This window comes from Ensifer sp. (genome assembly GCF_035999185.1).
Classification (GTDB): domain Bacteria; phylum Pseudomonadota; class Alphaproteobacteria; order Rhizobiales; family Rhizobiaceae; genus Ensifer.
The window spans coordinates 1-56,279 of sequence record NZ_DASYHB010000193.1 but is presented as its reverse complement, the minus strand read 5'-3'; the positions used below and the strand labels follow the sequence as shown (position 1 = coordinate 56,279).

Sequence of the window (56,279 nt, the reverse complement as noted above, 5' to 3'; positions counted from 1 at the left end):
GAAGTACAGGCTGCCGCGAGCGACCTTGCCGAACGCCGCGGCCTTCTGACGGGCCCGCTCAGGATCTCCGCGCCCGTGAGCTTCGGCCGAAGACATCTCGGTCCTGCGCTTTACCCCTTTCTGGCGCGCCACCCGGACATCGAGCTGACGCTCGACCTCGACGACCGCCGGGTGGATGCCGCCTCCGAAGGTTACGACGCCATCGTGCGCCACGGCGCGATTGCCGATTCCCGGCTTGTCGTGTGGAAGCTCGCCAGCAGTCATCGGCTGCTCGTCGCTTCGCCTGACTATCTCGAGCGCAACGGCACGCCCGCTTCGCTTGGCGAACTCGAAGGCCATCGTGGCATCTTCTACACCAACCGGGGTGCGGCCGACTGGCGCTTCGAGGGACCGGCGGGTGCGAGCGTCGTGCGGGCACACCTCGCGCTCGGCATGAACAATGGCGACATGATACTCGACGCGGCCGTTGCCGGGCTCGGCATCGCTCTCCTGCCAGCCTTCATCGCCGGTCCTGCCGTACGGAACGGTCAGCTTCGTGCAATCGATGTCGGGCTGAGGCCGGAGCCGGAATTCATCTACATGGCCCATGCCGAAGGCCGGCGCGCCTCGGCCAAGCTCCGAGCGATCGCCCAGCACCTCAAGGAAACCTTTGGCGATCCGCCCTATTGGGATCCGTGAGCGGTTCCGTGCAATCTCGGTGCAATCGTCGTCGCAGATCTTGCCACACCCACTGTCGTTCGGATCTCGAACAGATCTTGTTCGAATTCGTCTGACATTGTCATCGCCTCCCATTACAACCCCAAATTGGTTTCCTATATTTTGATCATGCGGCACGTTTTTCTCAATTGGATCGTCCTTATGACGCTTGGCACCACCGCTCACGCGAGCCCTCCTTCCACAACGCCAACCAACCCTGAAATCCTGGAAATCCTCACCGATCGGATCGACAAGCAGCAGCAGTCGGTCGGCATCGTGGTCGGCATCGTCGATGCCAACGGACGGCGCATCGTCGCGCACGGCCATCCGGCCAAGGGCGATGCGCGCCCGGTCGATGGCCAGACCGTCTTCGAGATCGGTTCGGTCACAAAAGTCTTCACGGCGCTGCTGCTCGCCGACGCGATCGAAAAGGGGGAACTGCGCCTCGACACGCCTGTTTCCTCGCTGCTCCCACCTGATGTGACGATGCGCGACCAGCAGGCGCCGATCACGCTTCAGCACCTGGCGACGCACATGTCCGGTCTGCCACGGCTACCGGACAATCTGGCGCCGGCCGACGACAGCGACCCCTACGCCGACTATGACGTCGCCAAGCTCTATGCTTTCCTGTCCGCTCATCAGCCGACCCGGCGACCAGGCGTCGAAAATGAATACTCCAATCTCGGCGCCGGCCTTCTCGGCCACGCGCTCGGACTGAAGGCCGGTCTTTCCTACGAAGATCTCGTCGCAAGCCGGATCTCAGGGCCGCTTGGCCTGAAGGACACGGCAATCACGCAGCAGCCTGATTGGGCCGGGCGGCAGGCAAAGGGCCATGACGCGGCGCTGGAGCCTGCCAGCGACTGGCAGCTGGCCAGCCTGCAGGGTGCGGGCGCACTGCGCTCGACCGCCGACGACATGCTGGTTTTTCTCGAAGCGGCCATGGGAAAGAGGCCGTCGCCACTGACGCCTGCCTTTGCGTCCCTTTTGGCGACCCGAGCGCCGATTGGCAACGGCGATAACGATCAGCAAGCGCTCGGTTGGGTGGTCTCGGGCAAGGGCGGCGATCAGATCGTCTGGCACAATGGCGGGACCGGTGGCTATCGATCCTTCGTCGGCTACCGTCCGTCGACCGGCGTCGGCGTCGTGGCCCTGTCCAATGCGTCAACCGAAGTCGGCGTCGACGACATCGGCCGCCATCTGCTCGATCGCAACGCTCCATTGGCCGCCAGACGTGCAGCCATTGCAATCGACCCGGCCACCTACGACGCCTATCTCGGCACATACCGGCTGGGGCCCGGGTTCGAGCTGACGATCTTTCGCGAAGGAGACCGGCTGTTTGCCCAGGCAACCGGCCAGGATCGGTTGGAAATCGTGCCTGAGGCCGAACATCGCTTCTTCACGAAGCTCATCGATGCGCAGATCAGCTTCACGCTCAATGGCAAGCGGGCCGAAAGCCTGACCTTGCATCAGGGCGGCCGCGACATGCCTGCCCCGCGGGTCGAGAAATGATGCGATCTCCCGCCTGCCAGGCAGGCGGGAGACGTGCTTCAATCAGAAGATCAGATCGATCGCAAAATAGCTCAGCGCCGAGATCGCCGCTGCCGCCGGCATGGTGATGAACCAGGCAATGACGATGTTGCCGGCAAGGCCCCAGCGCACCGCCGAGACACGACGGGCAGCACCGACACCGATGATCGCGCCGGTGATGGTGTGCGTGGTCGAGACCGGGATGCCGAGCCAGGTGGCGGCAAAGAGCGTGATCGCCCCGCCGGTTTCGGCGCAGAAGCCCTGCATCGGGTTGAGCCTGGTGATCTTCGAGCCCATCGTGTGCACGATGCGCCAGCCGCCGAACAGCGTGCCGAGCGCAATCGCCGCCTGGCAGGTGATCACCACCCAGAACGGTACGTAGAACTCCGAGCCGAGATAGCCCTGCGAGTAGAGCAGCACCGCGATGATGCCCATGGTCTTCTGCGCGTCGTTGCCGCCATGGCCGAGCGAATAGAGCGAGGCCGAGATGAACTGCATCACGCGGAAGGTGCGGTCGACGGCAAACGGCGTCTGACGCACGAAAATCCACGAGACGATCAACACCAGGAGCAGCGCCAGGAAGAAGCCGATCGCCGGTGACATGAAGATGGCGCCGACGGTTTTCAGAAGCCCGGTCCAAACGATGGAACTGAAACCGGTGCTGGCAAGGCCGGCGCCGACGAGGCCGCCGATGAGCGCATGCGACGAACTCGACGGGATGCCGAAGAGCCAGGTGACGATGTTCCAGACGATCGCCCCGATCAGCGCCGAGAAGATCACCAGCGGCGTGACGATGCCGGGATCGATGATGCCCTTGCCGAGCGTCTCGGCCACGTGCAGGCCAAAGAACAGGAAGGCGATGAAGTTGAAGAAGGCCGCCCACATGACCGCATATTGCGGCCTCAGCACCCGCGTCGAGACGATCGTCGCGATGGAGTTGGCAGCATCGTGCAGACCGTTCAGGAAGTCGAAGAACAGCGCGATGCCGATCAGCCCGACGAGCAACGGAAAGGCGAGCGTCGCATCCATCAGACGTTCTCGATCACGATGCCGCTGATTTCATTCGCGACGTCCTCGAAGCGATCGACCACCTTTTCGAGCTCGCCGTAGATCTCGCTGCCGATGATGTAGGCCATCGGGTTGCTGGCGCCGTGGCGACGGAACAGGTCCTTGAGGCCCTGGTCGTGCAGCTCGTCGGAGCGGCCCTCGATGCGGGTGATCTCTTCGGCAATGGCAATGAGGCGCGCGTGGTTGACGCCGATGCGGTCGAGCAGCGGAATGGCCTCGGCGATCAGATGGGCGGCCTTGACGACCGTGGTCCCCATTTCGCGCATGCCGGGATCGAAGCTCTTCTGCTCGTAGAGCCGGATCGTCTTGACCGTCTTGTGCATCATGTCGATGGCGTCGTCCATCGACTGGATCAGGTCCTTGATGTCGCCACGGTCAAACGGCGTGATGAACGAGCGACGGACCGCCAGCAGCACTTCCGCGGTGATGTGATCCGCTTCGTCCTCGAGCGCGACGATCCTGTCGCAGTGTTTTTCCATGTCGTCGCCACCGGCGAGCAGCTTGTCGAGCGCATCGGCGGCACCGACGACGGTGCGCGAATGATTGGCGAAGAGATCGAAGAAGCGATCTTCGCGGGGAAGAAGTTTGCGGAACCAGGCCAGCATCACACGTGTATCCATCTGTGGATTGTCATGTGGCTGTCATATTTCACCGTGTGCTTTATGAAAAGCACCGAATCAAAGGGGTTTCGCGCCTTTCCCCTGCCGATATCGACCGATCTCAGGCGATCGAGGCACCTTGGCCATTTCGTCTTGCCTTGATACGCGCTTTCGTCCTAGCTGGCGCCCACTGTCGAATCCGGACTGCCGATGCCACACAAGGTCTACCTCAATCGCCTGAAGCTCACGGAGTTCCGCAACTATGCGGCCCTCTCGCTGGAGCTCGACCAGCGCCATGTGGTGCTGACGGGGGAGAACGGCGCCGGCAAGACCAACCTGATGGAGGCGGTCTCGCTCCTGTCGCCCGGGCGCGGCTTGAGACGCGCCGCCTATGCCGACGTAAGCCGTGTCGGCGCGAGCGACGGGTTCTCGGTCTTTGCCGAAGTCGAGGGCATGGAGGGAACGGTCGAGATCGGCACCGGCACCGCCGGCGTGACGGAAGGGCAATCCCGGCGGCTGCGGCTGAACGGCACACCGGCTGCGACCGTCGACGAACTGACCGACCACCTGCGCGTGCTCTGGCTGACGCCGTCGATGGACGGGCTCTTTACCGGCTCCTCCTCCGATCGCCGCCGCTTCCTCGATCGTCTCGTGCTCTCGCTCGATCCGGAACATGGCCGGCGCGCCAGCGAATTCGACCGGGCCATGCGCAGCCGCAACCGGCTGCTCAGCGAGTTTCGCCCGGATCCGGCCTGGTTGACGGCGATCGAGCGCGAGATGGCCGGGCTTGGCGTTTCCATGGCGCTGGCGCGGCAGGAGATGCTGGGCCTCTTGACCGCGCTCGTCGAACGGAATGTCGACGAAAGCGTCTTCCCTTCGGCCCACCTGACGCTCTCGGGTTTTCTCGACGACGAAGCCCATCGCCCCGCCTACGACCTGGAAGAGCAATATCTGACGATGCTGCGCGACGGGCGGCCACGCGACGCGGCGGCCGGCCGAACGCTCGACGGACCGCATCGCAGCGACCTGCTTGTCCGTCACCGCAAGAAGGACATGGAGGCCGCGCGCTGTTCGACTGGCGAGCAGAAGGCCCTGCTCGTCGGCCTGGTGCTGGCGCATGCGCGCCTGGTCGGCGACATGACCGGTCACGCGCCGGTGCTGCTGCTCGACGAGATCGCCGCGCATCTCGACGTCAACCGGCGCGCCGCTCTGTTCGATCTCGTCGACGACCTGGGCGGCCAGGCCTTCATGACCGGAACCGACCAGGCGATGTTCGAGGCGCTCGGGGAACGCGGCCGGTTTCTGACCGTTTCTCATGGCAGCGTTACGGGATAAGCAAGAGCGGGATGAGGAGGATGTGGCCATGACCGGTGAGAACAAGCTCGACCAATCGGAGATCGCCCGCTACGCCCGCCATATCATACTGCCGGAGATCGGCGGCGCGGGGCAGCAGAAGCTCAAGGCGGCACGCGTTCTGGTGATTGGCGCCGGCGGGCTCGGCGCCCCGGTTCTCGTCTATCTTGCCGCGGCAGGCGTCGGCCGGATCGGCATCGTCGACGACGACACGGTCGCGCTCTCCAACCTGCAGCGGCAGATCATTCATCGCACCGAGGACATCGATCGCGCCAAGGTCGAAAGGGCAGCCGAAGCCATCGGGTCACTCAACCCGCATGTCGGCGTCGACGAACACCGGCTGCGGCTCGAGCCTGACAATGCCGAGGCGCTGTTCCGGCAGTACGATCTTGTGATCGACGGATCGGACAATTTCGACACGCGTTATCTCGCCGCCGATACGGCAGCTTCTGTCGGCATCCCGCTGGTGACCGGCGCCGTCGGCCGCTTCGACGGTTCGCTGACGGTGCTGATGCCCTATCGCGCCGGTCCTGACGGACGGCCGAACCCGTCCTATCGCGATCTCTTTCCCGAACCGCCGCCAGCCGGCGTCGTGCCCTCCTGCGCCGAGGCCGGTATCGTCGGCGCGCTCACCGGCGTCATCGGCACGCTGCAGGCGATGGAAGCGATCAAGGTGATCGCCGGCTTCGGCGAGCCTCTGGTCGGACGACTCTTGATGTATGACGCGCTGACGGCTCAGTTCAACACGATCCGGTATCGCCGCCGGGCATAGCGCAACCCGAACGCCCGCGCGCCTTCCAACTCTTGAGAGCCGCCATGCAGATCTTTCGCATCGACCAACGTTTCGACCGGCATGACGCACTGCTGGCGTTGATCCGTGACGCCTTCGCCTCCATGGACGGACGCATCGACCCACCGTCGTCGGCGCATGCACTTGATATCGAAACGCTGCGACAGAAGGTTGCTGAAGAGATCGCCTTCGGCGCCAGCGACGGCGACCGCCTTGTCGGCTGCGTGTTCCTGAAGCCGGAAAGCGATTGTCTTTACGTCGGTAAGCTCGCAGTGGCGCCGGACGCCCAGGGCAAAGGCATCGGACGCATGCTCCTGGCAGAGGCGGAAGCGACGGCAAGAGCGCTTGAGCTTCCCGCCCTGAGGTTGCTGACCCGTGTCGAACTGGTCGAGAACCACCGCGCGTTCGGCGCCTGCGGTTTCGTTCAGACCGGAACGATGTGCCATCCCGGCTTCATCCGGCCGACAGCGATCGAGATGCGCAAATTGCTTTAGGCCGTCAGCGCTAGAAGTGCTGCCTCTGCGGCAGCGCCGTGTAGCGACACTCGGATCAGTCGCGGCCGGGCAGCACGCGGTCCGGTGGCCGGTGGCCGTCAAAGAAGGTGCGGATGTTGATCACCACCTTCTCGCCCATGTCGACGCGGCCTTCGAGCGTCGCCGAGCTCATATGCGGCAGGAGTACGACCTTGCCCTCACCGGCAAGCTTGATCAGCTTCGGATTGACGGCCGGTTCGTTCTCGAAGACGTCGAGGCCGGCACCGGCGATCTTGCCTTCGCGCAGGCTCTTGATCAGCGCCGTCTCGTCGATGATGCCGCCGCGGGCGGTGTTGACGATGTAGCTGTCCGGCCGCATCAGCGCGAGCCGCCGGGCAGACAGCAGGTGATAGGTTGCCGGTGTCGAGGGGCAGTTGACCGAGACGATGTCGACCCGGGCGAGCATCTGGTCGAGGCTGTCCCAATAGGTCGCCTCCAGCATCTCTTCGGTTTCGGCCTTCACCCGATGGCGGTTATGGTAATGGATCGAAAGGCCGAAAGCCTTGGCGCGGCGGGCGACCGCCGTGCCGATGCGGCCCATGCCGACGATGCCGATGCGTTTTCCGGCAATGCGGCGGCCAAGCATCCAGGTCGGCGACCAGCCCGCCCATTCGCCCTTGCGGTCGGTCAGGATCTGCGCACCTTCGGCGAGCCTTCTCGGTACCGCGAGGATCAGTGCCATCGCCATGTCGGCGGTGTCTTCCGTCAGCACGTTCGGCGTGTTGGTGACGGTGATGCCCTTGCGGGCAGCGGCATCGACATCGATATTGTCGACGCCGTTCGAAAAGCTGGCGATCAGCTTCAGCTGCGGGCCGGCCTGCTCGATCAACGCCGCGTCGATGCGGTCGGTCACCGTCGGCACCAGCACGTCGGCGCGCTTGACCGCTGCGACGAGCTCCGGCTGGCTGCGTGGCGTATCGTCAATGTTGAGCTCCGCATCGAAGAGTTCGCGCATGCGCGTCTCGACGATATCGGGCAGTTTACGGGTGATGTAGACCGTGGGCTTCTTCTTGCTTGTCATTGCTGCGACGGGCCTTGTTGACGGGTCCTTAACCAAGTTGGGCGATACTGTCTCCCTGTAGTCGCAATTTCTACCAGACCCCACCGGGAAGACAAACAAAACTCGCGTCGTCGTCCCCGCGATTTCAGCCGGCACTCTGGACCTCCAGTGAACTGCGCCTGCAAAAAGCTGTTGCCACGGAAGATGAGCTTCGTCATGCGTCACGTCATTTCCAGATTCTCGCTCTCGTTGATCGCCGCCTGCCTGGGCGCCGGGATCATGGCATCGGCGGCTTACGCTCAAGCCGCCAAGGGCGCCAGCGGACTGCCGCTACCGCGTTTCGTCAGCCTCAAGTCCAAGAGCGTCAATCTCAGGATCGGCCCGAGCGTCGATTACGCCGTCGCCTTCCGCTACATGAAGCCGGGCGTGCCGGTCGAGATCATCCAGGAATACGACAACTGGCGCCGAATCCGTGACGCCGACGGCACCGAAGGCTGGGTCAACCAGGCGCTGCTGTCCGGTGACCGCACCGCCGTCGCCGCCCCATGGATGCGCGGCAAGGGCGAAGGCGTTTTCGTCAACATGCGCCGCGACCCGCAGGGCACGTCCCCGATCGTGGCCCGCATGGAGCCGGGGGTCATCGTCCATGTCGGCGAGTGCAACGGCGACTGGTGCCATGCGGAGACGCAAGGTGTCGAAGGCTGGATCGCCCAGAGCGAAATCTGGGGCGCCTATCCGGGCGAGGCCTTCAAGTAAGGCCACGCCGCTTTTCGCAAGTTTTCCCGAACGGGATGATCAGGCGAGGTCGGCCTGCTTGGCGGCCGTTGCCAGCGACACCATTGGCCGCGGACCAATCTGGCCGATGACGATGCCGGCCGCAAGGTTTCCGAGCTTGCTGCAGTCTTCGAGCGAACGCCCGGTCGTGTAACCATGCAGGAAGCCTGCGGCATAGAGGTCGCCGGCGCCGGTCGTATCGACCACCTGTGCGATCGGCGTCGCGCCGACGCGGACCCGCTCTTTACCGCGCACGACGACTGAGCCTTCTTCGCTGAGCGTCACGGCTGCAAGCTTGCAGTCCTTCGACAGCTTTTCCAGCGCCAGCTCGAAATCCTCGGTCTCATAGAGCGCCAGGGCTTCCTGCTTGTTGGCAAAAACGATGTCGACCGTGCCGGAGCGCATGAGTTCGAGGAACTCGTCGCGATAACGGTGAACGCAGAAGCTGTCGGAAAGGGTGATCGCGGTTTCGCGGCCGTTTTCGTGGGCAATGCGGGCGGTTTCGCGGATCGCATCCTTGGCGCGCGGCGGATCCCAGAGATAACCTTCGAAATAGGTCACCTTCGACTGGGCAACGACGTCGGCTTCGACGTCTTCCGGGCCGAGTTCGACGCAGGCGCCGAGATAGGTGTTCATCGAACGCTCGCCGTCCTCGGTGACGAAAATCATCGAGCGGGCGGTCGGCGGCACGCTTTCGAGCGGTTTCGTCTCGAAGTAGACGCCCTGGGCGCGAATGTCGTGAGCGAAGATCTCGCCGAGCTGGTCGCTGGCGATCTTGCCGAAATAGGCGGCGCGGCCGCCGAGGCTCGCAACGCCGGCCGCCGTGTTTCCGGCGCTGCCGCCGGATGCTTCCACGGCCGGGCCCATGCGCGAGTACAACAACTCGGCTCGCTCGGCATCGATGAGGTTCATGGCGCCTTTGATGATGCCGTTTTCTGTCAGGAAGGCATCGTCGCAGCGCGCGATGATATCAACGATGGCGTTGCCGATCGTCAGCACGTCGTATTTTGTCATGAACCTCGTCCGGTCTCCGTGATGGCCGGTGTTCGTTAATACCGGTTTTCCGGCCATTTGGAAGACAAAAGACGCGTGCTGGCCGCATCACGCAGTGGGAAGTGCGCTTTCTTCATAGGCGGCGGCGAATTCTGCGCTCGGCGGTATGGGCTTGATGACGTCGATCAGCACGCCGTTCGGGTCTGCGGTGATGAAATGGCGTTGCCCGAAGTCCTCGTCGCGCAATGTTTTCAGAATAGGCAGGCCGGCAGCAAGCGCCTGCTGGTAGATGCGATCGGGATCCTCGACCTCGAAATTCAGCAGAAGGCCGCGCGCCGGCGTGCGGGCTTCCTCCGGTATCGTCTCGTGGCGATAATCAAGGATGGCAAGCGTCACATGCTCATCCTCGATCGATTGCAGGTGTATGTACCAGTCGCTGGTGAAGAGTGCCTGGAACCGAAAATGCTCTACATAGAATGCGGCCGTTGTCGCGACGTCAGATGTCATGATCACTGGATAGTAGCTCGTCGATTTCATGGCTTTTCCTCGCTTTGGCAATATCATACAATCTGTATGTATCTTTAATTAACATACAGGCTGCATGTATGCAACAAGAGAGTCCCCGCCGCTCCAATCGCGAGCGATCCGATACGACACGCGCCGCGATCCTCGACGCCGCTCGCGGTCTCTTCGTCGCAAAGGGATATGCCGAAACGTCCACGCCGGATATCGTTTCGGCGGCCGGTCTCACGCGCGGCGCGCTCTATCACCACTTCGAAGACAAGAAGGCGTTGTTTCACGCCGTGGCGGAACGAGAGTCACGCGATGTGGCGGCATCGATCGAGCAGGCGACGGCCGATGGTCTCACCGCGCGCGATGCGCTGAAGGTCGGCGGCCGAGCCTATTTCGAGGCCATGCGGGAGCCGGGGCGCATCCGGCTGCTTCTGCTCGATGGACCGGCCGTGCTCGGCAAGCACGCGATGATGGCGATCGATGCGGCCAATGCGCAGAGAACCCTCGAGGAAGGTATCGCCGAAGCGATGGCGCCGACTGTCGTTCCGGCTGACAAGCTCTCGGCCATGGCGTCGTTGCTGTCGGCCGCTTTCGATCGCGCTGCGCTCGACATTGCCGACGGCGCGTCGACAGACCTTTATGCGGAAACGATCGGCACGCTGATCGATCGCATGGTATCGACGTAGGAGCCGGCCGCCGCAATGCCGGCAGGCGTCAGCTCGCCGCCGAAATGATCTGCGGCGGCAGCTCGACAAGCGCGGCTGGGACGTCGCAGGTCTTTTCCGGCGACTTGCAGATGTCGGCGATGACGCAGCGCTCGCATTCGGGCTTGCGCGCCTTGCAGCAATAGCGCCCGTGCAGGATCAGCCAGTGATGCGCGTGGTAGAGATACTCGTCCGGAATGATCCTGATGAGCTTGTCTTCCACCTCGTCCGGGGTCTTGCCCGGTGCCAGACAGAGGCGGTTGGCAATGCGCAGGATGTGGGTATCGACGGCGATCGTCGATTGGCCGAAGGCCATGGAGAGCACGACGTTCGCGGTCTTGCGCCCAACCCCGGGCAAGGTCACCAGTTCTTCGCGCGTGCGCGGCACTTCGCCGCCAAAATCCCGGATCAGCTTCTCGCTGAGCGCGATGACGTTCTTGGCCTTGTTGCGAAAAAGCCCGATGGTCTTGATGTAGACCCGCACCTTCTCCTCGCCGAGAGCCAGCATCTTTTCGGGCGTGTCGGCGATGGCAAAGAGCGCGCGCGTTGCCTTGTTGACGCCGGCATCCGTCGCCTGCGCCGAGAGCGCGACCGCAACCACGAGCGTGAACGGATTGACGTGCTCCAGCTCGCCCTTCGGCTCGGGGCGCTGGATCGAGAAGCGGCGGAAGATCTCCTTGAGTTCGTCCTGGCTGTACAGGCTCTTTACCCGTGGTGTTGCGCGGCGGTTCGCCTTCGGTTTTGCAGCGCGCAGTTTCGCAGCACCTGGGGGCAATTTCGGCTTCACGTTTTTCATGATGCATCTATAGTCAAAGGTGATGATCAATGGCAACGCCACCACCCCGCCTGAGGAGACGCCGGTCTTTACCGCCGAGCTCATGCCATATCGCTCGCTCGGGCGCCGAGGCTTCAAGATCTTTTTCCTGATCGCCGGGCTCTTGAGCGTTGTGCACGCCGTCGTCTTTCTCATCATTGGCGCCTGGCCGATCGTGTTCTTTTTCGGTCTCGACTACCTGCTTCTGTTTGGCGCTTTCTGGTTGAACTACCGCTCGGCGCTCAGCCGCGAAGAAGTCAGCGTCTCGAGAACCGGCGTATCCGTGCGCAAGTTCGCACCCTCAGGACAGATCACCGAGCACCGTTTCAATCCCTTCTGGGCGCGCTTCAACGTCGCGCGACACCAGGAGATAGGTATCGTGTCGATGACGATCAGCGGCGGCGGCCGTCGCACCGACATCGGCTCGTTTCTCAATCGCGACGATCGCGAGACATTTGCGCTGGCGCTGTCGGGCGCGCTTGCGACCGTTCGCCGCCGCTAACGCCTGAAGATCGACCAATACGCTGCAAATGCTCGCATGCGCTCAAGAATCGGGTGGCTGCGAAGACCAACAGATGGTTACCTGTGGCATGACAGGAGAAGAGCCATGAACATTGCGACATCCGTACCCACCGACATCACGCCGAAGGGCACCGACTACGATACGGTCAGCCGCGTGATCGAGATGCTGACCGAGGATTATCGCGACCAGCCGTCGCTCGAATCGGTCGCACAACGCCTGAAGCAGTCGCCAACGCAGCTTCAGAAGGTCTTCACCCGCTGGGCCGGACTTTCACCGAAAGCTTTCCTTCAGGCCGTGACGCTCGACCATGCCAAGCGCCTGCTGCGCCAGGAGGACCTGCCGCTGCTCGAAACCAGCATCGAGGTGGGGCTATCGGGACCTAGCCGCCTGCATGACCTGTTCGTGACCCACGAGGCGATGTCACCGGGCGAATGGAAGGCGCGTGGCGAGGGTTTGACGATCCGCTACGGCTATCACCCCTCCCCCTTTGGCACGGCGCTCGTCATGATCACCGATCGCGGACTGGCGGGCCTTGCCTTCAACGATGCCGGTGGCGAGCAGGCGAGTTTCGAGGATATGGCGCAGCGCTGGCCAAACGCTGCGTTTGTCGAAGACAGTGCGGCCACGGCCTCCTACGCCGCACGCATTTTCGAATCCTCGCGCTGGCGCCAGGACGAGCCGTTGCGCATCTTCCTGATCGGTTCCGACTTCCAGATCCGGGTCTGGCAGGCGCTGTTGAAGATCCCCCTCGGCTGCGCCACCACCTATTCGAACATCGCCGGAAATATCGGCCAGCCGACGGCGTCACGTGCCGTGGGCGCCGCCGTCGGCCGCAACCCGATCTCCTTCGTCGTCCCGTGCCACCGCGCGCTCGGCAAGAGCGGCGACCTGACCGGCTATCACTGGGGCCTGACGCGCAAGCGCGCCATCCTTGGCTGGGAAGCCGGCATGGCGGCCGACGGTACGATCTGAAGCCAGTCTAGGCACCGACGGAAACAAAAAGGGGCGCCATGCGCCCCTTTTCATTCAGCCATTGCCACCACCGCTCAGTGAGCGGCAGACATGTCGCCCAGAACTTCCTTGGAAGCGACGGTCGAATTGGCGTTGAGCTTGTAGACCATCGGCACGCCGGTCGCGAGATTGAGCTTCAGGATCTCTTCCTTGGTGAGGCGATCGAGCACCATGACCAGTGAGCGCAACGAGTTGCCGTGGGCGGCAACCAGCACCTTCTGGCCGGACAGCACACGCGGCAGGATTTCGGTCAGGTAATAGGGCCAGACGCGCGCGCCGGTGTCGCGCAGGCTTTCGCCGCCCGGAGGTGGGATGTCATAGGAGCGGCGCCAGATATGCACCTGCTCTTCGCCCCACTTCTCGCGGGCGTCGTCCTTGTTGAGGCCCGAGAGATCGCCGTAGTCGCGCTCGTTGAGCGCCTGGTCGCGGATCGTTTCGAGCTGGGACTGGCCGACTGCGTCGAGCACGAACTGGCAGGTGCGCTGTGCGCGGATGAGCGACGAGGTAAAGGCGACATCAAACTTGATGCCGTAATCGGCAAGCGCCTTGCCGCCGGCCTTGGCTTCCTCGACGCCGAGTTCCGTCAGGTCCGGATCGCGCCAGCCCGTGAACAGGTTCTTCAGGTTCCAGTCGCTCTGGCCGTGCCGGACGAGGACGAGAGTACCGCTCATGTCGAATTCCCCTTGAGACTTGAGAGTGAGAAAGTCAGTTGAGCCCGAGAACATCGAGCATCGAATAGAAGCCGGGCTTCTGGCTGCGCGCCCAAAGCGCGGCCGTGACGGCACCGCGCGCGAAGATCGACCGATCCGTGGCGCTGTGCGACAGGGTCACCTGCTCGCCCTGGCCGGCAAGAATAACCGAATGCTCGCCGATGACCGAGCCGCCGCGCAGGGTCGCAAAGCCGATCGTGCCCACCGGACGCGGACCCGTGTGGCCGTCGCGCACGCGCACAGAGTGTTCGGCAAGGCCGATATCGCGCCCCTTTGCCGCGGCTTCGCCAAGAAGCAGCGCCGTGCCCGAAGGCGCATCGACCTTGTGCTTGTGGTGCATTTCGAGAATTTCGATATCCCAGTCGGCCGGACCGAGCGCGCGCGCCGCCTTTTCCGTGAGAACGCCGAGCAGGTTGACGCCGAGGCTCATATTGCCCGACTTGACGATGCGCGCGTGGCGCGCGGCAGCGCGGATCTTCGCGTCATCGTCGGGCGAGCAGCCGGTGGTGCCGATCACATGAACGATGCGGGCCTGGGCGGCGAGCCCGGCAAACTCGACCGTACCGGCAGGCGCGGTGAAATCGAGCACGCCCTCGGCTTCGACGAAGGCCTCAAGCGGCTGGTCCGTGACCGGCACGCCGATCGGGCCAAGGCCGGCCAGTTCGCCGGCATCCCTGCCGATGAAGGGGGAACCCGGCCGCTCGACGGCTGCATGCAGACGGACGCCGTCCATGGCATGCACGGTGCGAATGAGCGTCTGACCCATGCGGCCTGCGGCACCCACCACCACGAGCTTCATATCGCCTGCGCCCATCGGTGACTTCCTTCTGTCCGCTACTGGATTTCGACGCCGACCGGCGCTTCGGGAGACTGGTCTTCCAGGGACTGGCCTTCAGGCGACTGGCCCTGGAGATTGTGGAGCCGAGCGTAGAGACCGTCCGGTCGCCGTGCAAGCTCGGCATGGGTGCCCTCTTCCACGACCGACCCATCCTTCATGACGATGATCTTGTCGGCGTTGACGACGGTCGAAAGGCGGTGGGCGATGACGATGACGGTACGGCCGTCCATGGCGTGGTCGAGCGCCTTCTGCACCGCCGCTTCCGATTCCGTGTCGAGCGCCGAGGTGGCCTCGTCGAGCAACAGGATCGGCGCATTGCGCACGAGCGCCCGCGCAATCGACAGGCGTTGGCGCTGGCCGCCAGACAGCGTCATGCCGTTCTCGCCGACCGGCGTGTCGTACCCCTGCGGCTGCGCCAGAATGAAATCATGGGCGTAAGCGAGGCGGGCCGCTTCCTCGATCTCGGCATCGGTCGCATCGATCCGGCCGTAGCGGATGTTGTCGCGGATAGAGCCTTCGAAGAGGTAGGGCTGCTGCGAAACATAGGCGAGGCCCTTGCGCAGCGACTGCTTGGTGACGTCGGCAATGTCCTGTCCGTCGATCAGGATCTGACCGAAGGAGGGATCGTAGAACCGCGGGATGAGACTGATCACCGTCGATTTCCCTGCACCGGACGGACCGACGAGCGCGGTCGTCTTGCCGCCTTCGGCAAAGAAGCTGACGCCTTTCAGAACCTCGTCGCCATTGGCGTACTGGAAGCGGACGTCGCGCAGTTCGACCGCAGCGTTCGTGAATGCCAGTTCCTTGGCGTCAGGCTTGTCGCGCTGGTGCGGAACGGTATCGAGGATCTCGTAGACCATGCGGGCGTTGACGGCGGCGCGTTCGAGCGACACCTGAAGGCGCGCCAGACGTCGGGCCGGATCATAGGCCATCAGCAGCGCCACGACGAAAGCGAAGAAGGCGCCCGGCGGCACGTCGGCGTAGATCGCGCGGAAGGCCGAATAGGCAAGCACGGCGGAAATCGCCAGACCCGCGAAGGTTTCCGTCATCGGCGCCGTGCGCTCGCTCAGCCGGGCGATGCGGTTTGCCCGGTTTTCGGCACGGTCGATGATCGTCTCGACCTTGCCGCGAAGCTCGCTCTCCATCGTAAAGGCCTTGACGATGGTGATGCCCTGGATCGTCTCCTGCATCGCGCCGAGCACGCGGCTGTTGACCTCGATCGATTCGCGGGTTGCCGAACGCAGGCGCTTGGAAACATAGCGCAGGCCCAGCAGCAGCGGCGGCGCCGCAACGAAGACGATGATCGACAGCAGCCAGTCCTTGGCGAACATAACGCCAACCAGGCCGACCAGGGTCAGGAGATCGCGGGCGATCGAGGTGACGGTCAGGTTGAGCACATCGCGAATGCCGCTGACATTCTGGCTGATCTGGGCCGCAAGCTGGGCCGATCGCGTCTCGTTGAAATACCCGACGCTGAGCGCCATCAGATGGGCGTAAAGCCGGCGCTGGTAGCGCGCGACGATGTTGTTGCCGATTTTCGAAAGCGCAACCGCCTGGCCGTAGGTGGCAAAGCCGCGCAGCACGAAGGCAGCGAGGATTGCGCCGCAGACGAGCAGAACGATGTCCGCCCGTTTGTTGGCGAAGGCCTCGTTGATCACGGTTTCCATGATCGAGGCGGTAAAGCCCGTCGTCGCAGCGACGACGGCGAGGCAAGCGATGGCAAAGGCATAGCCGCGAATATGGTCGCGACCGTTTTCCGCGATGACCCGCTTGAGGATACCGCTGATCGTATCGGAGTCGACCGCGTGCTGTTTTTTATTGCTGGCGCTCAAAAAGCCCGTCTTCCCTGGAACCACTCTTTCGAGCCGGCATTCGGCCCGATCTTTCCCGGGCTCTATAGTGGTTTGATGTCGCTTTGGCGAGTCTTTGCGCAAGCCTTGGGCTCAGCTTCTCCAGCGGCGTCCCTCGGTTGCAACACCGAAATCCCGTGGCGTGCGCGCAAAGGCGGCCAAGCCCGAGAGCGCCGCCATCGGATGAATGACGGCGAAGGTCGGAATAGCCTTCATCAGCGCCGTGTGCGGCGCCTTGTCTTCGAAGGCAGCCCGGAAAGGCGACTTCAACAAAGCCGGCAGGATCTTTTGCGAGATGCCGCCGGCCAGGAAAACACCACCGCGTGCCATGAAGATCAGCGCCATGTCGCCGGCGACCCGCCCGAGATAGGTCGAGAACAGCGAGATCGTCTCAACCGCCACCCGGTCATTCTCGGCAAGGGCGTTTGTGGTGACCTGCGCCGGGTCTGTCAGCACCGGGTCGACGCCATCGGCCGCGCAGACGGCGCGATAGAGGTTCATGATGCCGCGACCGCAGAGGATCTGCTCGCCGGCCATACGGCCCTCGATCGGCTCGAGAAAGGGCCAGATCTGGAAATCACGCTCCGTGCGCGGGCCAATGTCGACATGGCCGCCCTCGCCCGGCACCGGAAACCAGGTGTGCTGCGCAAAGACCAGGCCGCCGACCCCAAGGCCCGTACCCGGACCGAGCACGACGCGCGATGTAAGCGGGCGAACGCTGCCGCCGCCGATCTGCACCAGATCCTCGTCGGCGGGCGCGGCAACCGCGAGCGCCTGCGCCTCGAAATCGTTGATGATCAGCACGTCCTCCAAGCCAAGCTTCGAGAGCATGTCCTTGGGTTTGATCACCCAGCCGGCATTGGTAAGCGGAATCTCGTCGCCACGAATCGGCCCGGCCACGGCCAGGATGGCGGAGCGCGGTTGGACCGAGGTCTTGTCGAGGATGCTCTTTTGCAGCGCCTCCTCGATCGTCTCGAAATCGCCGGTCTTGATCGGCGGCAACTGCTTCGGCTCGGCAAACGCGTCGAGCAGCAGGGCGAAACGTGCGTTGGTGCCGCCGATATCGCCGATCAGGATCGGAAATGGGAAGGCGTTTTCAACGGTGCCGGGCATCACAAGCTCCATCCTGATCGTCATGGCAGGTCAATTGTTGTCTAGCAGCTAGAGAGGGATGAGGAAAAGTGCTCACGATTGGCACCCGCACCCCGTTCTAGCCTGTGAGAAGCGTTCACGCTCATGATTTTGGGTTGAAGTCGATCAGCTGCTCGGCGGTCGCGCGATTGAGCGCCATCGGGATGTCATAGACAATCGCCAGCCGCATCAGCGCCTTGACGTCGACGTCGTGCGGCATCGCCGTCAGCGGATCGACGAAGAAGATCAGCAGCTGCACTTCGCCGGTGGCGATCATCGCGCCGATCTGCTGGTCGCCACCGAGCGGCCCGCTTTTCAGCCGGGTGATATCGAGCCTGGGACAAACATCAAGCACCCGGCCGCCGGTCGTTCCGGTCGCAACGATGCGCCAGCCGGACAGAACCGCCTCGTGCGTCTTGGCAAAGGCCGCGAGGTCGTCCTTCTTCTGATCGTGAGCAATCAGGGCAATGCATTTCCGATCCGCCATACCGGGGGCCTCGCATCAACATTTAAATCGATTTGATTGGGCTATACAGGAGCGCCGCGGCAATGGGAAGACGCAAGCCCTCCCGTGCCGCGAACGCAGCTCTGCCCTGCAGCCGTGTCGGGCGCTACTGCAGTGTGGGGCGGGCGGCCGGCACCGGAATATCCGCCGGCGGCACGTCGCCGGCGGCAGCGCCGATCACCTGTTCGATGCCCTGAGCCGGCGCCGGGGCGGCGGCCTTGTAAGCGGTTCCGAACGTGACGGCCTCTTCCGATGCAGGCGCCGGGCCGTTCAAGACCACCGCGCAGGCTTTCGGCAGATCGGAAAGCGTGGTGACCCTCGGCTTGACCGGCTTTTCATTCGGCTTCTTCTTCGGCTTCGCCCAGGGTTCATCGGTGAACCACCAGGCAAGCGACTTGTCGCAACCATCGCCCTCCGGCACCGATGCCTGGTCCTTGCAGGACGTCGAGCCTTGAGGGCATTTGATGCGGATATGGAAGTGATAGTCGTGGCCGTAGATCGGCCGGACCTTGCCGAGGTTGGAGCGGTCGCCCGTCCAGGTGTCGCACAGCTTCTTCTTGATCGCCGGATTGACGAAGACGCGCTCCACCTGCGGGTAGCTGGCGGCCAGCATGATCAATTGCGCATGTTTTGGCGTCCAGATCGAACGGTCGACCGTCAGGAACTTGTTCTTCTGCAGCATCGAGGTGGCGGAAATATCCTCGCGCTCGCGGTAGCTGAGCGTGCGCTGAGGCATCGGCGTCAGCCAGATATCGGCATCGAGGCCGATCTGGTGGGACGCGTGCCCCGACAGCATCGGGCCGCCGCGCGGCTGCGAAATGTCACCGAGCAGAAGGCCCGGCCAACCGACCTTCTGGGCGGCGTCGTGGGAAAACTGCTCGATGAGGCCAATCATCTGCGGGTGCCCCCAGCGGCGGTTGCGCGACAGCCGCATCGCCTGCCAGGTCGGTCCGTCTGTCGGGATGGCGACGCCGCCAGCCAGGCAACCCTTTGCGTAGAACCCATAGGCGTTTGCCGCCATCTCGGCCGGCAACGCCTTGGCGCCGAAAAGCGTCTTGGCGGCCGTTTCGTCCGCCTGGGCGTTGTCGGCGATGAGAAGACTCGTTCCAAGCAGAAGCGCCAGAAGCGCCGAGCCGCAACGTCGAAGTGGAGCAATCATTGAATTCGTCCCGTCCATGTCTCGCGGACCGGCGCCGGCATACGGCATTCCTTGGTCCAACGAGCCCCGATCCTAAAGGCCCGTGTTTGCCTCAGCCTTGTGAATCACACGCCTCACCGGGATGTGACTCAAAAAATTTGCCTGATTTGCGGCAGTGCCTGTCAATTGCCCCGTTTTCGCCTATGCTCTCACAAAAGAAGATTGAAATATAAAGGGGTACGGGCTGAATGCCACATGTCTGCAGGACCATGAAACCAGGTTTCGCCGCCGCGCTTCTCACAGCGATCCTCCTCCTTCCTGCTGCAGCCAATGCCCAAGAACAACCGGTCTGGCGCTACGGCACGTCATCGATCGGTGAACTGAAATACAAGCAAGGCTTCGCCCGCTTCGACTACGTCAATCCCGACGCCCCCAAGGGCGGCGAACTGCGCCTGTCGGAGAGCGGCACCTTCGATACGTTCAATCCTGTTCTGTCCAAGGGCGAGGCAGCAAGCGGCGTGACCTCGCTCGTCTTCGATACGCTGATGAAATCGGCGGAAGACGAGATTACCACCGCCTACGGCCTGCTCGCCGAAGGCGTTTCCTATCCCGACGACATTTCTTCGGCGACATTCCGCCTGCGTGCCGAGGCCAAATGGGCCGACAGCAAGCCGGTGACACCCGAGGACGTGGTGTTCTCCTTTGAAAAGGTGAAGGAGCACAATCCGCTCCTGTCCAACTACTACCGTCACGTGACTTCCGCCGAAAAGACAGGCGAGCGTGACGTTACCTTCCGCTTCGATGAGAAGAACAACCACGAACTGCCCAACATTCTCGGTCAGCTCCCGATCGTGCCGAAACACTGGTGGGAAGGTGAAGACGACAAGGGCAAGAAGCGCGACATCAGCCGTACGACGCTGGAGCCGGTGATGGGCTCCGGCCCTTACAAAATAGCCTCGTTCCAGGCCGGCGGTTCGATCCGCTTTGAACTGAGGGACGACTACTGGGGCAAGAACCTCAATGTGAATGTCGGCCAGTACAATTTCGGCGTGATCAGCTACGCCTTCTTCAGCGACAGAAACGTGGAATTCGAAGCCTTCCGCTCCGGCAACGTCGATTTCTACCGGGATCCCAGCGCCAGCCATTGGGCGACCGCCTATGATTTCCCGGCCATGAAGGACGGCCGCGTGATCCGCGAGGAGATCGAGAATCCCTTGCGTGCAACCGGCGTCATGCAGGCCTTCGTGCCGAACATGCGCCGCGAAAAATTCAAGGATCAGCGGGTGCGCCAGGCGCTGAACTACGCCTTCGACTTCGAGGATCTGAACCGCAACCTCGCCTACAACACCTTCCAGCGCGTCGACAGCTATTTCTGGGGTACCGAGCTTGCCTCCAAGGCGCTGCCGGAAGGACGCGAAAAGGCCATTCTCGAGGAATTGAAGGACAAGGTTCCCGCCGACGTCTTCACCACGCCCTATACGAACCCGGTCAACGGCGAACCACAGAAGGTGCGCGACAATCTGCGCAAGGCGCTCGACCTGTTCAAACAGGCTGGCTACGAGCTCAAGGGCAACCGACTGCTGAACGTCGCGACCGGCGAGCCCTTCGGCTTCGAGATCCTTCTGTCCAATCCGTCCTTCGAGCGCACCGTCACGCCCTTCGTCAACAGCGTCAAGAAGATCGGCATCGACGCGCGCATCCGCACGGTCGACGATTCGCAATACACCAACCGCGTCAGAAGCTTCGACTACGACATGATCTACGGCATCTGGGCGCAGACACTGGTGCCCGGCAACGAGCAGATCGACTACTGGGGTTCGGGATCGGTCAATCAGACCGGATCGAGAAACTATGCAGGCATTTCCGACCCGGCCATCGACGAGCTCATCCGCAGGATCATTTTCGCGCCGAACCGCGAGGAACTGGTGGCAACGACCCGAGCGCTCGACCGCGTTCTGCTCGCGCATCACTTCGTCGTGCCCCTGTTCTACTCAAAGTCGGTACGCGTCGCATACTGGAAGCAGCTCGCCCGCCCGCAGGAACTTCCCTATTACGGAATGGGGTTCCCGGATGTCTGGTGGTCGAAAAACGCTCCCCCCAAATGAAGTCCTTGCGCTCGGGTGGCGTCTCGATTCCAAATGCAAAAAAACGAATCACTGAAACAAGCCCCTACCCGGGCCTCGCAAGGAGACACAGGGATTGAGACACCATAGACGGCATGCCGACGCTTCGCGGTTAAGGGCCATTGCCCTCACGTCGATCGAAAGGCCCGCCTGATGGGTGCCTATATCCTGCGCCGCCTGCTTCTGATGATCCCGACGATCTTCGGGATCATGGCGATCTCGTTCGCCATCGTGCAGTTTGCACCGGGCGGCCCGGTCGAGCAGGTGATCTCGGATCTCACCAATGCTGGCGGCTCGGATCGTCTGTCGGGCAATAGCGGCGACCTGATGCAGGCTGGCGGCGACGAAGGCGGACGCTATCGCGGCGCGCAAGGCCTCGACCCGGAGTTCATCGCCAAGCTCGAAAAGCAGTTCGGCTTCGACAAGCCGCCGCTCGAGCGCTTCGCCTCGATGATGTGGAACTACATCCGCTTCGATTTTGGCGAGAGCTTCTTCCGAAACACCTCGGTCATCGATCTCATCAAGGAGAAGATGCCGGTTTCGATCTCGCTCGGTCTCTGGATTCTGCTGTTTTCCTACGCGATCTCGATCCCGCTCGGCATAAAGAAGGCCGTGTCGGACGGCTCCACATTCGACGTCTGGACCTCCGGCGTCATCATCGTCGGCTACGCAGTGCCGAGCTTCCTGTTCGGCATTCTCTTGATCGTCGTCTTTGCCGGCGGATCGTTCTTCGACTGGTTCCCGCTGCGCGGCATCGTCTCGGACAATTTCTGGCAGCTGCCCTGGTGGCAGAAGCCGCTCGACTACATCTGGCACATGACGCTGCCCCTGGTGACGCTTTTGCTTTCGGCCTTTGCCACGACGACGTTGCTCACCAAGAACTCCTTCATCGACGAGATCAAGAAGCAGTATGTGACGACGGCGCGGGCCAAGGGCCTCAACGACCGCCAAGTGCTCTATGGCCACGTCTTCCGCAATGCCATGCTGATCATCATTGCCGGCTTCCCCGGTGCGTTCATCTCGGCCTTTTTCACCGGCTCTCTTCTGATCGAATACATCTTCTCGCTCGATGGCCTCGGCCGTCTCGGCTATGATTCGGTCGTCAAGCGCGACTATCCGATCGTCTTTGCGACCCTCTTCATCTTCTCGCTGATGGGCTTGCTCGTCAGCCTGCTTTCAGACCTCATCTACACCTGGGTCGATCCGCGCATCGACTTCGAGCGGAGGGATGTCTGATGGCGAGCGTGACAACCTCTCCGGCAAACGCGGGGGCAGCGCCACGCGGCTGGCTCTCGCCAGTCAACCAGCGGCGCTGGCAGAATTTCAAGGCCAACCGGCGCGGCTACTGGTCGCTCTGGATCTTCCTGGCGCTCTTCGGCTTAAGCCTCGTCGGCGAATTCATCGCCAATGACAGGCCGATTGTCGCCTCCTACAAGGGCGAGCTTCTCTTCCCGGTCGTCATCGACTACCCGGAGGAAAAGTTCGGCGGTTTCCTCGCCGAAACCGACTACCGCTCCGACTTCATCCGTGACGAGATCGAAGGCAATGGCTGGATGATCTGGCCTCCGGTCCGCTATTCCTACCAGACGGTCAATTCCAACATCCCGCACTCGGCGCCCACCAAGCCGTTCTGGCTGATGGACAAGGCGGAGCGCTGCTCCGCCTATCCGGAGGGCGACAACGACCGGAACTGCACGCTTGGCAATCTCAACTGGCTCGGCACCGACGACCAGGCCCGCGACGTCTTTGCGCGGATGATCTACGGCTTTCGTCTCTCGGTGCTCTTCGGCCTGACGCTGACCATCGCCTCGGCGGTGATCGGCGTGACGGCGGGCGCCGTGCAGGGCTATTTCGGCGGCTGGACCGATCTCCTGATGCAGCGCTTCATCGAGATCTGGTCGTCGATGCCGGTGCTCTACATCCTGCTGATCATCGCGGCGATCCTGCCGCCAGGGTTCTTCATCCTGCTCGGGATCATGCTCTTGTTTTCCTGGGTCGGCTTCGTCGGCGTCGTGCGCGCCGAGTTCCTGCGGGCCCGCAACTTCGAATATGTGAACGCGGCGCGCGCGCTTGGCGTCGGCAACGGCACGATCATGTACCGGCACCTTCTGCCCAACGCGATGGTCGCGACGCTGACCTTCCTGCCCTTCATCCTCTCCGGCTCGATCACGACGCTGACCTCGCTCGACTTCCTTGGCTTCGGCATGCCGCCGGGTTCACCTTCGCTCGGCGAGATGATCGCCCAGGGCAAGTCCAACCTGCAGGCGCCCTGGCTCGGTCTGACGGCCTTCTGCGTCATGTCGGTGATGCTGTCGCTGCTGATCTTCGTCGGCGAAGCGACGCGTGACGCCTTCGACCCGAGAAAGACGTTCCGGTGAGCGCGACGATGACAGAACCCCTCCTCTCCGTCCGCGATCTCTCGGTTGCCTTCCATCAGGGCGGCAACACGTCTGTTGCCGTCGATCACATCTCCTTCGAGATCAAGCGCGGGGAGACCGTGGCGCTCGTCGGCGAATCCGGCTCCGGCAAATCGGTCTCGGCCAATTCGATTCTGAAGCTGCTGCCGTATCCTTCGGCGAGCCATCCAAGCGGCGAGATCCTGTTCAACGGCAAGGATCTTCTGACGGCCAGTGATGCGGAACTGCGCAACGCCCGCGGCAACGACATCACCATGATCTTCCAGGAGCCGATGACCTCGCTCAATCCGCTCCACTCGATCGAGCGGCAGATCGGCGAGATCCTCGAACTGCACCAGGGTCTGCAGGGTCCGGCGCGGCGCACGCGCATCCTCGAGCTACTCAACCAGGTCGGTATCCGCGAGCCGGAAAAGCGCCTCAGCGCCTATCCGCACGAGCTTTCCGGCGGCCAGCGCCAGCGTGTCATGATCGCCATGGCGCTCGCCAACCGCCCGGAATTGCTGATCGCCGACGAGCCGACGACAGCGCTCGACGTTACGGTGCAGGCGCAGATCCTCGAGCTCCTGAAAAAGCTCAAGGACGAGCACGGCATGTCGATGCTGTTCATCACCCACGACCTCGGCATCGTGCGCAAGATCGCCGACCGGGTCTGCGTCATGACCAAGGGCAAGATCGTCGAGACCGGGCCGACCGCCGAGATCTTCGCCAATCCGCAGCACGCCTACACCCGCCACCTGCTCGCCTCTGAGCCCAAGGGCAATCCGCCGCCGTCGGACACCACGAAGCCGATCGTGATGGAAGCCTCCGAGATGAAGGTCTGGTTTCCGATCAAGGCCGGTTTCATGCGCAAGGTGGTCGACCATGTGAAGGCGGTCGACGGCATCGACTTGAAGCTGCGCGCTGGCCAGACGCTCGGCGTCGTCGGCGAATCCGGTTCGGGCAAGACGACGCTCGGGCTGGCGCTGACGCGGCTGATCTCCTCGAAAGGCCGCATCGCCTTCGTCGGCAAGGATATCGACCGCTACAGCTTCAACGAGATGCGGCCGCTGCGAAACCGGATGCAGATCGTCTTCCAGGACCCCTACGGCTCGCTCAGCCCCCGCATGTCTGTCGCCGACATCATCGCAGAGGGCCTGAAGATCCACGAGCGCTCGCTGTCGGACAACGAGCGCGACGCCCGGGTCGCCGCAGCGCTGGAAGAAGTCGGTCTCGACCCCTCGACCCGCTGGCGCTACCCGCACGAGTTCTCCGGCGGCCAGCGCCAGCGCATCGCCATTGCCCGCGCCATGGTGCTGAAGCCGCAATTCGTCATGCTCGACGAACCGACCTCGGCGCTCGACATGAGCGTGCAGGCGCAGGTCGTCGACCTGTTGCGCGACCTGCAGAGCAAGCATGACCTCGCCTATCTGTTCATCAGCCATGACCTGAAAGTCGTGCGGGCGCTGGCCAACGAGATGATCGTCATGCGCATGGGCAAGGTGGTGGAACAGGGACCGGCCGAACGCATCTTCAATGCGCCGAGCCAGGATTACACCAAGGCGCTGATGGCCGCTGCCTTCAACCTCGAAGCCGTCAATCTCACCGCGATCCGCCAGTAGAGACCCGTCATGTCCGCCAAGAGCCCCGTCATCGTCGACCTGAAATTCATTCCGGAAGAAGTGGAGGCCGCACTTCGCGGGGCCTTCCCCGACCGCGAGGTGATCAACCGCGCCGATGCGGTGCACCATGATCGCGACCTTTCGGGCATCGACTATGCCGTCGTGTGGAAATCGGCACCGGACCTGTTCGACCGGGCACCGGACCTCAAGGTGGTCTTTTCCGGCGGCGCCGGTGTCGACCACGTGCTGACGCTTCCCGGCCTTCCCGAGGTGCCGCTGGTGCGCTTCGTCGACCAGACGCTGACGACGCGCATGAGCGAGTGGGTGGTGATGCAGTGCCTCATGCACCTGCGCCAGCACCGGGCCTATGAGGCTCTGGCGGCAAAACGCGAATGGCGCGACCTGACCCAGCCGGAGGCGGCCGACATCACGGTCGGAATCATGGGCATGGGCGTGCTCGGCCAGGATGCCGCCCGCAAGCTTTCGGCGATGGGCTTCAAGGTGGTCGGGTGGTCGCGCAGCAAGCGCGATGTCGCCGGTATCGAGACCTTCGGCGGCGATGAGCTCGACGCTTTCCTGGCGCGCACGGACTTCCTCGTCGGCCTGCTGCCGCTGACGCCGGATACCCGCGGTTTCTACAATATGCGCCTGTTTGCAAAACTCAGCCACAACGGCCCGTTCGGGGCGCCGGTGTTCATCAACGCCGGCCGCGGCGGTAGCCAGGTCGAAGCCGATATCCTGAGTGCCCTCGACAAAGGCGTGCTCGGCGGCGCATCGCTCGACGTCTTCGAAACCGAGCCACTGAGCCCCGACAGCCGCTTCTGGGAGATGCCGAACGTCTATGTGACGCCGCACGTGGCGGCGTCGTCCGACGTCAAGGCGCTGTTCCGTCATGTCGAGCAACAGATTGCCCGCTTCGAAAGCGGGCAATCGCTGGAACACGTGGTCGATAAAGTAGCCGGCTATTGATCTGACGCGCACCACGCGCTTACGGCCGTTGCCACAAGCCTCGTTGGTTCGCCCCGATCAGGGACGGTGATAGCCCGTCGGCTGGTCATAGAGCCAGCCGATGCGCTCGATCGAGGCCTCCAGCCCCTCGCGGGCAACGGTCATCGTGTGGCCGTTGGCGTGGATCAGGGTTTCCTCGTCTTCCATCAGCGCCACGTGCCCCTTCCAGAAGACGAGGTCGCCGCGCTTGAGCTCTTCGCGCGCAATCGGGGTTCCCAGACCCGTCGCCTGCATGTCGGAATCGCGTGGCGCTTGCCTGCCGACCATCATCATCGACAGTTGCACAAGACCAGAACAATCGATGCCGAAGCCGGAACGCCCGCCCCATAGGTAGGGCGTTTCGACGAAGCGGGCAGCGACCGAGACGTAATCTTCCGGTACCACACTGCCGACCTCGATGCAGTGATTGGCGATGACGGCCTGGCCGCCGTCGAGCAGGAAATAGCGCGTGCCGCGGGTCACGCGTTCATCGACCACGGTCAGCCGGCTGCCCATCGACAAGGGATAGACCGTCGGGAAGCGCAAATCGTGGCCGGTATAGACGAAGGTGCGCGGCGCCGTGACGATATGGGTCGGGCTCTTGACCACCGGCGCGAGGCAATACTCCGGGAGATAACCGACATAGCCGTCGAGATCGGCCTTCACCCAGCACCAACTCTCGTTGGTGTCGAGCACCCGTACCGATTCGCCGAGCAAGAGTTCGGTGTCGGTGCCGCAAGCCAGATCGGGCTTGGCACGCAGCGGCGTCACCGGCACCGAGACGCGGGCAACGCTTCCTTCGATGTAGCGTTCCGCTTCCACGACACCGCGAAGACGGCTCTCTGCAAGGTCGGGTCGATAGGCATTCAGGCGGCGATCGGGAAGTGTCGACATGTCTACTCACTTGGGCTGTTTGCGGCCCTGATCAATGATCAGGTCACCGAATTTTTCAAGATAAAGAGCACCCTCGACTGTCCTTTTGATGACGACGTTGCGGCGATCGCGCTCATCGCGAACCCGGTCGACAAGCCCAAGGGCGCCCATCGTGTCGAGCGCGCGCGTGATGACCGGCTTGGTGACGCCAAGCGTCGCCGCCAGGCCGCGCACGGTGTGGGGCGGCGGCACGAGATAGATCTCAAGGAGGATCGCAAGCTGGCGCAAGGTCAGGTCGCGACTATCGACGCGAACCTGGGCGAGCGACACCGAATGCCAAAGCCCGAGGGCTTGCGAAGGCGTGAGCTCGATCGGCAATGGCAACTCCCGCGCTGGAAAATGATCCGCCACGATAGCGGCGGATCATTACGCAAGCGTTTCTTTTTGCCGGCAAGAGCAGGCGAGACTATTTCGCCATCTTCTGGATATGGTGATAAAGCGCGCGGATGGCCTGCGCCTCGCCACCAACCGGCGAGTGCGGACGCTCGGACTGGGCCCAGCCAAAGATGTCGAAATGCACCCAGCTCTTGGCGCTGGTGACGAAGCGCTTGAGGAAGAGGGCGGCCGTGATCGATCCGGCCATACCGCCGGCAGGCGCATTGGTCAGATCGGCAATGCGCGCCGAGACATCCTTCTCGTAGCCGGAATAGAGCGGCATGCGCCACATCGGATCATCGACCTCGAGGCTTGCTTCCGAGAGATCATGGGCAAGATCGGCATCATCGGTAAAGAACGGCGGCAGGTCCGGGCCGAGTGCGACGCGCGCAGCACCGGTGAGCGTTGCCATATCGACGAGCAGATCGGTCTTCTCCTCGTCAGCATAGGCGAGCGCGTCGGCGAGGATCAGGCGTCCCTCGGCGTCGGTGTTGTCGATCTGAACCGTCAGCCCCTTGCGGCTGCGGTAGATGTCGCCCGGACGGAAGGCATTGGCCGAGATCGAGTTCTCCACCACCGGCACGATGACGCGCAGATCGACCTTGAGCTTGGCGTCCATGATCATCAGCGCCAGGCCGAGCACGTTCGCGGCACCGCCCATGTCCTTCTTCATCAGAAGCATGGAGGCGGCCGGCTTGATGTCGAGGCCGCCGGTATCGAAGCAGACGCCCTTGCCGACCAGCGTTACCTTCTTCTGGCCCTTCTTGCCCCAGCGCAGTTCCATAAGGCGTGGCGCCTCGGCGCTGGCGCGGCCGACGGTGTGAACGAGCGGGAAGTTCTGCGTCAGCAGCGCCTCACCGGTAATGACCGAAACATCGGCCTTGTAGTGGGCGGCGAGCGCGCGGAAGGCACCTTCGAGCGCTTCCGGCCCCATGTCGTTGGTCGGCGTGTTGATCAGGTCGCGCGCCAGGAAGACACCGGCGAGCTGGCGCTTGATGTCGGTCGCGTCCGCGTCGGCGGGGATCAGCAGCGTCGGCGGCTCGCCCTTGGCGGACTTGTAGCGCTCGAAGCGATAGGAGCCGAGGCCATAGCCGAGCGCCAGCCGGTTGGCGGTGAGCGGCGCGGTTTCAACGTGCCATTTGCCGGCCGGCAGCGCGCGCGCAAGCTTGCCGGCCAGAAACGGCGCTTCCGACGGATTGCTGCCGAGGCCGAAGAGCGCTCCGCCGAGATGGCCATCAGCAGACGGGATCAACAGAACGGCACCGGATTCGGCATTGAAGCCCGCCTTGCGCGCCCAGTCCAAAGCGATCGGATCGATCGTCCCCGTCTCGATATGCGCCGGCGTGACCGCGAAGATCGGCAGGGTCTTGCCGGCGCTGGTATTGAACGGCGACGGCCGCTCGATGAACTGATAGGGAGCCATGAAAGTCCTCGACTTGCAGAGATGGAATCGCGCCATTAACGCTCTGTTAGGGTTAACAGATTATTGCTGGAGTGAAAGTTGCGCCGGTGTTGTCTGAAGTTCAGGTGCGCGAATGCATGCTGGGGACACTCATGGCCAAACGCACGACCTCACCCTTGAAAGCCGCTGATGTGTTTAAGGGCACAGCGATCGCGCTGCTGGCGCTTTCGCTTGCGGGCTGCGCCAACCAGCCGAAGAAAGAGCTGACGACCGGCTCGATTTCCCGGACGTCAAAGCCGGTGCAGGCGATGACAGCGACAGAACTTTCGCAGGCGGCCGAAAGCATCGGCCAGGCCTATGAAAAGAACCCTAAAGATCGCGAAGCGGGCCTCAACTACGCCAACCTCCTGCGCATGACCGGCCGCAACGAGCAGGCCCTTGCGGTGATGCAGCAGGTCGCCATCAACCATCCGGATGATCGCGAAGTGCTCGGCGCCTACGGCAAGGCGCAGGCGGCCGCCGGCCAGCTCGAGCAGGCGCTGGCGACGATCGGCCGCGCCCAGACGCCCGACCGTCCCGACTGGAAGCTGAAATCTGCCGAAGGCGCGATCCTCGACCAGCTTGGCCGCGCTCAGGAAGCGCGCCTGCGCTACCGCGAAGCGCTCGATCTCAAGCCGAACGAGCCATCGGTTCTCTCCAATCTCGGCATGTCCTATCTTTTGACCAAGGACCTGCGCACGGCGGAAACCTACCTCAAGTCAGCCGCAGCGCAACCCGGTGCCGACAGCAGCGTGCGCCAGAACCTGGCTCTGGCCGTCGGTCTCCAGGGTCGCTTCCAGGAAGCCGAGACGATCGCTCGTCAGGAGCTTGCGAGCGAACAGGCGGAAGCGAATGTCGCCTATCTGCGCTCGATGCTCTCCCAGCAGGGGGCATGGAAGCAACTCGCCAAGGCGGACGAGGCAAAGATCGCCAACTAACCGAAGCGCTTGCGCCGGACCCGCGCCTCTCGCGTTCGACGGAATACGCCAAGGGTGTTTCGGTATTTTGATGCCCCGGGGGCATCTTTCCTTTCCAGTGACGTCAACCTGAAGGCGGGCTGCTTCAGCGAGCGCCCCTCTTCTACGAACGCGAAATCGTGAGCGCGTTGAGTTCGTAGGTGCGCACGAGGGCGCATTAGAACTTGTCGGCGACCTGGATACCGGCCGGCCCGAGAATGACGGCGACCAGCACGGGCAGGAAAAACAGGATCATCGGCACCGTCAGCTTCGGCGGCAACGCGGCGGCTTTTTTCTCGGCCGCGGTCATGCGCTGGTCACGACTTTCCTGGGCAAGGACGCGCAGGGCCTGGGCGATCGGCGTGCCGTAGCGGTCTGCCTGGATCAGGGCCTGGACCACCGCCTTGACCTCATCGAGGCCAGTGCGCAGCCCGAGGTTTTCAAGGGCGACACGGCGATCGGGCAGGAACGACAGTTCCGCCGTCGTCAGCACCAGCTCTTCTGCCAGCGGCTGCGACTGCGCTGCGACCTCGTCGGCAACGCGACGCATGGCCAGCTCCATCGACACGCCCGATTCGACGCAAATCAGCAGGAGATCCAGTGCGTCCGGCCAGGCGCGACGGATCGTGGCCTGGCGCTTGGTAACGGCGTTGGCAACGATGATGTTCGGCGCGTAGAAACCCAGATAGGCAAAGCCGATCGCGAAGAAGAGCCGCACCATCAGCGGTTTGTCGGCAAAATTGCCGAGCACGAAGATGTAGACGACTGCCACGAGCAGGAAGAGGAAGGGCAGGCAGAAGCGGGCGAACAGGAAGGTGTTGAGCGCGTTCTGTGAACGGAAACCGGCCATTTTCAGCCGATTGAGCGTGTTGTCGTCGACGAGAGCCGAGCGCAGGTTGAGACGTTCAACGACCTGCCGGATGGAGGCGTTGTTCTGGCCGCGCAGGCTGGCCCTGCCGTTCTGCGCGTCGGCGGCGAGCCGCGCGCGCTCACGCGCCCGGATCTGCTCGCGCTCGGTGGCAACGGATTTCATCCGCTTTCCGAGATCGCCACGTTCGAAGAACGGCACGACGAGCGAATAGAACGTCGCGAGCACGGCAAGCGAAACGAGAACGGCGACGACGACGTTCGGATCGGTCAGTGTCTTGATCAGGCCCGTGCTCATCGATACCCCATCAGATGTCGAAGTTGATCATGTTGCGCATCACCATGATGCCGATGCCCATCCAGAATAGGCCGGCGCCGATGATCAGGTGACCGCGTGGGTCGGTAAACAGCACCATCATGTATGCGGGCGATGTCAGGTAGACCAGCGAGGCGACGATGAACGGCAACGCGCCGATGATGCAGGCCGATGCCTTCGCCTCCATCGACATGGCGTTGACCTTCGCTTTCATCTTCTTGCGCTCGCGCAAGACCCTCGACAGGTTGCCGAGGGCTTCCGAAAGATTGCCGCCCGCCTGCGCCTGAATGGCGATCACGATGGCGAAGAAATTCACCTCCGGCACGGGGATGCTGTTGACCATGCGGGCACAGGCCTCGGTAACGCTCAACCCGACCTGCTGGGATTCCACCACGCGGCGAAACTCGGTCTTGACCGGCTCCTGACCGTCCGAGGCGATGAGGCGCAAGGCATCGTTGAGGGGAAGGCCCGACTTGATCGAACGCACCATCACCTCGAGCGCGTTCGGAAACTCCTCAAGAAACTTCTTGCAACGCCGCTTGATCAGGAAACCGATCAACCATCGCGGCAAACCAAGGCCAGCGATCAACGCGATACCGGCACCGATCGCAGCCCCTGTCCCCATCATCAAGGCGATGAAAAAGGCAAAGACGCCAAAAAGCGCACTGAAGACATAGAAGCGCCCCTCGGAGATCGCCAGGTCCGCCTGGGTCAATCGCACCTTCATCGAGGGAGAGGACTTCGCAGTCCGCTCCTGCTGCTTCTTTTCGAGTTCCTTCAGCGAATCCTGCACGGACTTGCGCCGCTTCGACAGTTCGCTGACACGGTCCCTTGCGGCCTTGAGCTTGGCGCGGTCCGTTTCCGCCGCGCTGATCTTTCGGACCCGGCCTTCCGCCTTCTTTTCGCTTTCGATACGCGAAAACAACAGACCGTAGGCGAGCGCTGCCGCCGATAAGGCGACCAGGACAGCCAATGCCAGGACGGTGATGTCTATCCCGAACATCGCAGCTCCTAGACCTTGTCCATGGCGTCGAGGGTCGCGGCCAGACGCTTGTCTTCGTTGAAGTAGCGGGCGCGGTCCCAGAAATGCGGTCGGCCGATGCCGGTCGAGACATGCCGGCCGATAATCCGGCCGTTGGCATCCTCGCCATCGATCTCGTAGCGCATCAGATCCTGGGTAATGATCACGTCGCCTTCCATGCCGACCACCTCGGTGACGTGGGTGATGCGACGAGAACCGTCGCGCAGACGCGATGCCTGGATGATGACGTCCACCGATCCGGCGATGATCTCGCGAACAGTCTTGGCCGGCAGCGTGTAGCCGCCGAGCGCGATCATCGATTCCATGCGGCTCAGGCATTCGCGCGGCGTATTGGCGTGGATCGTTCCCATCGATCCGTCGTGGCCGGTGTTCATCGCCTGAAGCAGGTCGAACACCTCCGGTCCGCGGACTTCGCCGACGATGATGCGTTCGGGGCGCATGCGCAGGCAGTTCTTGATGAGATCGCGCATGGTGATCTCGCCCTCGCCTTCGATGTTCGGCGGGCGCGTTTCGAGACGCACGACATGCGGCTGCTGCAGCTGCAATTCGGCCGTGTCTTCGCAGGTGATGACCCGCTCGTCCGTATCGATGTAGCGCGTCAGGCAATTGAGCAGCGTCGTCTTGCCGGAACCGGTGCCGCCCGAAATGACGATGTTGCAGCGGACGCGACCGATGATCTGCAGAAGAACGGCGCCCTCCGGCGTGATCGAGCCGAAGCGAACGAGCTGTTCCAGCGTCAGCTTGTCCTTCTTGAATTTACGGATGGTCAGCGCCGTGCCGTCGATGGCGAGCGGCGGGGCAATGACGTTGACGCGCGATCCGTCGGGCAAGCGGGCGTCGCAGATCGGGCTCGATTCGTCGACGCGACGGCCGACCTGCCCGACGATGCGCTGGCAGATCGACAGCAGCTGCGCATTGTCGCGGAACCGGATCTCCGATTCCTGCACCTTGCCGGCGACTTCGATGAAGGTCTGACCGGCGCCGTTGACCATGATGTCAGCGATGTCGTCGCGGGCAAGCAGCGGTTCGAGCGGCCCGTAACCCAAGACGTCGTTGCAGATGTCGTCGAGCAGTTCCTCCTGCTCGGAGATCGACATCGCGAAGTTCTTGATCGTGATGATGTCGTTGACGATATCGCGAATTTCCTCGCGTGCGCTCTCGGTGTCGAGCTTGGCGAGCTGCGACAGGTCGATCGTGTCGATCAGCGCGGAAAAGACCTGCGATTTCGTGTCGTAGTAGTCTTCCGTTCGGGCCTGCCGGCGCCTGGCCTGCGGTTGAGCGGCGGGCTGGGGCCTTGGGCTCGCGGAGGGGCTATCGGCGAGGATAGGAACCGCCCGCTCGATCGCCGGGGGCTGCGCCGCAGTCACGAGCGGTGGCGGGACGGAACCCGGGGTGCCGCCCTTGCCGAAGCCTTCGTTTCCGCGTTTGCCAAACATCTGCGTGATCCTACGTCCTATTTCCTGCCGAGCGCCGCAAGCATCTTGCCAAGGCCACCGCGCCGCGCCTTCTTCATCGTGACGCGACCGGTCAGAAGGTGAGCGAGCTGCGAGAAGGTCTCGGCCGCCGGCGCTTTCTTGTCGATCTCGGCGATCATCCGGCCGCTGTTCGACGCATTGCCGAACAGTGCGGCATCGAAAGGAATGATGGCGGCCGCCTCCATTTCCAGCGACTCGCAGAACTCGTTCGTGGCAATTTCCGGACGCTTGGGCATGCCGACCTGGTTGAGCACCAGGTGGGGAGGCTTGTCGTTCGGTCTAAGCCTCTTCAACGCATCGAGCAGGTTCTTGGCGTTGCGCAGGCTTGCCAGATCGGGAACGGCGGTGATCACCACTTCATCGGCCTCTCCGAGCACCGAACGGGTCCAGTCCGTCCAAAGATGCGGCATGTCGAGTACCGACACGGGAGCGCTGCGCTGCAGGATCTCCAGGATCGGATGAAACGCTCGGGTCTCGAAATCATAGGCGCGGTCGAGCATCGACGGCGCCGCCAGCAGCGACAGGTGTTCGGAGCACTTGGTCAACAAACGATCGAGGAACACCTCATCGAGGCGATCGGGCGCAAAGACCGCCTCGGCGATGCCCTGCGGCGGATCCTGGTCGAAATCGATGTTGGCGGTGCCGTAGGGCAGGTCGAGATCTGCGAGAATGGTTTCAGTCGAGAAAAGGCTGGAGATGCCCCAGGCGCAATTGTGCGCGATGACGGACGAGCCACAGCCGCCCTTCGAACCGATGAAGGCGATGCTTCGTCCGAGCGGTTCTGCGTCCGGATCGACGAAGATCGCCGACACGGCGGTCAGAATATCCGGCATCGACACCGGCGCGACCATGTACTCGGAAATGCCGTTGCGGATGAGTTCGCGATAGAGCCCGATATCGTTGTGCTTGCCGACGAGGATCACCTTGGTGCTCGGGTCGCAGACCTGCGCCAGCGGCGCGAGTTCCGTCAGCAAAGACCGCGGCTCCGTCGATGTCTCCAGAATGATGAGATTGGGCGTGGCCACGGTCGAAAACATGTTCGCCGCCGCATCGATGCTGCCGCTGTTGATGCGCAGGCTGACTTTCGCCATGCGGCGATCCTGTCCGCAGCGCTCCATCAGGCGTAGCATCGCGTTGCTTTCGCAAAAGGCGTGTATCGAGATCCGCGGCAGCGGGCGAACCTGCTCCAGGTCACTCGTGCGCGCGTCGAAGGAGGCGTCGTCTCCCTCGTTGCCTGTCTCGATCCTGTAGTCGATCGTGCTCATCTCTTCATCCCGCCGCTATCAGTTGAAGATGACGACCGGGCCGTCGTTCTTCTCAGTTCCACGCCAATCCTTGATCACCTGACCACGCTGTTCTGCGTCGATCGGCGACATCTGGCGCGGCCCCAGAAGATCCGTCGGATTGGCGATCTGGGCCGCGAGGTTCGATTGCGAGGCGCAGCCGAAATTGTAGTAGTTCTTGTTTTCCATCGTGTTGAGGTTCAGGTCCTCGGGCCAGGTGCCGCAAGGCCCGGTCTGGGCGGTGATCGCCACATAGCTCAAGCGCACGGGTGCAGCGTCCCCGTAAGGCCCCGCATCGTAGCTCGTCTCCAGCAGCCGCTTGGCGGGAACGCCCGCGGAAACGAGAGCGCTGCGGATCTCCCTGCGCATTGCCTGCGCGGCGTGGCTGTTGGCAGCACCTCGCGGCATCATGATCTGCACGACGCCACTTGCCGAGTTGCGATAGTCAGCCGCAAACCCGGCAATGACGTCGCGCGTGCCCTGGTTGAGGCGACGATCTCCCGAAGCGATCGGAATGTCGATGGTGCGCTCGCCTTCGGCAAGCACGATCGGATGCCGGGTGCGGTAGTCGTCCGGAATGGACCCGGTCGCAAGGTTGTCCTTGGTGCCGCAACCCGCAAGCAGAACCCCAAACAGGGCAAGAGCGGCCACACGGCGCGTCGACCGGATGATTGCGCGGGATGGGCTCGATGACATGGCGTTCGGCCTTTCGGAATTCACGTGGGGTTCGGTTCGCAGCGTCATGACCCGCCCTATTTGTAAATGAAGCCAACGTTGCCGTGGTAGCGGCCCGTAGGAGCGGCTGCCTCTGGCCGGCCGTAGATCTTGTTCACCCGGCCAAGGAAGTAGCTGTCGAGATCGTTGGCCGGATTGAAGTTGTCGTCGGGGCGTGAGATCGCGCTCCGGGGGACGGGACGGACGAGATAGGGCGTGGCGATGATGACAAGCTCGGTCTCGTTGCGCACGAAATCCTTGCTGCGGAACAGCGTGCCGAGGATCGGGATCTTGGCGGCACCGGGCAGACCGGACATCGCCTGGCGAACGTTATCCTGGACAAGGCCGGCGATCACAATCGAACCGCCGGACGGCAGCTCGACGCTGGTGGAGGCCTCGCGCTTGCGGATCCCGAGGAACGTGTTGCCCGGCACCGTGCCCTTGCCGTTGCCGGTGACGACCGATCCCTCATAGGTGGGTTCCGAGACATTCGTCTCGATCCGCAGGCTGATGCGCCCCGGCCCGAGCACGACGGGCTTGAAGTTCAGGCGGATGCCGTATTCGACGTCGTTGACCTCGCGCGTGACCTTGTCGTCGCCCGTCTTGTCGTCGACCGAGACCTCCTGGGTCCCTGCCAGGCGAAACTCGCCGCCGACATAGAACTTCGCTTCCTGACCGGAAATCGCCGTCAGGCTCGGTTCGGCAAGCGTGCGCATGACGCCCGCCTGCTCCATCGCGTTGATGTAGCTCGAAATCAGCGTGCCGCCGACCGATTTGTTGATCACGGCATTGACGCCGACGCCAACCGCGTCGCCAAGATTGGCCGGATTGCGGAACCCGATGCCGCTTTCGCCATCGCTGACGCGACCGTTGAAGCCGAGCTGCTTCAGCACCTGGCGGCTGACTTCGGCAACGGTGACCTTGAGGTTGACCTGATCGTCGCCATCGATCGTCAGGAGATTGACGATCTGCGAGACCTGCCGATCTTCGGCAAAGATATCCGCGTCGCCGTTGTTGCCCTGAGCGGTGATATTGCGCGTGGTCGCCTCACCGCCCTGCAGGAAGGCCTTGGCAAGGTCTACCGCGCGGGTGGAATCGAGCGGCGTGCGCACAGTCCCGGTCAAGACGATGTTGTCGGAAATGATCTCGACATTGATATCGGCGTCCGGAATGAACCGGCGCAGGTTGGACTGGAGATTGGCGATATCGCGTTCGACCTCGATGTCGAGGCTGACGATCTCCTCGCCGTTGGGACCGAAGACAAAGATGTTGGTCTGGCCGACAGACTTTCCAAAGAGGTAGATGCGCCGCGACGTGCGGGTCACCGCGTCTGCCAGCGACGGGTCCGCGACGAGGATGTCGTGCGCGTCCGAGGGCAGATCGACGACCACCGCCTTGTTCAAGCCGAGGCTGACCTTCTTCTTCGCGCCAGGACCGCTCTCAATGATCCTTACGACCGAGGAGGCCGCGGCAAACGCGCTCGTCGGCACCGGCAGATACATGCCGGTAACGGCCAGGCAAAATGATAGGCCGGCTGCGACAGACGCCCGAAATTTGTTTCCGCTCCGTTTCACCTTACGCCCCGTTCTCACCTGGTTCCTGCTCGTGTCTTTTACTGCTGTGTCTGGCCTGCGGTGCCATCATTCTTGACGATGGATCCGGATTTGATGACCTGGATGCTCGGCTGGCCGTCGCCGCTCAACAGATAGTCGGCGGCATCCGTATCGGATTCCTGCGCGTCGGCGACGCTTCTGAGCGCCAATGAAATGCGTTCGGCCATCTGCTGCGCGACGGTCATCACCTTCGACTGGTCTGGGGTCAGCTCCAACGTGGCCGTCGTCCCGACCACGGCCTTGGAGCCATCGTCCTTTTCCTCGACCTGCTGGTCGATGGCGAGCACGCGCACGTTACTGAGGACCGTTTCGGTCAGGTAGAGATCGCCGTCACCCTTGCGAACCATGATCACATCGACGCGGTCGTTCGGCAGAATGAAGCCGCCGGCGCCGGTGGCGACGGTGATTTCGGTTGCCACGGCACGTTTGCCCGCGGGCAAAAGCGACGACATGATGCGGCTGGAGCTATCGGCGACCTTTTCGTGGCGGACCGGTTCACCGTTGAAGATCGGCAGACGAACGACCGCTCCGGTCAGATCGTCGATCGCCGACGGCTGAGTTTCCTCGGTGATCAACCCGTCGACGACGCCGTCCTTCGGCCAGGCCATCCACTGGATGGAATCGCCGCCCAATCGCGATCCGACCGGCAAGCTTTTGCTTGCAACCAGGACATTGATGGTGGGGGCTCGTTCGACGACCGGCTCGGCCATCTGCGGCGCAGGCGCGCGCGTCAGCTTCATCGCCAGGACACCGGCCATTGCAGCCGAAAGAACGGCCACTGCCAGTATGATGATGCGAACCGGTTTCATGATTGTTTCTGAGCCCCGAAGAATTGCCAGGGTCAGATTGATCAGGAATTGGTGTAATTATGGTTAACGGATTACTTATGGGCGAAGTTAACGAAAGGTGACTTCGCCAGCAAGGGCAGCTCAGGAAAGGCGGGCAAAGGCAGCTTCCACGAGCGGTGACGACGGGTAGGCAGCAAAGCCGCCGAGCGCAATGGCTATTCCGTAAGGGATCTTCTTGGCCGTCAGCAAGAGATGCGGGACAGGAATGCCGCTCGCAAGGATCGAATGCTCCTGGCGGCGCAGCATCAGGACAGCGAGCGTGAGCAAGCCTCCAAAGACGGAGACATAGAGGAGGAAAGCCGTCAGCGACGGCGTCAGGCCGAACCAGATGGCGCAGGCTGTCAACAGCTTGGCGTCGCCGCCGCCCATGACATTGGTGGCAAACAGGGCGAAGCAAACGGCAAAGACAGCGGCGGACGCGGCCAGGTGCAGGCCGATTTCGACAAGACCCATGCCGGACATCAAGGCGACGATGAAGAAACCGCCGATAAGGATCGCAGACACTCGATTTGGGATCGTCATCGTGAGCAGGTCCGAAAACGCTGCAAATCCCAGGCAAAGGGGAAAGATCACGAAAATGGCAGCCTCAGTCATGGTCCCTGCCTCCGAGATTGAGAAAATGCGCTCCGATGCCGGTCAGGGCTCCAGATAGCAATGGAGCCGCCTTGCGAGCGGCTCCATTTCAGTTCTTGCGAGGCCGGTTCGTTAGATCTTGCCGCCCGCTGCAACTCGCGACCCAAGTTCATTGAACGTGGAATCGAGCGAATTGCCAATCGTCGTGGCACCGGCAATCAAGGCTGCGGAGACGAGCGCCGCGATCAAACCATACTCGATGGCCGTCGAACCGCTTTCATCCCGAAGCAAGCGGCGGAAAACCTTCGCCATGCGAACCTCCCCTCGCTTCAACCGGTCAAGCTGATTAGAGCTTCGACGTGCTGTTCGTGAGCGCACCACCCAGATCGGTGAATGTGCTGTTGAGTGCGTTGCCAAGCGTGCTTGCACCAGCAATCAGGGCAACCGAGATGAGGGCCGCGATCAGGCCGTATTCGATGGCGGTCGCGCCGGACTCGTCCTTCATCAGACGGGCAAAAATCTTCTTCATGATGATTCTCCTACTTCACGTTCGTTGTTCAGCACTTCCGCCAACTGTTGCCGTTGATCGGATGAGCTCAAACTAGTCCTGGCGCATTGCCATCGACTTAAAGAAGGCGGTTACCAACGCGTTAACGAAGCGCCCCTGTTTTTTGGGTAAATGAACAGAAAACGCCGCGGCGTCCCGACGGTCTCGAAATGAGCGACTTAACGATTCATTCACCAAGACCGGTAAGTATGGGGTGAGCACCACCTCAAGGACCCGCCATGACCATGCCATTCGCGACAGGCCGAGCCGCCATGTTAGCATTCGCGATCGCCCTCCTTTCGCCTTTGGCCGCCAGCGCGAGCGAAGGGGACCTGATGCGCGTCTATATGGACCATGCGAAGGTACTGAAGCTTGATCGCCCGGTGAGCAAGGTCATCATCGGAAATGCCGAAGTGGCGGACGCCACGGTGGCGGACGCGCGCACCATCGTCATCACCGGACGCAGCTTCGGAACGACCAACCTGGTCATTCTCGACCAGGATGGAAACGCTATTGTCGATGAGCGGATCCTGGTGTCGATCGACGAAGGCAACACCGTGCGCGTTTACAAGCAAACGTCCCGCACCGTGCTCTCGTGCACACCAAATTGTGAGCGCCACGTGGAGCGCAAAACCACAGGTAGCACCAACTAATTTTTAGTGGGTCAAAACTCGCAGTTCGTTAAAATGCGCACGACCTGCAAGAACGAAAAATCAACGGTTGCTCCATAATCTGCCGCCCGTCTTGGCGTAACATGATGGGACGGCGCAATGAACATCGAGCAGGGCATAGAGCGGTCGAGCCGAGCCGAAAGCCGGCGAAAAGGCATCTTCAGCCGCTTCTTTCGCAACCGCAAAGGCACCGCGAGCATCGAGTTCGCTATCCTCGCGCTCCCCTTCTTCGTGGTGATCTTCGCCTCGCTCGAGACCTTCGCGGCTTTCTATGGCGACCAGCTGCTGGCAAACGCAACGGAGACGATGGCGCGCAAGGTCCGCACCGGCCAGATCACCTTCAAGCAGGGCAAGGGCACCGATCTCGACGAAGCGCAATTTCGACAGGCGTTTTGCAACGAAATCTCGGTCCTGATGAAGTGCTCGCCCACGGAGGCTACCAAGCCGTCGCGTTTCTATCTCGACGTCAGGGCGGTCACCGATCTCAGCAAGTTCCCGGTCGAGATCCCGCGCCAGGCTGGTTCGAAGGACATCGACACCACCGACTTCAAGTTTGCCCCGGGCGGTCCGGGCTCCTTCAACGTCGTACGCGCCTATTATCGCTGGAATGTTGTCACCGATCTCGTACGGCCGTTCATCACCAATCTCCGACCTGCGGGCGCGAGCATGCCGAAAGACTATCTCATGGTGGCGACCGCCACGTTCCGAAACGAGAGCCAGTGAGGCCCCGCCCGTGAAGCACGTTGCCGCTCTAAAATTCCTGCGCCTCAAAGCAATCACCAACAGCCTTGGCGCGCTCAGCCGCGACAAGCGCGGTGTCGGAGCGGTCGAGTTCGCGATGGTTGCGCCCCTGCTGGTTGTTACCTATCTCGGAGCGTTCGAGCTTTCCGTCGGCTTTACCGTGGCCGGCAAGACCGCACGCGCTGCAAGCTCCGTCGCCGACGTGGTCGCGCAACAGTCTGAGGTCAACAAGGCGTTCCTGAGCAACGTCTCGAACGTCGCAAAAAGCATCATGGCCCCCTACGGCAACGCCAGCTACGTGCTGAAAATCACCGGCATCGAGGTCACGGGCACCAAGGAAGGCACCGTTGTCTGGTCCCGTGATCAGAGCGGCGGCACGCCCTACGTGGTCAATTCAAAGGTCACGTTGCCCGGGCAATTCACGACCAGCAAGTCCTTTGTCATTCGCACCGAACTCACCGTGCCACATGAGCTCTTGTTCTACGCTCCGAGCCTTCAGGCCGCTGCCAAGACGATCAATCTCTCCAAGACGGCCTACTTCCACGCCCGCCTCTCTCAACCGATAAAATGCACGGATTGCTGAACGGACACCCGTTCGACGCAATTGCATTGAGGATCACGCAGCGCTATCCCTTCAAGATTGCGCGGAGCCGCCGAAGGCGCCTTCACGCTTTTCCAGAAGCTTCGGAGCGCGACATCCATGCGCTGCCGCTACCAGGTGCATCATGGCGCGTGCATTCCTTTTCGTTCTCGATTCCTTCGGCATAGGCGGCGCGCCCGATGCCGAAGCCTTCGGTGATCTCGGCGCCAACACGCTTGGCCATCTCGCCGAGTTCTGTGCCGCCGGCGCCGGCGATCGCGCCGGCCTGCGCGACGGTCCGCTCAGCTTGCCGAACATGTCGGCACTGGGGCTCGTCCATGCAGCAAAGCTTGCGACCGGCACCACCCCAATCGGCATGCCGGTGCCCAACCGGGTCTATGGCGTCTACGGCGCGGCAAGCGAAGTCTCGCGCGGCAAGGACACGCCATCCGGTCACTGGGAGATTGCCGGAACCCCGGTCATGTTCGACTGGGGCTATTTCTCGGCGCAAGGCGATGCCTTCCCGCCAGAACTCGTCGAAGCCATCTGCCGCGAGGCAGAAATCCCCGGCATTCTCGGCAATTGCCACGCGTCGGGCACCGACATCATTGCGCGCCACGGTGAAGAGCACATGTGGAGCGGCAAGCCCATCTGCTACACCTCGTCCGATTCCGTCTTCCAGATCTCGGCGCACGAACAGACGTTCGGGCTCGAGCGGCTGCTCGGGCTTTGCCAGATCGTCCGTCGCCTGCTCGACGACTACAATATCGGCCGGGTGATTGCCCGCCCCTTTATCGGCACGAGCCCCCAGACCTTCACCCGCACCGGCAACCGCCGCGACTATTCCGTGTTGCCGCCGGAGCCGACGCTTCTCGATCGGTTGGTGGAAGCGGGACGCACGGTTCACGCCATCGGCAAGATCGGCGATATCTTCGCCCACCAGGGCGTTACGATGCTGACGAAGGCCGACGGCAACATGGCCCTCTTCGATGCCAGCCTTGCCGCGATCGACGAGGCCGAAGACGGCAGCCTCATCTTCACCAATTTCGTCGACTTCGACATGCTCTACGGCCACCGCCGCGACATCGCCGGCTATGCGGCGGCACTCGAGGCCTTCGATGCGCGCCTACCGGATCTCGATCGGCGCCTGCAGCCGACCGACATCGTCATCCTGACGGCCGACCACGGCTGCGATCCGACCTGGCGCGGTACCGACCACACCCGCGAGCGGGTGCCGGTGCTGATGTTCGGCCCATCGCTGCGCGCCCGTTCGATCGGCATCGCCAACACCTTTGCGCATATCGGCGAAACAGTCGCCAAGCACCTCGGCATCGCGCCGGGCCATCATGGGAGAAGCCTGATTTGACCGCACATCTGAAGAAGGCGGAACTGCATTGCCATATCGAAGGTGCGACGCCACCGGAGTTGGCGCTCGCCCAGGCCGAAAAATATGGCATCGATACCAGCCAGATCATCCGCGACAAGGCCTATGTCTGGGAAGACTTCACCAGTTTCGTGAAGTGCTATGACGCCATCGCCTCGCTGTTTCGCACCGAGGAAGACTACGCGCTGCTGGCGGAAGCCTACCTGACGGAACTGGCCGAAGTCGGCACGATCTATAGCGAGATCATCGTTTCGCCCGACCACGGAAACACGATCGGGCTGGGCGCCCATGCCTATCTCGAGGGTCTTGCTGCCGGCATGGAAGCGGCCAGGAAGAAGACCGGGATCGAATCGCGCATGCTCATCACCGGCATCCGCCATCTCGGCCCGGAGTCGGTGATCAAGACCGCCGAGTTCGCAGCCAAGCGCGAGCACAAACTCGTGACCGGCTTCAATCTGGCCGGCGAAGAGCGCATGCACCGGGTTGCCGATTTTGCCCGCGCCTTCGACATCGTGCGCGATGCCGGCCTGGGGCTGACGATCCATGCGGGCGAACTCTCCGGTGCCTTCAGCGTGCGCGATGCGCTCGACCATGTGCGGCCGTCTCGCATCAGCCATGGCGTCAGGGCCATCGAGGACGCAGACCTCGTTCAGCGTCTTGCCGACGCGGGCGTCGTGCTCGAAGTCTGCCCCGGATCCAACATCTCGCTGCAAGTCTTCCCGGACTTCGCGTCGCATCCGCTGAGGGCGCTGCATGAGGCTGGCGTCAAGGTCACGCTCAATTCCGACGACCCGCCATTCTTCCACACGTCGCTGGCGCAGGAATACGATATCGCGTCATCGGTGATGGGCTTCACCGATGCAGAGATCAACGGCATGACGCGCACCGCGATCGAAGCGGCCTTCGTCGACGATGCGACACGCCAGACGTTGCTGGCGCGGATTTAAAGCGATCGGCGCCGGCTCTACCGGTCCTTTTGGGGATGACGGGTTCGAGCCGGCCAACGCCCTTGCGGCGACAGCGCATTCCATGGAAAAAGGACGGATACAAAAAATCCGGAAAGGTGAGCCATGAACGGCGTTACAGTGATCGATCATCCGCTTGTGCAGCACAAGCTGACCATCATGCGCAAGAAGGAGACCTCGACCGCGGGTTTCCGCAGGCTTCTGCGCGAGATTTCGACGCTGCTCTGCTACGAGGTCACGCGCGATCTCGAGCTCACGATGGAGCGCATCGAGACGCCGCTGCAGGAAATCGACTCGCCGATCCTCGAGGGCAAGAAGCTGGTCTTCGCGTCGATTCTCCGCGCCGGCAACGGGCTGCTTGAAGGCATGCTCGAACTGGTCCCTTCGGCCCGCGTTTCCCACATCGGCGTCTACCGCGACCACGAGACGCTGGAAGCGGTGGAATACTACTTCAAGGCGCCCGAAAGCCTGTCCGAGCGCCTCATCATCGTCGTCGACCCGATGCTCGCCACCGGCAACTCGTCGATCGCGGCGATCGACAAGCTGAAGGAGCGCGGCGCCAAGAACATTCGCTTCCTCTGCCTGTTGGCGGCACCCGAAGGCATCCGCAACTTCCAGAGCGTACATCCGGATGTGCCGATCTTCACCGCATCGATCGACAGCCACCTGAACGAACTCGGCTACATCATGCCGGGTCTCGGCGATGCCGGCGACCGCATGTACGGAACCAAATGATTTTCTGATCCTTAACCAGGATCGCAAGTCGATGAGAAAGCCGCCGTCGCCCGGCGGCTTTTTTATGCGGTCTTAGGTATCGCCTGTTCTACTCAGGCGAGCATCCGCTGCCATCGAAAGGTGATGTCCATGCTCGTCCGTCTTATCTCATTGGCCGGTGTCGCCGCGCTCGCTGCCCTGGTGGTGCCGAACCTTGCGACCAGCTTTCTGACCCAGGCGGACAACAAGGCCCCCGCGCCGGACGCTGTGTCCCGGCCGGCAGCCACGGCAAAATACGCGACAGGGCGGAGCGTCGTGCTCGACGCGGATGGCAGGGGGCACTTCTTCGGAACCTTCCGTATCAACGGCCGCACCGAACGCGGCCTGGTCGATACAGGCGCCAGCGCGATCGCGATCAACCTTTCGACCGCGCGCCGGCTCGGCATATCACCGAGCGGGCTTTCTTTCACCGCACGGGTCAGCACCGCCAATGGCGAGGTCGAGGCCGCCCCGACCACACTCAACCGGATCGAGATCGGCGGCATATCCGTGCGGGACGTACGGGCGTTGGTGCTGCCGGACAAGGCACTCTCCGGCACGCTGATCGGCATGACGTTCCTCAACCGACTGTCGTCGTTTCGGGTCGAGGACGGCGCCCTGCACCTCGTCAGGTGATCTTCGAAAGGATCGGCGAACGCGTCTCCGGTTCGACGTCGTCGATTGTGTAGAGTTCGAGGAGACGACGGCGCGCAACCTCGGCCGTATCCCGGTCGGCTGCATGAACGAAGGCCAGGAGTTCACCCTTGTTGATGGGCGTTCCGAGTGGCTTCAACGCGTCGAAACCGACGCGATGATCGATCCTGTCGTCCGGATGCGACCGTCCGCCACCGAGCGCAATAACGGCGACGCCGAGTTCGCGGGTCTCGCAGGCCACGAGATAACCCGACCGCGGCGCTTCGACCGGCAGAATGACCGGCGCGCGGCCGAGGTAGGACACGGAGCGCTCGACGAAATCCGCCGGGCCGCCAAGGGCATGCACCATGCGTCCAAACCGTTCGAGCGCCGCGCCGCTGCCAAGCGCTTCACGCGCCAGCGCTTCGCCCTGTTCCGCATCGCTGGCGACGCCACCGGCCACCAGCATTTCCGCGGCAAAGGCGAGGACAACCGTTTCAAGCCGGGTCCCATGCTTCTCGCCGCGCAGGAAGGCGAGGCAATTGTCGATCTCCAGTGCATTGCCGGCCGCATCGGCCAGCGGTTCGTTCATATCGGTCAAAAGCGCCGATGTGCGAACGCCGGCGCCATTGGCCACATCGACGAGCGAACGCGCCAAGACCTCTGCCTCCTTCGCATCGCTCATGAAGGAACCATTGCCAAGCTTGACGTCGAGCACCAGCGACTGAAGGCCGGCGGCAAGCTTCTTCGAGAGGATCGACGCCGTGATCAGCGGCACGGAATCAACCGTCGCCGTCACGTCACGGATGGCATAGAGACGTTTGTCGGCGGGCGCGAGATTGGCCGTCTGGCCGATGATCGCGCAGCCGATCTCGTCGACCGTCTTGCGGAACAGTTCGGCCGAGGGCTGGATATTGTAGCCGGGTATCGATTCAAGCTTGTCGAGCGTACCGCCTGTATGTCCAAGGCCCCTGCCTGAGATCATCGGCACGGCCAGACCGCAGGCGGCAGCGATCGGCGCCAGCATCAGCGAGACGTTATCGCCGACGCCGCCGGTCGAATGCTTGTCGGCGATGGGGCGACCGATCGTGCTCCAATCGAGTGTTTCGCCGCTGTCGCGCATCGCCAAGGTCAGCGCCACCGTCTCGTCGCGGTTCATGCCGGAGAACCAGGTGGCCATGGCAAAGGCAGCGACCTGTCCCTCCGAGATCGAGCCATCGGAAAGACCGCGAACGAAGCCAGCGATCTCGGCTGGATCGAGCCGCTCGCCATTGCGCTTGCGGCGGATGGTTTCCTGCGGGAGCCTGGTCACTGGCGATGCACCGTGTCGGCAGCGATCATATCTTCCAGGATCGCCGCGAGCCGCTTGCCGCCGACTGGCGCCATGTCCTTGGTCTCGTGGTGGCTAAGCTCGCCACCCGTCATGCCGGCGCCGAAATTGGTAATGACCGAAGCGGCAACGACGCGCAGACCGAAGAAGCGGCCGAGGATGACCTCAGGCACGGTGGACATGCCGACGGCATCGGCACCAAGGATGCGCGCCATGCGGATTTCGGCCGGCGTCTCGAAGCTCGGGCCCGAGAACCACATGTAGACGCCGTCCAGAAGCGAGACGCCGAGACGCGCGGCGCTCTCCTGCATCTTCCCGGCAAGCTCTGCGTCATAGGCATTGGTCATGCCGACGAAACGGTCGTCGCTTTCGACGCCGATCAGCGGGTTGAAGCCGGAATAATTGATATGATCGGAAATCCGCATCACCGACCCCGGCGGCAGATCCTCGCGCAGGGACCCGGCGGAATTCGTCAGCACCAGGCATTCGACGCCGAGGTCCTTCAACGTTTCCAGAGGCAGGCGCATCGAATTGGCGTCACCCTGCTCGTAGTAGTGGACCCGCCCGGAGAGCATGACGACCGGTACGCCGCCGAGCGTTCCGGCGACCAGTTCGCCCGCGTGGCCGGAGACGCTGCTGACAGGAAAACCCGGTATGTCGGCATAGGAAAGCCGCACGGTTTCATCGAGGGCTTCGACCAGCGAACCGAGACCGGAACCGAGGACTATGCCGTAGCGCGGAGAAAGGTCTCCGAGCCTGGCTTTCAAGAATGTGGCAGCCGCAGTCACCCGAGGATCTCGGTCTCGAAGCTGTGCGGCAAGAGGTCCGACAGCGCCAAGGTCTTCTTCACGCCGGTCTCGTCGCAGAGGAAGATGCGCGTGCTGGCGCCGGAAAACTCGGCCAGCCGTTGGCGGCAGCCGCCGCAGGGCGGGCAGAGCGCCAGCTTCTCGGCGATGACGGCCACTTCCTTGATCTTGCGTTGCCCAGCCATGACCATGTGGCTGATGGCCGTGGTTTCGGCACACCAGCCCTCGGGGAACGACAGGTTCTCGATGTTGGCACCGGTGTAGATCTTGCCGTCCTCGGCGCGGATCGCCGCGCCGACCGGAAACTTCGAATAGGGCGCATGTGCCTTGGCCATGGCGTCGCGTGCGGCTTCGAACAGTTCTTCTTCCATGGTTCTAGCGCTCCTTGACATAGGGGACGCCGCCGGCCTTCGGCGGGATGGCCTTGCCGATGAAACCGGCAAGCAGGATCACGGTGAGGATATAGGGCAGCGCCTGCATCAGCTGCACCGGAACCTGGCCGATCAGCGGCAACGGGTTGCCCTGGAGACGAATGGCCAGTGCATCGAGGAAGCCGAAAAGCAGGCAGGCGAGCATGATGTTGAACGGCCGCCACTTGGCAAAGATCAGTGCCGCAAGCGCGATATAGCCCTTGCCGGCGGTCATGCCCTTGACGAAGCCGGCGGTCATCGCCAGCGACAGGTAGGCACCGGCAAAGCCGCACAGGATGCCGCAGCAGATGACGGCGCGGTAGCGCATCCAGATCACAGAAATGCCGGCGGTATCGACAGCGCCGGGGTTTTCGCCGACCGCACGCAGCCGCAGGCCGAAACGCGTGCGGTAAAGGATCCACCAGCTGATCGGGACCATCGCAAAGGCGACGTAAGTCAGAAGGAAATGCCCTGAAAGCAGGTCCGAATAGATCGGTCCGAGGATCGGTATCTCGCGGATGCTGTCGGCATAGGGGAAGGTGTAGGTCTGGAAACGCGCGCCTTCGGCAAGTGCCGGCGTGCGACCGCCCTGACGGAACCAGGCCTCACCGAGAATGACGGTCGAACCGGCAACAATGAAGTTGATCGCAACACCGGAGACGATCTGGTTGCCGCGCTGGGTGATCGAGGCATAACCATGCACCAGCGACAGCGCGACCGAGATCAGGATGGCAGCAAGCAGACCCATCCAGACAGACTGGGTGACGGCAGCAACGGCGCCTGCGGCAAAGGCCGCGCCGAGCATCTTGCCCTCAAGACCGATATCGAAGATGCCGGCACGCTCCGTGAAAAGTCCGGCAAGGGCCGCGAAAATCAGCGGTACGGAAACGCGGATGGTGGACTCAAGGAGCACCACCAGGACGTGGAAGAAATCCATGGCTCAAGCTCCCTTGGTCTGAGCAACAACGGCCGCGCGCCGGCCAGCAGAAGCAAACAGCCGTGCGATTGCCGGTCGGAACATGTTTTCAAGCGCGCCGGCAAAGAGAATGACCAGGCCCTGGATGATGACGATCATGTCACGGGAGATCGACGGCATTTCGAAGGAGATCTCAGCGCCGCCCTGATAGAGCATGCCGAAGAGGACCGCGGCCGGTATGATGCCGGCGGGATGAGACCGTCCCATCAGCGCCACGGCGATGCCGACGAAGCCCGCCCCTTGGACGAAATCGAGCTGCATGCGGCCCTGCTCGCCCATGATCGGGTTCAGCGCCATCATGCCCGCAAGCGCACCGGAGATCATCATGGTGATCACGGTGATGCGGCTCTCGCTCATCCCGGCATAACGCGCCGCCGAGGGGCTATGGCCCATGGTGCGCATCTCGTAGCCGAGCTTGGTGCGCCAGATCAAAAGCCAGACGCAGAAGGCCGCAACCAGCGCCAAAAGGAACGAGACGTTGAACGGCGCCGTGCCGATATCGAGCCCGAAGATCGCCAGCAACCAGTCGAGTTTCGGCAATTGCCCGCCCTCGGCAAAGGTCCGGGTCTGCGGCGACATCGAGCCGAGCGGCTTCAACACGCGCGTCAGGAGATAGACCATCAGGCTCGAGGCGATGAAGTTGAACATGATCGTCGTGATGACGATATGGCTGCCACGCTTGGCCTGCAGCCAGCCGGGCAGAAAGGCCCAGGCGGCTCCAAAGAACGCAGATCCAAGGATCGCCAGCGGGAAGACGATGAACCAGGGCATCGTCTGATCAAGCCAGAGGCAGGCGAGCGCCACGCCGATGCCGCCTACATAAGCCTGGCCCTCACCGCCGATGTTGAAGAGGCCGGCGTGGAAGGCAACCGCAACGGCAAGGCCGGTGAAGATGAAGGTGGTGGCGTAGTAAAGCGTGAAGCCGAGATACTCGCCGCGGCCGAAGGCACCGTTGATCAGGTGATAGGCTGCTTCCAGCGGATTTTCACCGACGAGCAGCACGACGAGGCCGGCAACGAGGAAGGCGACGGCAAGATTGACCAGCGGGACGAGGCCATACTCGACCCAGCCCGGGAGCTTTGCGTAAGGGTTGCTCATTCTGCGGCCTCCTTGCGGCCTTCGACACCGGCCATCAACAGGCCGAGTTCGCCTTCGGTGGCATCCGGATTGCGTTCACCAACGACACGGCCGGCGAACATGACCAGGATACGGTCCGAAAGTGCGCGGATTTCATCGAGTTCGACGGAGACAAGCAGGACAGCCATGCCCTGGTCGCGCATTTCGATGATCCGTTTATGGATGAATTCAATGGCGCCAACGTCGACACCGCGGGTCGGCTGGCCGATGATCAGGACATCGGGACCGCGCTCCATTTCGCGCGCCAGCACGATCTTCTGTTGGTTGCCGCCCGAAAAATTGGCGGTTTTCAGCCGTGGGTTCGGCGGGCGGATGTCGTATTCGGCAATACGCTGCTCGGCGTCCTTGCGGATCGCATCGATGTTGAGGAAGACACCATTCAAATAGCGCTTGTCGTGATGGTAACCGAGGATCGCGTTTTCGCATTCCTCGAACTTCAACACGAGGCCGACATGGTGGCGGTCTTCCGGAACGTGGGCAAGGCCGCGGTCACGCAGGTCGCGGGGATCGGCGCGCCCACTCACATCAATCGGCTTGCCGTTCAGCCACACGGAACCGGAAACGGCGCGGCGGATGCCGGAAATCGCCTCCAGCAGTTCCGACTGTCCGTTGCCGGCGACCCCGGCGATGCCGACGATTTCGCCGGCTCTGAGGTTGAAGGAAACATTGTCGACCATGGTGACGCCACGGCCGTCCTTGACCGTCAGCCCTTCGACCGCGAGCTTGACGTCGCCGGGTTTGGCCTCGCCCTTTTCGACGCGCAAAAGCACGCGGCGCCCGACCATGAGTTCGGCGAGCTCTTCAACCGAGGTTTCGGCCGTCGTGCGCGTCGCCACCATCTCGCCGCGGCGCATGACCGACACCTCGTCGGTGATGGCCATGATCTCGCGCAGCTTGTGGGTGATGAGGATAACGGTCTTACCCTGGCTCTTCAGCTGCTCAAGAACGCGGAAGAGATGATCGGCTTCGGCCGGCGTCAGCACACCGGTCGGCTCGTCAAGGATCAGGATATCGGCGCGACGATATAGCGCCTTCAGGATCTCGACACGCTGCTGCAGACCAACCGGCAATTCTTCGATAACAGCGTCCGGATCGACTTCAAGCGCATATTCGCGCTCCAGCCGCTTCAGCTCGACGCGCGCCTTGGCGATGCCCTTGTTGAGAATCTGGCTGTCCTCGGCGCCGAGCATGATGTTTTCGAGAACCGTGAAGTTCTCGACCAGCATGAAATGCTGGTGGACCATGCCGATGCCGGCGGCGATTGCCGCATTCGGATCGCGGATCACAACCGGCTTGCCGCCGACGACGATCTCTCCGCTATCGGCCTGGTAGAAGCCATAGAGGATCGACATGAGGGTCGATTTTCCCGCACCGTTTTCGCCAATGATGCCGTGGATCGTCCCTTTGCGGACCTTTAGATTAATGTTCTTGTTGGCGTGGACCGGACCGAAGCTTTTGTCGATCCCACGCAGTTCGATGGCAATATTGTCCATATTGGCCTTGCGATCCCCAAACTGGCCCGCTTCGGCATTCTTCCCAGAAACCGTGCCGGCGATTTTTTTACCATTTGGTATAAGTTTATCATCGATTTCTCGGGGCGGAAGCCCTCAACCGAGATCTCCTTATACTCTCACCGGATCGCTGATGAGAGTCCAGCGTGAATATACACAGGCACTTGGCCAACAAAAGGCCGGCGACAACGGGTGCCGCCGGCCCATATTTGTAACGGGTCGATCGCTTCAAGCGGCCTGCACCGGACGAAGCAGTCTGAGGGCGTTCATGGTCACAAGCACGGTGGCGCCGGTGTCGGCCAGGATGGCGGGCCAAAGTCCGGTGACGCCTATAATTGTGGTCACGAGGAACACCGCCTTCAGGCCAAGCGCGATGGTGATGTTCTGGACGATGTTGCGCATGGTCGCCCGCGAAAGCCGGATCATCGCCGCCACGTCGCCGACGCGGCCATGCAGGACAGCCGCATCCGCCGTTTCGAGCGCCACGTCGGTACCACCGCCCATGGCAATGCCGATATCGGCGGCGGCAAGCGCCGGCGCGTCGTTTATACCGTCACCGATCTTGGCGACGTTGTAGCCTTCGGCCTTCAGCTCGCGGACGATGCGCTGCTTGTCCTCAGGCAACAGTTCGGCGCGGACTTCCATGCCGAACTGGCGGCCGATCGCTTCCGCCGTGCGGCGGTTGTCGCCGGTCAGCATGACGACGCGAAGGCCGGCGTCCGTCAGTGCCTTGACGCCGGCGGCCGCGTCCGGGCGCGGCTCGTCGCGCATGGCGATGGCGCCGGCGATATTTCCACCGGCGACCAGCACCGAAACCGTCTTTCCCTCGTCGTTGAGGGCTGACACACGCGCCTTTTCATCCGCAGCCATCGGTGCTCGCTCGGCGGCGGCCTTCGGAGAGCCGAAGAACAAGGCCACGCCGTCAACGGCACCTTCGAGCCCCTTGCCGCCGACCGCGTTGACGGTCGCGATACCGGGAATGACGAGCCCTTCGGCTGCGCTGCGCTCCAGGACCGCGCGAGCGAGCGGATGGCTGGAGCCCTGCTCGAGTGCCGCGGCCAAGCGCAAGACTTCCCCCTCCGACCGGCCGAAACCGATAATGTCGGTGACCTTGGGCTTGCCTTCGGTCAGAGTCCCAGTCTTGTCGAATGCGGCGGCCGTGACCTTGCCGACATTCTCCAGCACGGCGCCACCCTTCATGAGCAGCCCGCGGCGCGCGCCGGCCGAGAGACTGGCCGCGATCGCAGCCGGCGTCGATATCACCAGGGCGCAGGGGCAGCCGATCAAGAGGATCGCGAGGCCCTTGTAGATCCATTCGTCCCAGACACCGCCCCACAGGAGCGGCGGCAGCACGGCGACGAGCGCCGCAACCACGACGACACCCGGCGTGTAGTAACGCGAGAAGCGGTCGATGAAGCGCTCTGTGGGCGCCTTGCTTTCCTGCGCCTCCTCCACCAACCGGACGATGCGGGCGATCGTGTTGTCGGCCGCTGCCGCCGTCACCCGCACGCGAAGCGCGCCCGAGCCGTTGACAGTGCCTGCAACGACGGTGTCGTCGACCTCCTTGCGCACCGGCGTGCTTTCGCCGGTCACCGGCGCCTCGTCGACGGCGCTCTCGCCGGAAAGCACGACGCCGTCGGCCGGAATGCGGTCGCCGGGGCGCACGAGGATGGTGGCACCGACGCTGAGTGTTTCAGCGGGAACTTCATCCAGTCGGCCCGCCCGCTCGACGAAGGCCGTCTTCGGAACAAGCGCCGTCAGCGATTGGATGCTGGCGCGCGCCTTGCCGGCCGCCACCCCTTCCAAGAGCTCGCCGATGAGGAAGAGAAGCACAACCATGGCCGCTTCTTCGGTCGCGCCGATGAAGACCGCGCCGATCGCTGCGATGGTCATCAGCATCTCGATCGAGAACGGGGTGCCCATGGTTGCGGCGGCAAAGGCGCGGCGCGCGATCGGCAGCAGGCCGACCAGCATCGCGACGGTGAAGATCCAGGGCTCCGTGGGCGGCACGAGCTTGCCGATCGCATAGGCTGATATCAGCGCCAAGGCGCTCGCAATCGTCAGCTTTCCCTTGCCCGATTTCCACCAGCGGCCATTGCTCGGACCATGGTCGTGACCATGAAGCCCGACAGCCGCAGCCGCGTTTTGACCGCTCGTGCCAGCGCGGCCCTCATGGCGGTGATCGTCGTGGTCGTGGTGATGACCATGATCATGGCCATGGTCATGGTCGTGATCGTGATCGCCGTGGTCGTGTCCGGAACACACATGTGCCGGCGCCTGCTTTTCGTGCCCTTGACCGGAAGCGATCGGGTGCAGGCGATAGCCGAGCTTCCCGACCTTGCTGACGATTGAGGTCGAAAGATCGTTTTCGTCGGTAAATTTGACCGACATCGTACCCGCCGACACGGAGACCGAAACGTCCTCGACGCCCGAAAGCCTACGCACCGCCGTGTCGATCTTGGACGCGCAGGATGCGCAATCCATGCCTTCGACGCGATAACGGGCTTCCCGAATAGTGCTCGCCATAACCTGCTCCTTGCGAATTTTGAAGCAGGCTACGACCTCTAGTCACTAGAGCTGCAAGACGAAAATTGCGGCTTGCTGTGCATTTTTCGCAGTTCATCTCGACAGGAAGCGGATCACCCAGTCGGCAATGCCCCGATAGGGCGGTTTCACCAGATCGCTCGGCGCCGGATCGTATTTCCTAAGCACCGGCATCGCCTTGGAAAAGGTGAGGAAGCCATCCCGGCCATGATAGTGGCCCATGCCGCTGGCGCCGACGCCGCCGAAGGGCAGGTCGTTGCAGCCGAACTGGTAAAGCGTGTCGTTGACACAGACGCCGCCCGCGACAACGCGGGAGAGGATGGCCTCGATTTCCTCGTCGCTGCGGCTGAAACAATAGAGCGCCAGCGGCCGGTCCCGGCCAAGCATGTAGCCAATCGCCTGATCGATGGATGTGTAGCTGACGACCGGCAGGATCGGCCCGAAGATCTCCTCGGCCATGACAGCGCTGTCCCGCCCCGGATCGATGACGAGCGTCGGCATTAGCAGTCGTGAGCGCGACTGGGCGGGACCCCGCGGCCCGTCGAGAAGCGGGACCACCGGGTGGCCACGCGCTTCTGCGTCGGCCAGCAGCCGCTCAAGGCGTTCCTTCTGGGCGGCATTGATGATCGACGTATAGTCGTCAAGTCCCCGCTTCGCCGGATAGCGCGCACCCACCTCTCGCTTGATGGCGTCGATGAAGGCCGCGCGCCTGCTCTCATGGACCAGGACATAGTCGGGCGCGATGCAGGTCTGGCCGGCGTTGAAGAGCTTGCCGGTTGCGATCCGCGTGACGGCCCGGTCGAGATCGGCTGTTTCCGTGACGATCGCCGGCGACTTGCCGCCGAGCTCCAACGTCACCGGCGTCAGATTCTGAGCGGCGGCCGCCATGACCTTGCGACCAACGGCCGTCGAACCAGTGAAGAACAGATGATCGAACGGCAGAGCCGAGAATGCGGCGGAAAGCGCGGCGTCTCCGAGGGCAACCGCCACCCGCGTCTCGTCAAAGACCTCAGCAAGCAACGACTGGAGGAATTGTGCCGTGCGCGGCGTATGCTCCGAAGGCTTCAGGAACACATGGTTGCCGGCGGCAATCGCCGCCACCAGCGGTGCAAGTGCGAGGTTGACCGGATAGTTCCACGGCGAAATGATCCCGACGAGGCCGAGCGGCGCAAAGCGTACTTCGGCCTTGGCAGGCCACAGCTTCCAGCCGGCCTGCCGGCGCTCCGGTCGCACCCATCGCTTGAGCTTCGCCAACGTGTGGTCGATCTCCGAAAGCACGACGCCGGCTTCGCCCAGCAGCGTCTCGTGCCGTGCGCGATGGCCGAAATCCTGATCGATCGCCTCGCACATCTCTTGTCTGCGGGCGCGCAGCCGTTCCTTGAGCCGGCTCAGGTCGTCACGTCGTTGTCCGACGGTTGGACGCTGTTCCAGCCATGCGCCCCGCAGCCGATCGAAGGTCGCGCGAAGCTGATCGAATGAATCATCGTTTGTTGTCATAGGCTTCCGTCGATCGGGCAAAGAAGTATTGGGCGGCATAATAGGTACCGAGCACCCAGAGCGCGTTGTAGGGGATCTGCCAGCGGAAGCGGCCATAGGCAAGCAGCGTGTCGCTGATCATGAACAGCAGACCGCCACAGGCGGCAAACCGCGCCGTCGCCTGTGCCGGCATGCCCGAGAACTGCCTCAGGCGAGAAATGGCCTGGGCGGCCATCGCGCCGAGCGCCAATGCGTAGATGATGACGGGGATGCGCATCTCTGGCGGCAGCGACGTCCAGAGGCCGGCGACGACGGCAAAGGCGACTAGGCTAAAAGTACCGAACAGACCGGGATGCGCTGCGAGCTTGGCATCTCGGGTGAGCGCGAAGATGTAGGCGCAATGGGTCAGCAGAAAGCAGATCAGCCCGGCAAGGAAGTAATCGCCGGGCAGCATCAGAAACGTGTCGCCGGCCGCGGCAAAAAGCAGGCCGACAGCAACCGGCGCAGCGTAGGTCCGCGACGAGGCCGGGCTGTTGCGCAGGACCGCAACGAGAAGCAACAGGGTCGCCGTCGGCTTCGTCAGATAATGCAGCCCGCGCCACAGGGCGTCATCCGGGGTGGCAAGCAGACTGCCGAGAATCGCCAGTCCGGCACAGGCGAGAAAGAGCGCATAGACCAGGCGGTTTCGCTCGATACCCAAAGTCCCCTGATAGGCCATGCTCGCGAATCTCCCGCCATTTTCGGAGCCTGAAGCGGCTCCCTTGATTATGGCGATAGTTTCTATTTTCGAGAGCTTGTCCAGTTGCATCGCGCGAAGCGAGTGCCTGCGGGCCGATCGGCCGGACGCGCTTGCTGTTGAGCACGCTTCCCGGGCGCTTTCCTGGCCACCGGCAATGCCGGGTTTCATCGGTCAAATGCAACTAACGCCGGGCGCTCGGCGAATGTCTGACATTTGCGTCGCGGCTTTTCTGCGCCCGCCCATGCGTATTGTTCTGCCCCAAACGCCAAAAGCCCCCTTGCATTTCTGCTTGGGGGCTTTTGGGTAGATTTGGTTGCGGGGGCAGGATTTGAACCTGCGGCCTTCAGGTTATGAGCCTGACGAGCTACCGGGCTGCTCCACCCCGCGCCATCGCGGTCAACCGCTTTGCGGTTTATCCGCTTATCCGGGTTTTGCCGAAGGCAAG

56 protein-coding genes and 1 tRNA gene (1 of these 57 running past the window's edge) are annotated in these 56,279 nt (G+C 62.8%); 22 read left to right on the top strand and 35 right to left on the bottom strand.

Annotated features, from left to right (window positions below; genetic code table 11):
• Positions 1-678: the 3' portion of a LysR family transcriptional regulator gene (locus VGO04_RS26110; protein ID WP_327498869.1), read on the top strand. It extends 222 nt beyond the left edge of the window; only the last 678 of its 900 coding nucleotides appear in the window; the start codon falls outside the window, past its left edge; it ends in the stop codon at positions 676-678.
• A 180-nt stretch (positions 679-858) separates the two neighbouring features.
• The gene (locus VGO04_RS26105; RefSeq protein WP_327498868.1) at positions 859-2,205 is read left to right on the top strand and encodes a serine hydrolase; all 1,347 of its coding nucleotides are present in this window, start codon (positions 859-861) and stop codon (positions 2,203-2,205) included.
• Positions 2,206-2,247: 42 nt separating this feature from the next.
• On the opposite strand, the gene VGO04_RS26100 is transcribed toward VGO04_RS26105, so the two are convergent.
• A complete protein-coding gene (locus tag VGO04_RS26100; RefSeq protein ID WP_327498867.1) occupies positions 2,248-3,252 on the bottom strand; it encodes an anion permease in 1,005 nt (334 codons plus the stop codon).
• Positions 3,252-3,896 (bottom strand): DUF47 domain-containing protein, encoded by a 645-nt coding sequence (locus VGO04_RS26095; RefSeq protein ID WP_327498875.1) that lies wholly within the window; start codon positions 3,894-3,896, stop codon positions 3,252-3,254. Before VGO04_RS26095 ends, VGO04_RS26100 begins: the two co-directional genes overlap by 1 nt.
• Before the next feature lie 204 nt (positions 3,897-4,100).
• Between VGO04_RS26095 and recF the strand changes: the two genes are divergently transcribed.
• The 3 genes from recF to VGO04_RS26080 are packed head-to-tail and all read left to right on the top strand — an operon-like array spanning position 4,101 to position 6,527.
• Entirely contained in the window at positions 4,101-5,225 is a 1,125-nt protein-coding gene (gene recF, locus VGO04_RS26090) for a DNA replication/repair protein RecF (protein WP_327498866.1), read from the top strand.
• A 28-nt stretch (positions 5,226-5,253) separates the two neighbouring features.
• Positions 5,254-6,015 (top strand): molybdopterin-synthase adenylyltransferase MoeB, encoded by a 762-nt coding sequence (locus VGO04_RS26085; protein ID WP_327498865.1) that lies wholly within the window; start codon positions 5,254-5,256, stop codon positions 6,013-6,015.
• A 44-nt stretch (positions 6,016-6,059) separates the two neighbouring features.
• Complete coding sequence (locus VGO04_RS26080) at positions 6,060-6,527, top strand: GNAT family N-acetyltransferase (protein ID WP_327498864.1); 468 nt, start codon at positions 6,060-6,062, stop codon at positions 6,525-6,527.
• 55 nt (positions 6,528-6,582) lie between these two features.
• Here VGO04_RS26080 and VGO04_RS26075 read toward each other — a convergent pair whose 3' ends face one another.
• A complete protein-coding gene (locus VGO04_RS26075) occupies positions 6,583-7,587 on the bottom strand; it encodes a D-glycerate dehydrogenase (protein ID WP_327498863.1) in 1,005 nt (334 codons plus the stop codon).
• 183 nt (positions 7,588-7,770) lie between these two features.
• Between VGO04_RS26075 and VGO04_RS26070 the strand changes: the two genes are divergently transcribed.
• A complete protein-coding gene (locus VGO04_RS26070; RefSeq protein WP_327498862.1) occupies positions 7,771-8,322 on the top strand; it encodes an SH3 domain-containing protein in 552 nt (183 codons plus the stop codon).
• A gap of 39 nt (positions 8,323-8,361) precedes the next feature.
• Here the strand turns inward: VGO04_RS26070 and VGO04_RS26065 are convergent, their stop codons facing one another.
• Complete coding sequence (locus VGO04_RS26065) at positions 8,362-9,354, bottom strand: adenosine kinase (protein WP_327498861.1); 993 nt, start codon at positions 9,352-9,354, stop codon at positions 8,362-8,364.
• Between the two features lie 87 nt (positions 9,355-9,441).
• Positions 9,442-9,870 (bottom strand): VOC family protein, encoded by a 429-nt coding sequence (locus VGO04_RS26060; protein WP_327498860.1) that lies wholly within the window; start codon positions 9,868-9,870, stop codon positions 9,442-9,444.
• A 68-nt stretch (positions 9,871-9,938) separates the two neighbouring features.
• Here VGO04_RS26060 and VGO04_RS26055 point away from each other — a divergent pair, with 68 nt between their 5' ends.
• Complete coding sequence (locus tag VGO04_RS26055) at positions 9,939-10,532, top strand: TetR/AcrR family transcriptional regulator (RefSeq protein WP_327498859.1); 594 nt, start codon at positions 9,939-9,941, stop codon at positions 10,530-10,532.
• Between the two features lie 28 nt (positions 10,533-10,560).
• On the opposite strand, the gene nth is transcribed toward VGO04_RS26055, so the two are convergent.
• Positions 10,561-11,346 (bottom strand): endonuclease III, encoded by a 786-nt coding sequence (gene nth, locus VGO04_RS26050; protein ID WP_327498858.1) that lies wholly within the window; start codon positions 11,344-11,346, stop codon positions 10,561-10,563.
• 22 nt (positions 11,347-11,368) lie between these two features.
• On the opposite strand from nth, the gene VGO04_RS26045 reads away from it, so the two are divergent.
• A complete protein-coding gene (locus VGO04_RS26045) occupies positions 11,369-11,866 on the top strand; it encodes a DUF2244 domain-containing protein (RefSeq protein WP_327498857.1) in 498 nt (165 codons plus the stop codon).
• Positions 11,867-11,971: 105 nt separating this feature from the next.
• Positions 11,972-12,859, top strand: coding sequence for a bifunctional helix-turn-helix domain-containing protein/methylated-DNA--[protein]-cysteine S-methyltransferase (locus VGO04_RS26040; RefSeq protein WP_327498856.1), 888 nt, complete (start codon positions 11,972-11,974; stop codon positions 12,857-12,859).
• 74 nt (positions 12,860-12,933) lie between these two features.
• On the opposite strand, the gene VGO04_RS26035 is transcribed toward VGO04_RS26040, so the two are convergent.
• From VGO04_RS26035 to mepA, 6 genes are all read right to left on the bottom strand, one after another.
• Positions 12,934-13,569 (bottom strand): 2,3-bisphosphoglycerate-dependent phosphoglycerate mutase, encoded by a 636-nt coding sequence (locus VGO04_RS26035; RefSeq protein WP_327498855.1) that lies wholly within the window; start codon positions 13,567-13,569, stop codon positions 12,934-12,936.
• Positions 13,570-13,603: 34 nt separating this feature from the next.
• Positions 13,604-14,422: a 4-hydroxy-tetrahydrodipicolinate reductase gene (dapB, locus tag VGO04_RS26030; RefSeq protein WP_327498854.1), complete on the bottom strand. Its 819-nt coding sequence runs from the start codon at positions 14,420-14,422 to the stop codon at positions 13,604-13,606.
• Positions 14,423-14,442: 20 nt separating this feature from the next.
• The gene (locus VGO04_RS26025; RefSeq protein ID WP_327498853.1) at positions 14,443-16,278 is read right to left on the bottom strand and encodes an ABC transporter ATP-binding protein; all 1,836 of its coding nucleotides are present in this window, start codon (positions 16,276-16,278) and stop codon (positions 14,443-14,445) included.
• Between the two features lie 111 nt (positions 16,279-16,389).
• Complete coding sequence (locus VGO04_RS26020) at positions 16,390-17,409, bottom strand: glucokinase (protein ID WP_327498852.1); 1,020 nt, start codon at positions 17,407-17,409, stop codon at positions 16,390-16,392.
• Between the two features lie 121 nt (positions 17,410-17,530).
• A complete protein-coding gene (locus VGO04_RS26015; RefSeq protein ID WP_327498851.1) occupies positions 17,531-17,914 on the bottom strand; it encodes a methylglyoxal synthase in 384 nt (127 codons plus the stop codon).
• 124 nt (positions 17,915-18,038) lie between these two features.
• Positions 18,039-19,109, bottom strand: a complete 1,071-nt coding sequence (gene mepA, locus VGO04_RS26010; RefSeq protein WP_414650603.1) for a penicillin-insensitive murein endopeptidase — start codon at positions 19,107-19,109, stop codon at positions 18,039-18,041.
• Between the two features lie 209 nt (positions 19,110-19,318).
• Between mepA and VGO04_RS26005 the strand changes: the two genes are divergently transcribed.
• From VGO04_RS26005 to VGO04_RS25985, 5 genes are all read left to right on the top strand, one after another.
• Entirely contained in the window at positions 19,319-21,175 is a 1,857-nt protein-coding gene (locus VGO04_RS26005) for an extracellular solute-binding protein (RefSeq protein ID WP_327498849.1), read from the top strand.
• A gap of 171 nt (positions 21,176-21,346) precedes the next feature.
• A complete protein-coding gene (locus tag VGO04_RS26000; protein WP_327498848.1) occupies positions 21,347-22,429 on the top strand; it encodes a microcin C ABC transporter permease YejB in 1,083 nt (360 codons plus the stop codon).
• On the top strand, positions 22,429-23,571 hold the full coding sequence (locus tag VGO04_RS25995; protein ID WP_327498847.1) for an ABC transporter permease: 1,143 nt from the start codon (positions 22,429-22,431) through the stop codon (positions 23,569-23,571). Before VGO04_RS26000 ends, VGO04_RS25995 begins: the two co-directional genes overlap by 1 nt.
• An 8-nt stretch (positions 23,572-23,579) precedes the next feature.
• Positions 23,580-25,208, top strand: a complete 1,629-nt coding sequence (locus VGO04_RS25990) for an ABC transporter ATP-binding protein (RefSeq protein ID WP_327498846.1) — start codon at positions 23,580-23,582, stop codon at positions 25,206-25,208.
• A gap of 9 nt (positions 25,209-25,217) precedes the next feature.
• Entirely contained in the window at positions 25,218-26,177 is a 960-nt protein-coding gene (locus tag VGO04_RS25985; protein ID WP_327498845.1) for a glyoxylate/hydroxypyruvate reductase A, read from the top strand.
• A gap of 57 nt (positions 26,178-26,234) precedes the next feature.
• Here VGO04_RS25985 and VGO04_RS25980 read toward each other — a convergent pair whose 3' ends face one another.
• The 3 genes from VGO04_RS25980 to VGO04_RS25970 form a co-directional block, all read right to left on the bottom strand.
• Positions 26,235-27,089: an NlpC/P60 family protein gene (locus VGO04_RS25980; RefSeq protein WP_327498844.1), complete on the bottom strand. Its 855-nt coding sequence runs from the start codon at positions 27,087-27,089 to the stop codon at positions 26,235-26,237.
• 6 nt (positions 27,090-27,095) lie between these two features.
• Positions 27,096-27,446 carry a MarR family winged helix-turn-helix transcriptional regulator gene (locus VGO04_RS25975; RefSeq protein ID WP_327498843.1) on the bottom strand — a complete coding sequence of 117 codons (351 nt, stop codon included), beginning with the start codon at positions 27,444-27,446 and terminating at the stop codon, positions 27,096-27,098.
• Positions 27,447-27,534: 88 nt separating this feature from the next.
• A complete protein-coding gene (locus VGO04_RS25970; RefSeq protein WP_327498842.1) occupies positions 27,535-28,926 on the bottom strand; it encodes a M17 family metallopeptidase in 1,392 nt (463 codons plus the stop codon).
• Between the two features lie 131 nt (positions 28,927-29,057).
• Between VGO04_RS25970 and VGO04_RS25965 the strand changes: the two genes are divergently transcribed.
• Positions 29,058-29,882 carry a tetratricopeptide repeat protein gene (locus VGO04_RS25965; RefSeq protein ID WP_327498841.1) on the top strand — a complete coding sequence of 275 codons (825 nt, stop codon included), beginning with the start codon at positions 29,058-29,060 and terminating at the stop codon, positions 29,880-29,882.
• A 196-nt stretch (positions 29,883-30,078) separates the two neighbouring features.
• Here VGO04_RS25965 and VGO04_RS25960 read toward each other — a convergent pair whose 3' ends face one another.
• From VGO04_RS25960 to VGO04_RS25915, 10 genes are all read right to left on the bottom strand, one after another.
• The gene (locus tag VGO04_RS25960; protein WP_327498840.1) at positions 30,079-31,065 is read right to left on the bottom strand and encodes a type II secretion system F family protein; all 987 of its coding nucleotides are present in this window, start codon (positions 31,063-31,065) and stop codon (positions 30,079-30,081) included.
• Between the two features lie 10 nt (positions 31,066-31,075).
• Positions 31,076-32,086, bottom strand: a complete 1,011-nt coding sequence (locus tag VGO04_RS25955; RefSeq protein ID WP_327498839.1) for a type II secretion system F family protein — start codon at positions 32,084-32,086, stop codon at positions 31,076-31,078.
• An 8-nt stretch (positions 32,087-32,094) separates the two neighbouring features.
• The gene (locus VGO04_RS25950) at positions 32,095-33,561 is read right to left on the bottom strand and encodes a CpaF family protein (RefSeq protein ID WP_327498838.1); all 1,467 of its coding nucleotides are present in this window, start codon (positions 33,559-33,561) and stop codon (positions 32,095-32,097) included.
• A 17-nt stretch (positions 33,562-33,578) separates the two neighbouring features.
• Positions 33,579-34,865, bottom strand: a complete 1,287-nt coding sequence (locus VGO04_RS25945; protein ID WP_327498837.1) for a CpaE family protein — start codon at positions 34,863-34,865, stop codon at positions 33,579-33,581.
• An 18-nt stretch (positions 34,866-34,883) separates the two neighbouring features.
• On the bottom strand, positions 34,884-35,579 hold the full coding sequence (locus VGO04_RS25940; protein WP_327498836.1) for a CpaD family pilus assembly protein: 696 nt from the start codon (positions 35,577-35,579) through the stop codon (positions 34,884-34,886).
• A gap of 56 nt (positions 35,580-35,635) precedes the next feature.
• Positions 35,636-37,171 (bottom strand): type II and III secretion system protein family protein, encoded by a 1,536-nt coding sequence (locus VGO04_RS25935; RefSeq protein WP_327498835.1) that lies wholly within the window; start codon positions 37,169-37,171, stop codon positions 35,636-35,638.
• 38 nt (positions 37,172-37,209) lie between these two features.
• Complete coding sequence (gene cpaB, locus VGO04_RS25930) at positions 37,210-38,019, bottom strand: Flp pilus assembly protein CpaB (RefSeq protein WP_327498834.1); 810 nt, start codon at positions 38,017-38,019, stop codon at positions 37,210-37,212.
• A 120-nt stretch (positions 38,020-38,139) separates the two neighbouring features.
• Positions 38,140-38,652 carry a prepilin peptidase gene (locus VGO04_RS25925; protein WP_327498833.1) on the bottom strand — a complete coding sequence of 171 codons (513 nt, stop codon included), beginning with the start codon at positions 38,650-38,652 and terminating at the stop codon, positions 38,140-38,142.
• A 111-nt stretch (positions 38,653-38,763) separates the two neighbouring features.
• A complete protein-coding gene (locus VGO04_RS25920) occupies positions 38,764-38,943 on the bottom strand; it encodes a Flp family type IVb pilin (RefSeq protein ID WP_327498832.1) in 180 nt (59 codons plus the stop codon).
• A 34-nt stretch (positions 38,944-38,977) separates the two neighbouring features.
• Positions 38,978-39,160: a Flp family type IVb pilin gene (locus VGO04_RS25915; RefSeq protein WP_327498831.1), complete on the bottom strand. Its 183-nt coding sequence runs from the start codon at positions 39,158-39,160 to the stop codon at positions 38,978-38,980.
• A gap of 257 nt (positions 39,161-39,417) precedes the next feature.
• Here VGO04_RS25915 and VGO04_RS25910 point away from each other — a divergent pair, with 257 nt between their 5' ends.
• From VGO04_RS25910 to VGO04_RS25880, 7 genes are all read left to right on the top strand, one after another.
• Complete coding sequence (locus VGO04_RS25910) at positions 39,418-39,831, top strand: pilus assembly protein N-terminal domain-containing protein (protein WP_327498830.1); 414 nt, start codon at positions 39,418-39,420, stop codon at positions 39,829-39,831.
• 117 nt (positions 39,832-39,948) lie between these two features.
• Positions 39,949-40,572: a TadE/TadG family type IV pilus assembly protein gene (locus VGO04_RS25905; protein WP_327498829.1), complete on the top strand. Its 624-nt coding sequence runs from the start codon at positions 39,949-39,951 to the stop codon at positions 40,570-40,572.
• A 10-nt stretch (positions 40,573-40,582) separates the two neighbouring features.
• Positions 40,583-41,173, top strand: coding sequence for a TadE/TadG family type IV pilus assembly protein (locus VGO04_RS25900; RefSeq protein ID WP_327498828.1), 591 nt, complete (start codon positions 40,583-40,585; stop codon positions 41,171-41,173).
• A gap of 142 nt (positions 41,174-41,315) precedes the next feature.
• A complete protein-coding gene (locus tag VGO04_RS25895) occupies positions 41,316-42,536 on the top strand; it encodes a phosphopentomutase (protein ID WP_327498827.1) in 1,221 nt (406 codons plus the stop codon).
• A complete protein-coding gene (locus tag VGO04_RS25890; RefSeq protein ID WP_327498826.1) occupies positions 42,533-43,501 on the top strand; it encodes an adenosine deaminase in 969 nt (322 codons plus the stop codon). Before VGO04_RS25895 ends, VGO04_RS25890 begins: the two co-directional genes overlap by 4 nt.
• A gap of 123 nt (positions 43,502-43,624) precedes the next feature.
• A complete protein-coding gene (gene upp, locus VGO04_RS25885) occupies positions 43,625-44,254 on the top strand; it encodes a uracil phosphoribosyltransferase (RefSeq protein ID WP_327498825.1) in 630 nt (209 codons plus the stop codon).
• 129 nt (positions 44,255-44,383) lie between these two features.
• On the top strand, positions 44,384-44,908 hold the full coding sequence (locus VGO04_RS25880) for a TIGR02281 family clan AA aspartic protease (RefSeq protein ID WP_327498824.1): 525 nt from the start codon (positions 44,384-44,386) through the stop codon (positions 44,906-44,908).
• On the opposite strand, the gene deoA is transcribed toward VGO04_RS25880, so the two are convergent.
• From deoA to VGO04_RS25830, 10 genes are all read right to left on the bottom strand, one after another.
• Positions 44,901-46,217, bottom strand: coding sequence for a thymidine phosphorylase (gene deoA, locus VGO04_RS25875; RefSeq protein ID WP_327498823.1), 1,317 nt, complete (start codon positions 46,215-46,217; stop codon positions 44,901-44,903). The genes VGO04_RS25880 and deoA overlap by 8 nt on opposite strands.
• The gene (locus tag VGO04_RS25870; RefSeq protein WP_327498822.1) at positions 46,214-47,023 is read right to left on the bottom strand and encodes a purine-nucleoside phosphorylase; all 810 of its coding nucleotides are present in this window, start codon (positions 47,021-47,023) and stop codon (positions 46,214-46,216) included. Before VGO04_RS25870 ends, deoA begins: the two co-directional genes overlap by 4 nt.
• Positions 47,020-47,412: a cytidine deaminase gene (locus tag VGO04_RS25865; protein ID WP_327498821.1), complete on the bottom strand. Its 393-nt coding sequence runs from the start codon at positions 47,410-47,412 to the stop codon at positions 47,020-47,022. Before VGO04_RS25865 ends, VGO04_RS25870 begins: the two co-directional genes overlap by 4 nt.
• Before the next feature lie 4 nt (positions 47,413-47,416).
• On the bottom strand, positions 47,417-48,388 hold the full coding sequence (locus VGO04_RS25860) for an ABC transporter permease (protein ID WP_327498820.1): 972 nt from the start codon (positions 48,386-48,388) through the stop codon (positions 47,417-47,419).
• Positions 48,389-48,391: 3 nt separating this feature from the next.
• Entirely contained in the window at positions 48,392-49,525 is a 1,134-nt protein-coding gene (locus VGO04_RS25855; protein WP_327498819.1) for an ABC transporter permease, read from the bottom strand.
• Positions 49,522-51,057 carry an ABC transporter ATP-binding protein gene (locus VGO04_RS25850; protein ID WP_327498818.1) on the bottom strand — a complete coding sequence of 512 codons (1,536 nt, stop codon included), beginning with the start codon at positions 51,055-51,057 and terminating at the stop codon, positions 49,522-49,524. The genes VGO04_RS25855 and VGO04_RS25850 overlap by 4 nt, the downstream gene beginning before the upstream one ends.
• A 246-nt stretch (positions 51,058-51,303) precedes the next feature.
• Entirely contained in the window at positions 51,304-53,601 is a 2,298-nt protein-coding gene (locus VGO04_RS25845) for a heavy metal translocating P-type ATPase (RefSeq protein WP_327498817.1), read from the bottom strand.
• Between the two features lie 93 nt (positions 53,602-53,694).
• Positions 53,695-55,116 carry a coniferyl aldehyde dehydrogenase gene (locus VGO04_RS25840; RefSeq protein WP_327498816.1) on the bottom strand — a complete coding sequence of 474 codons (1,422 nt, stop codon included), beginning with the start codon at positions 55,114-55,116 and terminating at the stop codon, positions 53,695-53,697.
• On the bottom strand, positions 55,100-55,813 hold the full coding sequence (locus VGO04_RS25835) for a lysoplasmalogenase (protein WP_327498815.1): 714 nt from the start codon (positions 55,811-55,813) through the stop codon (positions 55,100-55,102). Before VGO04_RS25835 ends, VGO04_RS25840 begins: the two co-directional genes overlap by 17 nt.
• A 331-nt stretch (positions 55,814-56,144) precedes the next feature.
• Positions 56,145-56,221, bottom strand: a tRNA-Met gene (locus VGO04_RS25830).
• Between the last annotated feature and the right edge of the window lie 58 nt (positions 56,222-56,279).

Bases quoted from the DNA above. Each gene is read 5' to 3' on its own strand.
- VGO04_RS25845 (WP_327498817.1), bottom strand. From the start codon at position 53,601: ATGGCGAGCACTATTCGGGAAGCCCGTTATCGCGTCGAAGGCATGGAT.
- VGO04_RS25850 (WP_327498818.1), bottom strand. From the start codon at position 51,057: ATGGACAATATTGCCATCGAACTGCGTGGGATCGACAAAAGCTTCGGT.
- VGO04_RS25980 (WP_327498844.1), bottom strand. From the start codon at position 27,089: ATGTCGACACTTCCCGATCGCCGCCTGAATGCCTATCGACCCGACCTT.
- VGO04_RS26000 (WP_327498848.1), top strand. From the start codon at position 21,347: ATGGGTGCCTATATCCTGCGCCGCCTGCTTCTGATGATCCCGACGATC.
- VGO04_RS25855 (WP_327498819.1), bottom strand. From the start codon at position 49,525: ATGAGCAACCCTTACGCAAAGCTCCCGGGCTGGGTCGAGTATGGCCTC.
- VGO04_RS26105 (WP_327498868.1), top strand. From the start codon at position 859: ATGACGCTTGGCACCACCGCTCACGCGAGCCCTCCTTCCACAACGCCA.
- VGO04_RS26085 (WP_327498865.1), top strand. From the start codon at position 5,254: ATGACCGGTGAGAACAAGCTCGACCAATCGGAGATCGCCCGCTACGCC.
- VGO04_RS26040 (WP_327498856.1), top strand. From the start codon at position 11,972: ATGAACATTGCGACATCCGTACCCACCGACATCACGCCGAAGGGCACC.
- VGO04_RS25960 (WP_327498840.1), bottom strand. From the start codon at position 31,065: ATGAGCACGGGCCTGATCAAGACACTGACCGATCCGAACGTCGTCGTC.
- VGO04_RS25990 (WP_327498846.1), top strand. From the start codon at position 23,580: ATGACAGAACCCCTCCTCTCCGTCCGCGATCTCTCGGTTGCCTTCCAT.
- VGO04_RS26045 (WP_327498857.1), top strand. From the start codon at position 11,369: ATGATCAATGGCAACGCCACCACCCCGCCTGAGGAGACGCCGGTCTTT.
- nth (WP_327498858.1), bottom strand. From the start codon at position 11,346: ATGAAAAACGTGAAGCCGAAATTGCCCCCAGGTGCTGCGAAACTGCGC.
- VGO04_RS25955 (WP_327498839.1), bottom strand. From the start codon at position 32,086: ATGTTCGGGATAGACATCACCGTCCTGGCATTGGCTGTCCTGGTCGCC.
- VGO04_RS25835 (WP_327498815.1), bottom strand. From the start codon at position 55,813: ATGGCCTATCAGGGGACTTTGGGTATCGAGCGAAACCGCCTGGTCTAT.
- VGO04_RS25865 (WP_327498821.1), bottom strand. From the start codon at position 47,412: ATGGAAGAAGAACTGTTCGAAGCCGCACGCGACGCCATGGCCAAGGCA.
- VGO04_RS25880 (WP_327498824.1), top strand. From the start codon at position 44,384: ATGCTCGTCCGTCTTATCTCATTGGCCGGTGTCGCCGCGCTCGCTGCC.
- VGO04_RS26070 (WP_327498862.1), top strand. From the start codon at position 7,771: ATGAGCTTCGTCATGCGTCACGTCATTTCCAGATTCTCGCTCTCGTTG.
- cpaB (WP_327498834.1), bottom strand. From the start codon at position 38,019: ATGAAACCGGTTCGCATCATCATACTGGCAGTGGCCGTTCTTTCGGCT.
- VGO04_RS26060 (WP_327498860.1), bottom strand. From the start codon at position 9,870: ATGAAATCGACGAGCTACTATCCAGTGATCATGACATCTGACGTCGCG.
- VGO04_RS25985 (WP_327498845.1), top strand. From the start codon at position 25,218: ATGTCCGCCAAGAGCCCCGTCATCGTCGACCTGAAATTCATTCCGGAA.
- VGO04_RS25915 (WP_327498831.1), bottom strand. From the start codon at position 39,160: ATGAAGAAGATTTTTGCCCGTCTGATGAAGGACGAGTCCGGCGCGACC.
- VGO04_RS25840 (WP_327498816.1), bottom strand. From the start codon at position 55,116: ATGACAACAAACGATGATTCATTCGATCAGCTTCGCGCGACCTTCGAT.
- VGO04_RS26080 (WP_327498864.1), top strand. From the start codon at position 6,060: ATGCAGATCTTTCGCATCGACCAACGTTTCGACCGGCATGACGCACTG.
- VGO04_RS26095 (WP_327498875.1), bottom strand. From the start codon at position 3,896: ATGCTGGCCTGGTTCCGCAAACTTCTTCCCCGCGAAGATCGCTTCTTC.
- dapB (WP_327498854.1), bottom strand. From the start codon at position 14,422: ATGGGCGCAGGCGATATGAAGCTCGTGGTGGTGGGTGCCGCAGGCCGC.
- upp (WP_327498825.1), top strand. From the start codon at position 43,625: ATGAACGGCGTTACAGTGATCGATCATCCGCTTGTGCAGCACAAGCTG.
- VGO04_RS25910 (WP_327498830.1), top strand. From the start codon at position 39,418: ATGACCATGCCATTCGCGACAGGCCGAGCCGCCATGTTAGCATTCGCG.
- VGO04_RS25995 (WP_327498847.1), top strand. From the start codon at position 22,429: ATGGCGAGCGTGACAACCTCTCCGGCAAACGCGGGGGCAGCGCCACGC.
- VGO04_RS26065 (WP_327498861.1), bottom strand. From the start codon at position 9,354: ATGACAAAATACGACGTGCTGACGATCGGCAACGCCATCGTTGATATC.
- VGO04_RS25920 (WP_327498832.1), bottom strand. From the start codon at position 38,943: ATGGCGAAGGTTTTCCGCCGCTTGCTTCGGGATGAAAGCGGTTCGACG.
- VGO04_RS25925 (WP_327498833.1), bottom strand. From the start codon at position 38,652: ATGACTGAGGCTGCCATTTTCGTGATCTTTCCCCTTTGCCTGGGATTT.
- VGO04_RS26075 (WP_327498863.1), bottom strand. From the start codon at position 7,587: ATGACAAGCAAGAAGAAGCCCACGGTCTACATCACCCGTAAACTGCCC.
- VGO04_RS25950 (WP_327498838.1), bottom strand. From the start codon at position 33,561: ATGTTTGGCAAACGCGGAAACGAAGGCTTCGGCAAGGGCGGCACCCCG.
- VGO04_RS26055 (WP_327498859.1), top strand. From the start codon at position 9,939: ATGCAACAAGAGAGTCCCCGCCGCTCCAATCGCGAGCGATCCGATACG.
- VGO04_RS26005 (WP_327498849.1), top strand. From the start codon at position 19,319: ATGCCACATGTCTGCAGGACCATGAAACCAGGTTTCGCCGCCGCGCTT.
- mepA (WP_414650603.1), bottom strand. From the start codon at position 19,109: ATGGACGGGACGAATTCAATGATTGCTCCACTTCGACGTTGCGGCTCG.
- VGO04_RS26020 (WP_327498852.1), bottom strand. From the start codon at position 17,409: ATGCCCGGCACCGTTGAAAACGCCTTCCCATTTCCGATCCTGATCGGC.
- VGO04_RS26015 (WP_327498851.1), bottom strand. From the start codon at position 17,914: ATGGCGGATCGGAAATGCATTGCCCTGATTGCTCACGATCAGAAGAAG.
- VGO04_RS25860 (WP_327498820.1), bottom strand. From the start codon at position 48,388: ATGGATTTCTTCCACGTCCTGGTGGTGCTCCTTGAGTCCACCATCCGC.
- VGO04_RS26035 (WP_327498855.1), bottom strand. From the start codon at position 13,569: ATGAGCGGTACTCTCGTCCTCGTCCGGCACGGCCAGAGCGACTGGAAC.
- VGO04_RS25895 (WP_327498827.1), top strand. From the start codon at position 41,316: ATGGCGCGTGCATTCCTTTTCGTTCTCGATTCCTTCGGCATAGGCGGC.
- VGO04_RS25905 (WP_327498829.1), top strand. From the start codon at position 39,949: ATGAACATCGAGCAGGGCATAGAGCGGTCGAGCCGAGCCGAAAGCCGG.
- VGO04_RS26100 (WP_327498867.1), bottom strand. From the start codon at position 3,252: ATGGATGCGACGCTCGCCTTTCCGTTGCTCGTCGGGCTGATCGGCATC.
- VGO04_RS25940 (WP_327498836.1), bottom strand. From the start codon at position 35,579: ATGTCATCGAGCCCATCCCGCGCAATCATCCGGTCGACGCGCCGTGTG.
- VGO04_RS25965 (WP_327498841.1), top strand. From the start codon at position 29,058: ATGGCCAAACGCACGACCTCACCCTTGAAAGCCGCTGATGTGTTTAAG.
- VGO04_RS25970 (WP_327498842.1), bottom strand. From the start codon at position 28,926: ATGGCTCCCTATCAGTTCATCGAGCGGCCGTCGCCGTTCAATACCAGC.
- recF (WP_327498866.1), top strand. From the start codon at position 4,101: ATGCCACACAAGGTCTACCTCAATCGCCTGAAGCTCACGGAGTTCCGC.
- VGO04_RS25945 (WP_327498837.1), bottom strand. From the start codon at position 34,865: ATGAGCACGATCGACTACAGGATCGAGACAGGCAACGAGGGAGACGAC.